The 53,628-nt window shown below is 67.3% G+C and carries 61 protein-coding genes, 1 tRNA gene and 1 pseudogene (1 of these 63 only partly in view); 18 read left to right on the top strand and 45 right to left on the bottom strand.

Annotated features, from left to right (window positions below; translation table 11 throughout):
- On the bottom strand, positions 1–290 hold the 5' portion of the coding sequence (locus C5F44_RS13410; RefSeq protein WP_107674047.1) for a hypothetical protein. It extends 67 nt beyond the left edge of the window; 290 of the gene's 357 nt are visible here — the first part of the coding sequence; it begins with the start codon at positions 288–290; the stop codon falls past the left edge of the window.
- 14 nt (positions 291–304) lie between these two features.
- The gene (gene hemF, locus C5F44_RS13405) at positions 305–1,168 is read right to left on the bottom strand and encodes an oxygen-dependent coproporphyrinogen oxidase (protein WP_107674046.1); all 864 of its coding nucleotides are present in this window, start codon (positions 1,166–1,168) and stop codon (positions 305–307) included.
- Between the two features lie 136 nt (positions 1,169–1,304).
- Between hemF and C5F44_RS13400 the strand changes: the two genes are divergently transcribed.
- On the top strand, positions 1,305–1,706 hold the full coding sequence (locus C5F44_RS13400; RefSeq protein WP_107674045.1) for a hypothetical protein: 402 nt from the start codon (positions 1,305–1,307) through the stop codon (positions 1,704–1,706).
- Between the two features lie 3 nt (positions 1,707–1,709).
- Here the strand turns inward: C5F44_RS13400 and C5F44_RS13395 are convergent, their stop codons facing one another.
- Genes C5F44_RS13395 through clpS form a run of 3 tightly spaced genes read right to left on the bottom strand, consistent with a single transcriptional unit; the run spans position 1,710 to position 3,900 of the window.
- Entirely contained in the window at positions 1,710–2,537 is an 828-nt protein-coding gene (locus C5F44_RS13395) for an SDR family NAD(P)-dependent oxidoreductase (RefSeq protein WP_107674044.1), read from the bottom strand.
- Between the two features lie 16 nt (positions 2,538–2,553).
- Positions 2,554–3,540: a class I SAM-dependent methyltransferase gene (locus tag C5F44_RS13390; protein ID WP_107674043.1), complete on the bottom strand. Its 987-nt coding sequence runs from the start codon at positions 3,538–3,540 to the stop codon at positions 2,554–2,556.
- A gap of 18 nt (positions 3,541–3,558) precedes the next feature.
- Positions 3,559–3,900, bottom strand: coding sequence for an ATP-dependent Clp protease adapter ClpS (gene clpS / locus C5F44_RS13385; protein ID WP_107674042.1), 342 nt, complete (start codon positions 3,898–3,900; stop codon positions 3,559–3,561).
- A 137-nt stretch (positions 3,901–4,037) separates the two neighbouring features.
- Here clpS and C5F44_RS13380 point away from each other — a divergent pair, with 137 nt between their 5' ends.
- Positions 4,038–4,733, top strand: a complete 696-nt coding sequence (locus C5F44_RS13380) for an HAD family hydrolase (RefSeq protein ID WP_107674041.1) — start codon at positions 4,038–4,040, stop codon at positions 4,731–4,733.
- A gap of 8 nt (positions 4,734–4,741) precedes the next feature.
- On the opposite strand, the gene C5F44_RS13375 is transcribed toward C5F44_RS13380, so the two are convergent.
- From C5F44_RS13375 to C5F44_RS13355, 5 genes are all read right to left on the bottom strand, one after another.
- Positions 4,742–5,776, bottom strand: coding sequence for a GGDEF domain-containing protein (locus C5F44_RS13375; RefSeq protein ID WP_146161950.1), 1,035 nt, complete (start codon positions 5,774–5,776; stop codon positions 4,742–4,744).
- Positions 5,769–6,365, bottom strand: coding sequence for a heme NO-binding domain-containing protein (locus tag C5F44_RS13370; protein WP_107674039.1), 597 nt, complete (start codon positions 6,363–6,365; stop codon positions 5,769–5,771). Before C5F44_RS13370 ends, C5F44_RS13375 begins: the two co-directional genes overlap by 8 nt.
- An 82-nt stretch (positions 6,366–6,447) precedes the next feature.
- Positions 6,448–8,004 (bottom strand): trimethylamine methyltransferase family protein, encoded by a 1,557-nt coding sequence (locus C5F44_RS13365; protein ID WP_107674038.1) that lies wholly within the window; start codon positions 8,002–8,004, stop codon positions 6,448–6,450.
- Between the two features lie 109 nt (positions 8,005–8,113).
- A complete protein-coding gene (locus C5F44_RS13360; RefSeq protein ID WP_107674097.1) occupies positions 8,114–8,806 on the bottom strand; it encodes an HAD family hydrolase in 693 nt (230 codons plus the stop codon).
- A gap of 65 nt (positions 8,807–8,871) precedes the next feature.
- Positions 8,872–9,150 (bottom strand): DUF3572 family protein, encoded by a 279-nt coding sequence (locus tag C5F44_RS13355; RefSeq protein WP_107674037.1) that lies wholly within the window; start codon positions 9,148–9,150, stop codon positions 8,872–8,874.
- A gap of 162 nt (positions 9,151–9,312) precedes the next feature.
- On the opposite strand from C5F44_RS13355, the gene C5F44_RS13350 reads away from it, so the two are divergent.
- Positions 9,313–10,722, top strand: a complete 1,410-nt coding sequence (locus C5F44_RS13350) for a diguanylate cyclase (RefSeq protein ID WP_107674036.1) — start codon at positions 9,313–9,315, stop codon at positions 10,720–10,722.
- 6 nt (positions 10,723–10,728) lie between these two features.
- On the opposite strand, the gene C5F44_RS13345 is transcribed toward C5F44_RS13350, so the two are convergent.
- From C5F44_RS13345 to C5F44_RS13330, 4 genes are read right to left on the bottom strand one after another with little or no spacing between them, the layout of a single operon-like run.
- Positions 10,729–11,340 (bottom strand): periplasmic heavy metal sensor, encoded by a 612-nt coding sequence (locus C5F44_RS13345; RefSeq protein ID WP_107674035.1) that lies wholly within the window; start codon positions 11,338–11,340, stop codon positions 10,729–10,731.
- A gap of 3 nt (positions 11,341–11,343) precedes the next feature.
- Positions 11,344–11,706 (bottom strand): dihydroorotate dehydrogenase, encoded by a 363-nt coding sequence (locus tag C5F44_RS13340; RefSeq protein WP_107674034.1) that lies wholly within the window; start codon positions 11,704–11,706, stop codon positions 11,344–11,346.
- A gap of 3 nt (positions 11,707–11,709) precedes the next feature.
- The gene (locus tag C5F44_RS13335) at positions 11,710–12,306 is read right to left on the bottom strand and encodes an RNA polymerase sigma factor (protein ID WP_412917551.1); all 597 of its coding nucleotides are present in this window, start codon (positions 12,304–12,306) and stop codon (positions 11,710–11,712) included.
- Positions 12,307–12,357: 51 nt separating this feature from the next.
- Entirely contained in the window at positions 12,358–12,921 is a 564-nt protein-coding gene (locus C5F44_RS13330; protein ID WP_181318267.1) for an EF-hand domain-containing protein, read from the bottom strand.
- A 200-nt stretch (positions 12,922–13,121) separates the two neighbouring features.
- Here C5F44_RS13330 and C5F44_RS13325 point away from each other — a divergent pair, with 200 nt between their 5' ends.
- Positions 13,122–13,544: a DUF983 domain-containing protein gene (locus C5F44_RS13325; RefSeq protein ID WP_107674031.1), complete on the top strand. Its 423-nt coding sequence runs from the start codon at positions 13,122–13,124 to the stop codon at positions 13,542–13,544.
- Positions 13,534–14,127 (top strand): NUDIX hydrolase, encoded by a 594-nt coding sequence (locus tag C5F44_RS13320; protein ID WP_107674030.1) that lies wholly within the window; start codon positions 13,534–13,536, stop codon positions 14,125–14,127. The genes C5F44_RS13325 and C5F44_RS13320 overlap by 11 nt, the downstream gene beginning before the upstream one ends.
- Positions 14,128–14,196: 69 nt before the next feature.
- On the opposite strand, the gene C5F44_RS13315 is transcribed toward C5F44_RS13320, so the two are convergent.
- The 4 genes from C5F44_RS13315 to C5F44_RS13300 form a co-directional block, all read right to left on the bottom strand.
- Complete coding sequence (locus C5F44_RS13315; RefSeq protein WP_107674029.1) at positions 14,197–15,330, bottom strand: fatty acid desaturase; 1,134 nt, start codon at positions 15,328–15,330, stop codon at positions 14,197–14,199.
- 200 nt (positions 15,331–15,530) lie between these two features.
- Complete coding sequence (locus C5F44_RS13310; RefSeq protein WP_235822631.1) at positions 15,531–16,013, bottom strand: lipocalin/fatty acid-binding family protein; 483 nt, start codon at positions 16,011–16,013, stop codon at positions 15,531–15,533.
- A 5-nt stretch (positions 16,014–16,018) separates the two neighbouring features.
- Positions 16,019–16,618, bottom strand: a complete 600-nt coding sequence (locus C5F44_RS13305) for a hypothetical protein (RefSeq protein WP_181318272.1) — start codon at positions 16,616–16,618, stop codon at positions 16,019–16,021.
- Positions 16,619–16,697: 79 nt separating this feature from the next.
- Positions 16,698–17,738 carry an aldo/keto reductase gene (locus C5F44_RS13300; protein ID WP_107674027.1) on the bottom strand — a complete coding sequence of 347 codons (1,041 nt, stop codon included), beginning with the start codon at positions 17,736–17,738 and terminating at the stop codon, positions 16,698–16,700.
- A gap of 191 nt (positions 17,739–17,929) precedes the next feature.
- On the opposite strand from C5F44_RS13300, the gene metG reads away from it, so the two are divergent.
- The 3 genes from metG (at position 17,930) to C5F44_RS18020 (ending at position 20,755) form a co-directional block, all read left to right on the top strand.
- The gene (gene metG, locus C5F44_RS13295; protein ID WP_107674026.1) at positions 17,930–19,648 is read left to right on the top strand and encodes a methionine--tRNA ligase; all 1,719 of its coding nucleotides are present in this window, start codon (positions 17,930–17,932) and stop codon (positions 19,646–19,648) included.
- A 213-nt stretch (positions 19,649–19,861) separates the two neighbouring features.
- Positions 19,862–20,284, top strand: coding sequence for a hypothetical protein (locus tag C5F44_RS13290; protein WP_107674025.1), 423 nt, complete (start codon positions 19,862–19,864; stop codon positions 20,282–20,284).
- A 312-nt stretch (positions 20,285–20,596) separates the two neighbouring features.
- Complete coding sequence (locus tag C5F44_RS18020) at positions 20,597–20,755, top strand: hypothetical protein (RefSeq protein ID WP_181318266.1); 159 nt, start codon at positions 20,597–20,599, stop codon at positions 20,753–20,755.
- Positions 20,756–20,946: 191 nt separating this feature from the next.
- Here the strand turns inward: C5F44_RS18020 and C5F44_RS13285 are convergent, their stop codons facing one another.
- A complete protein-coding gene (locus C5F44_RS13285) occupies positions 20,947–21,486 on the bottom strand; it encodes a GNAT family N-acetyltransferase (protein ID WP_107674024.1) in 540 nt (179 codons plus the stop codon).
- Positions 21,487–21,570: 84 nt separating this feature from the next.
- Between C5F44_RS13285 and C5F44_RS18340 the strand changes: the two are divergent.
- Positions 21,571–21,774 (top strand): annotated as a pseudogene (locus C5F44_RS18340) (LysR family transcriptional regulator); the annotation flags it as partial.
- 88 nt (positions 21,775–21,862) lie between these two features.
- Here the strand turns inward: C5F44_RS18340 and C5F44_RS13280 are convergent.
- The 9 genes from C5F44_RS13280 to C5F44_RS13240 all read right to left on the bottom strand — a co-directional run bounded on the left by C5F44_RS13280 (position 21,863) and on the right by C5F44_RS13240 (position 27,581).
- Positions 21,863–22,999, bottom strand: coding sequence for a Hint domain-containing protein (locus C5F44_RS13280; protein WP_107674023.1), 1,137 nt, complete (start codon positions 22,997–22,999; stop codon positions 21,863–21,865).
- A 266-nt stretch (positions 23,000–23,265) separates the two neighbouring features.
- Positions 23,266–23,341: transfer RNA gene (locus C5F44_RS13275), tRNA-Phe, on the bottom strand.
- Between the two features lie 59 nt (positions 23,342–23,400).
- Positions 23,401–23,574: a DNA gyrase inhibitor YacG gene (locus tag C5F44_RS13270; RefSeq protein WP_107674022.1), complete on the bottom strand. Its 174-nt coding sequence runs from the start codon at positions 23,572–23,574 to the stop codon at positions 23,401–23,403.
- A complete protein-coding gene (locus tag C5F44_RS13265) occupies positions 23,571–24,608 on the bottom strand; it encodes a ribonuclease E/G (protein ID WP_107674021.1) in 1,038 nt (345 codons plus the stop codon). The genes C5F44_RS13270 and C5F44_RS13265 overlap by 4 nt, the downstream gene beginning before the upstream one ends.
- Positions 24,605–25,180: a Maf family protein gene (locus tag C5F44_RS13260; RefSeq protein WP_107674020.1), complete on the bottom strand. Its 576-nt coding sequence runs from the start codon at positions 25,178–25,180 to the stop codon at positions 24,605–24,607. The genes C5F44_RS13265 and C5F44_RS13260 overlap by 4 nt, the downstream gene beginning before the upstream one ends.
- Positions 25,181–25,185: 5 nt before the next feature.
- A complete protein-coding gene (gene infA, locus C5F44_RS13255; protein WP_045389309.1) occupies positions 25,186–25,404 on the bottom strand; it encodes a translation initiation factor IF-1 in 219 nt (72 codons plus the stop codon).
- A 240-nt stretch (positions 25,405–25,644) separates the two neighbouring features.
- The gene (locus C5F44_RS13250; RefSeq protein WP_107674019.1) at positions 25,645–26,238 is read right to left on the bottom strand and encodes a GNAT family N-acetyltransferase; all 594 of its coding nucleotides are present in this window, start codon (positions 26,236–26,238) and stop codon (positions 25,645–25,647) included.
- Complete coding sequence (locus C5F44_RS13245; protein WP_107674018.1) at positions 26,235–26,645, bottom strand: ketosteroid isomerase-related protein; 411 nt, start codon at positions 26,643–26,645, stop codon at positions 26,235–26,237. The genes C5F44_RS13250 and C5F44_RS13245 overlap by 4 nt, the downstream gene beginning before the upstream one ends.
- A 96-nt stretch (positions 26,646–26,741) precedes the next feature.
- The gene (locus C5F44_RS13240; protein ID WP_107674017.1) at positions 26,742–27,581 is read right to left on the bottom strand and encodes an SDR family oxidoreductase; all 840 of its coding nucleotides are present in this window, start codon (positions 27,579–27,581) and stop codon (positions 26,742–26,744) included.
- Between the two features lie 98 nt (positions 27,582–27,679).
- Here C5F44_RS13240 and C5F44_RS13235 point away from each other — a divergent pair, with 98 nt between their 5' ends.
- Positions 27,680–28,063: a winged helix-turn-helix transcriptional regulator gene (locus C5F44_RS13235; RefSeq protein ID WP_107674016.1), complete on the top strand. Its 384-nt coding sequence runs from the start codon at positions 27,680–27,682 to the stop codon at positions 28,061–28,063.
- A gap of 130 nt (positions 28,064–28,193) precedes the next feature.
- Here the strand turns inward: C5F44_RS13235 and C5F44_RS13230 are convergent, their stop codons facing one another.
- From C5F44_RS13230 to hisD, 3 genes are all read right to left on the bottom strand, one after another.
- Positions 28,194–28,601, bottom strand: a complete 408-nt coding sequence (locus C5F44_RS13230; protein WP_107674095.1) for an arsenate-mycothiol transferase ArsC — start codon at positions 28,599–28,601, stop codon at positions 28,194–28,196.
- 65 nt (positions 28,602–28,666) lie between these two features.
- Positions 28,667–29,146, bottom strand: a complete 480-nt coding sequence (locus C5F44_RS13225; protein WP_107674015.1) for a UPF0262 family protein — start codon at positions 29,144–29,146, stop codon at positions 28,667–28,669.
- A gap of 82 nt (positions 29,147–29,228) precedes the next feature.
- Positions 29,229–30,530 carry a histidinol dehydrogenase gene (gene hisD, locus C5F44_RS13220; RefSeq protein WP_107674014.1) on the bottom strand — a complete coding sequence of 434 codons (1,302 nt, stop codon included), beginning with the start codon at positions 30,528–30,530 and terminating at the stop codon, positions 29,229–29,231.
- Positions 30,531–30,659: 129 nt separating this feature from the next.
- Between hisD and C5F44_RS13215 the strand changes: the two genes are divergently transcribed.
- Together C5F44_RS13215 and C5F44_RS13210 are read left to right on the top strand one after the other, a co-directional pair.
- Positions 30,660–31,241, top strand: coding sequence for a nitroreductase family protein (locus C5F44_RS13215; RefSeq protein WP_107674013.1), 582 nt, complete (start codon positions 30,660–30,662; stop codon positions 31,239–31,241).
- Positions 31,241–31,936 carry an EI24 domain-containing protein gene (locus C5F44_RS13210; protein WP_107674094.1) on the top strand — a complete coding sequence of 232 codons (696 nt, stop codon included), beginning with the start codon at positions 31,241–31,243 and terminating at the stop codon, positions 31,934–31,936. The genes C5F44_RS13215 and C5F44_RS13210 overlap by 1 nt, the downstream gene beginning before the upstream one ends.
- Here C5F44_RS13210 and C5F44_RS13205 read toward each other — a convergent pair.
- Together C5F44_RS13205 and mce are read right to left on the bottom strand one after the other, a co-directional pair.
- Entirely contained in the window at positions 31,930–32,184 is a 255-nt protein-coding gene (locus tag C5F44_RS13205) for a DUF1467 family protein (protein ID WP_107674012.1), read from the bottom strand. The two genes, C5F44_RS13210 and C5F44_RS13205, sit on opposite strands and share 7 nt — an antisense overlap.
- Entirely contained in the window at positions 32,181–32,585 is a 405-nt protein-coding gene (mce, locus tag C5F44_RS13200) for a methylmalonyl-CoA epimerase (RefSeq protein WP_107674011.1), read from the bottom strand. Before mce ends, C5F44_RS13205 begins: the two co-directional genes overlap by 4 nt.
- Before the next feature lie 196 nt (positions 32,586–32,781).
- On the opposite strand from mce, the gene C5F44_RS13195 reads away from it, so the two are divergent.
- Positions 32,782–33,498, top strand: coding sequence for a response regulator (locus C5F44_RS13195; RefSeq protein WP_107674010.1), 717 nt, complete (start codon positions 32,782–32,784; stop codon positions 33,496–33,498).
- Between the two features lie 18 nt (positions 33,499–33,516).
- Here C5F44_RS13195 and C5F44_RS13190 read toward each other — a convergent pair whose 3' ends face one another.
- The 5 genes from C5F44_RS13190 to C5F44_RS13170 form a co-directional block, all read right to left on the bottom strand.
- Positions 33,517–34,236: a GNAT family N-acetyltransferase gene (locus C5F44_RS13190; protein ID WP_107674009.1), complete on the bottom strand. Its 720-nt coding sequence runs from the start codon at positions 34,234–34,236 to the stop codon at positions 33,517–33,519.
- 79 nt (positions 34,237–34,315) lie between these two features.
- Entirely contained in the window at positions 34,316–34,822 is a 507-nt protein-coding gene (locus C5F44_RS13185) for a DUF1993 family protein (RefSeq protein WP_107674008.1), read from the bottom strand.
- Positions 34,823–34,842: 20 nt separating this feature from the next.
- Positions 34,843–36,780, bottom strand: coding sequence for an aspartate--tRNA ligase (aspS, locus tag C5F44_RS13180; protein ID WP_107674007.1), 1,938 nt, complete (start codon positions 36,778–36,780; stop codon positions 34,843–34,845).
- A 181-nt stretch (positions 36,781–36,961) separates the two neighbouring features.
- Positions 36,962–37,570, bottom strand: a complete 609-nt coding sequence (locus C5F44_RS13175; protein WP_412917548.1) for an aminotransferase class IV — start codon at positions 37,568–37,570, stop codon at positions 36,962–36,964.
- Positions 37,528–38,667 (bottom strand): aminodeoxychorismate synthase component I, encoded by a 1,140-nt coding sequence (locus tag C5F44_RS13170; protein ID WP_107674093.1) that lies wholly within the window; start codon positions 38,665–38,667, stop codon positions 37,528–37,530. The genes C5F44_RS13175 and C5F44_RS13170 overlap by 43 nt, the downstream gene beginning before the upstream one ends.
- 218 nt (positions 38,668–38,885) lie before the next feature.
- Between C5F44_RS13170 and carB the strand changes: the two genes are divergently transcribed.
- Complete coding sequence (gene carB / locus C5F44_RS13165; protein WP_107674005.1) at positions 38,886–42,215, top strand: carbamoyl-phosphate synthase large subunit; 3,330 nt, start codon at positions 38,886–38,888, stop codon at positions 42,213–42,215.
- Between the two features lie 5 nt (positions 42,216–42,220).
- On the opposite strand, the gene dgt is transcribed toward carB, so the two are convergent.
- Together dgt and C5F44_RS13155 are read right to left on the bottom strand one after the other, a co-directional pair.
- Positions 42,221–43,597 (bottom strand): dGTP triphosphohydrolase, encoded by a 1,377-nt coding sequence (gene dgt, locus C5F44_RS13160; RefSeq protein WP_328588504.1) that lies wholly within the window; start codon positions 43,595–43,597, stop codon positions 42,221–42,223.
- Between the two features lie 284 nt (positions 43,598–43,881).
- Positions 43,882–44,367 carry a BrnA antitoxin family protein gene (locus C5F44_RS13155; RefSeq protein ID WP_181318265.1) on the bottom strand — a complete coding sequence of 162 codons (486 nt, stop codon included), beginning with the start codon at positions 44,365–44,367 and terminating at the stop codon, positions 43,882–43,884.
- A 288-nt stretch (positions 44,368–44,655) separates the two neighbouring features.
- On the opposite strand from C5F44_RS13155, the gene C5F44_RS13150 reads away from it, so the two are divergent.
- Positions 44,656–45,960 (top strand): DEAD/DEAH box helicase, encoded by a 1,305-nt coding sequence (locus C5F44_RS13150; RefSeq protein ID WP_107674002.1) that lies wholly within the window; start codon positions 44,656–44,658, stop codon positions 45,958–45,960.
- Here C5F44_RS13150 and C5F44_RS13145 read toward each other — a convergent pair.
- On the bottom strand, positions 45,935–46,387 hold the full coding sequence (locus tag C5F44_RS13145; RefSeq protein ID WP_107674001.1) for a hypothetical protein: 453 nt from the start codon (positions 46,385–46,387) through the stop codon (positions 45,935–45,937). The two genes, C5F44_RS13150 and C5F44_RS13145, sit on opposite strands and share 26 nt — an antisense overlap.
- 153 nt (positions 46,388–46,540) lie before the next feature.
- On the opposite strand from C5F44_RS13145, the gene C5F44_RS13140 reads away from it, so the two are divergent.
- Positions 46,541–47,119, top strand: a complete 579-nt coding sequence (locus C5F44_RS13140) for a thymidine kinase (RefSeq protein ID WP_107674000.1) — start codon at positions 46,541–46,543, stop codon at positions 47,117–47,119.
- A gap of 51 nt (positions 47,120–47,170) precedes the next feature.
- On the opposite strand, the gene C5F44_RS13135 is transcribed toward C5F44_RS13140, so the two are convergent.
- The gene (locus C5F44_RS13135; RefSeq protein ID WP_107673999.1) at positions 47,171–48,094 is read right to left on the bottom strand and encodes a DMT family transporter; all 924 of its coding nucleotides are present in this window, start codon (positions 48,092–48,094) and stop codon (positions 47,171–47,173) included.
- Between the two features lie 90 nt (positions 48,095–48,184).
- Between C5F44_RS13135 and C5F44_RS13130 the strand changes: the two genes are divergently transcribed.
- Complete coding sequence (locus tag C5F44_RS13130) at positions 48,185–49,804, top strand: AMP-binding protein (RefSeq protein ID WP_107674092.1); 1,620 nt, start codon at positions 48,185–48,187, stop codon at positions 49,802–49,804.
- 63 nt (positions 49,805–49,867) lie between these two features.
- Entirely contained in the window at positions 49,868–50,890 is a 1,023-nt protein-coding gene (locus C5F44_RS13125; RefSeq protein ID WP_107673998.1) for a hypothetical protein, read from the top strand.
- Between the two features lie 4 nt (positions 50,891–50,894).
- Here C5F44_RS13125 and C5F44_RS13120 read toward each other — a convergent pair whose 3' ends face one another.
- From C5F44_RS13120 to C5F44_RS13110, 3 genes are all read right to left on the bottom strand, one after another.
- Positions 50,895–51,920 (bottom strand): SPOR domain-containing protein, encoded by a 1,026-nt coding sequence (locus tag C5F44_RS13120; RefSeq protein WP_146161949.1) that lies wholly within the window; start codon positions 51,918–51,920, stop codon positions 50,895–50,897.
- 73 nt (positions 51,921–51,993) lie between these two features.
- Positions 51,994–52,626 (bottom strand): uracil phosphoribosyltransferase, encoded by a 633-nt coding sequence (gene upp / locus C5F44_RS13115; RefSeq protein ID WP_107673996.1) that lies wholly within the window; start codon positions 52,624–52,626, stop codon positions 51,994–51,996.
- Between the two features lie 3 nt (positions 52,627–52,629).
- Entirely contained in the window at positions 52,630–53,622 is a 993-nt protein-coding gene (locus C5F44_RS13110; RefSeq protein ID WP_107674091.1) for an adenosine deaminase, read from the bottom strand.
- Between the last annotated feature and the right edge of the window lie 6 nt (positions 53,623–53,628).

The following is a 53,628-nucleotide window of genomic DNA, read 5'->3' as shown; positions in this document are numbered from 1 at the left end:
CAGTCGGGGCCGATCCGCACCGCGATTTGCCCGGCATAGCCCAGCGCCGGCACGCAGGCCTTGCGGATGGTCAGCCGCAGGCCCTGCGGCCCCGCCTCGATCCGCTCCACCGCGTCTTCGGCGCCGAAATCCTCATCCGTCACTTCCATCCAGACCGGGCCACCGGCCAGCGGCTGACGGAACAGCAGATAGGGCTCGTCGTCATCCTCGCCCTCGGCAAAGCCGATGAACAGCAGCCCCTCGTCTTCCACAACCGAGGCATAGGCGGCGCGGATGGTGATATCGGCCATGTCGGGCCCTCCGGTTACGGCCATTTCGCCACCGGCGGCAGGCTCATCAGCACGGCACTTGCATCATGGCCGGTTTCCAGCCCGAACTTGGTGCCACGGTCATAGACAAGGTTGTATTCGGCATAAAGCCCGCGATGCACAAGCTGCGCCTCGCGGTCGGAGTCTGACCAGACCGTGCCCAGCCGCCGCTCGGTCACCGGCAGGAAGGCGGGCAGGAAGGCGCTGCCGACAGCCTGGGTAAAGGCGAAATCCGCCTCCCAGTCGCCGGTGTTCAGATCGTCATAGAAGATGCCGCCCACGCCGCGCGCCCGGCCCCGGTGCGGCACGAAGAAGTATTCATCGGCCCAGGCCTTGAACCGGCTGTAGTAGTCGGGGGAATGGGCGTCGCAGGCCGCCTGCAACTGCGCGTGGAAATGCGCCGTATCCTCGGGGTATTCCAGACAGGGGTTCAGGTCGGCCCCGCCGCCGAACCACCAGGCGCCCGGCGTCCAGAACATCCGCGTGTTCATATGCACCGCCGGGGTGTGCGGGTTCACCATATGCGCCACCAGCGAAATGCCGCTGGCCCAGAAGCGCGGATCGTCGGCCATGCCCGGCACGCCGCGCGCCGCCATCGCCTTCTGCGCCCGCTCGCCCAGCGTGCCATGCACGGCAGACCAGTTCACGCCCACCTTCTCAAACACCCGCCCCCCGCGCATGACCGACATGATGCCACCGCCACCATCGGCGCGGCTGGTCGGCGTCACCTCGAACCGGCCGGGGGCGCCGGGGCCATCGAAGCGGGTTTCCAGATCCTCGAAGGCGGCGGTGATGCGGTCGCGCAGGCTGCGGAACCAGGCCGACGCGCGGTCCTTGCGGTCTGTGAAATCCTCGGTCATCGGCGCTCCCCTCCTGCGTGCGCCCCTGCCTAGCAAACCGGGCAGCCGCTTCCAACCAGTTTGGCATATCGCGAGCAGAGGTTTAGTCTCGGCCCAGACCCGGACACGTCCCGAGTCGCATCAACCCGAGTGCGCCATGAAACGTCTTGCCCTTCCCCTGCTGGCCCTTCTGGCCGCCTGCGGCACCCCGCAGGAACAATGTATCAATCGTGTGACCCGTGACCTGCGCACCGTCGACAGGCTGATTGCCCAATCCGAAGGCAACCTGAAGCGCGGCTATGCGATCGAGGAATACACGGTCCGCTACCCGACCTTCCGGCCCTGCCTGCGGCCCGGCCGCCCCACGGCCGAAAACCCGTCGCCCGCGCCGGTCACCGGCACCTGCCGCGACTGGGATGTCGAAACCCACACCCGGCCCAAGGCGATTGACCTTGCGAACGAGGCGCGGCTGCTGGAACAGCTCAAGGCCAAGCGCAAGCAACTGATGCGCGCGGCCGAACCCGGCATCGCGCAATGCCGCGCGGTCTATCCCGAGTAACGCTCAGAAGACGGGTGCGGCGACCACATCCAGCAGGCCGCGCCCGCCATCCACCGGGATCACCTGCCCGGTGACAAATGACGACGCATCGGATGCCAGATATTGCACCGTCTCCGCCAGCTCGTCCGGCCCGGCGATCCGGCCCAGCGGGGTGCCGGCGGTGATGCGGCCGCGCAGTTCCGGTTCTTCCTTCAGCACGGCCTGCAGGCTGGCGCTCATCATGCTGCCGAAGGACACCGCGTTGACGCGAATCCCCTGCGGCGCCAGCACCACGGCCATGGTGCGCGTCATCTGTTCAATGGCGGCGGCGGCCATGGAATAGGCCAGCAGCCGCGGCTGCACCCGGCTGGACGCAATCGACGACAGGTTGATGATCGACCCGATGACCGCGCCCCGCTCGGTGCCGCCGCCGGCGGTGCCGTTGCGCTCGGCGGTCTGGATCATGCGCTTGGCCGTCATCTGCGTCATGCGCAGCGCGGTCATCACATTCTGCTGCCACATCGCCTCGACCCCGTCTTCCTCGGGGTTCATCGCATCGGCCCGCAGCGCGCGGCGGCTGGCGTTGACCAGAATGTCCACCTTGTCAAAGGCTTCATGCGTAGCCGACAGCAGGTTGACGATGGTCAGCTTCTGCGTCAGGTCGCCCGCGAACATCCGCACCGTCCCCTCGGCGCGGGCCTCGTCGCCCACCTCGGCCTCCAGTCGCGCCTCGTCGATATCGGCGAACATCACATTGGCGCCCTTGTCCACCAGATGCCGGGCGATGGCCAGACCAAGGCCATTGGCGGCCCCGGTCACGATGGCAGTCTTGCCAGAGACGGAAAAGCTCATGGAAACCTCGGGGTTGTCAGCGCGTCGCGCGGCGGGGTTTCGCCGCACGGATCAGGCGGAAGGCGGCATCGCCGCCAATGTCCTCAACCGTCAGGAAGTGCTCTGTCAGCGCGGCATCATAGGGCAGATGCCGGTTTGCAACCAGCCAGAGCACGCCATCGGGCGCCAGCATCCGCCGGGCCGCGGCGATGAAGGCCGCGCCAAGGCCGGGATCGGCGGCGCGGGTGGTGTGGAACGGCGGGTTCATCACCACCGTCTCGACCAGCGACGCAGGCCGGAACCCGGTGGCATCGGCCCAGTGGAACTGCGCGCGGGGATCGGTGATGTTGTCGCGCGCACAGGCCAGCGCATCCGCCTCGGCCTCGACCAGATCCAGCCGCTTCACGCACTCGCGCGCCAGAACGGCGGCGGACAGATAGCCCCAACCCGCCCCCAGATCCACCACCTTGGGCCCCAGCTTCGCCGGCAGCGCCGCCGCCAGCAGGGCCGAACCGCGATCGGCCCCGTCGGCGGAAAACACGCCGGGCCGGGTGACGAAGCCCCCCTCCACCGGACGCGGCCGCGCGGCCCAATCCTCAAGCCCCGGGCCGGCGGGAAACACCGCCAGCTTGCCATGCGCCTTGGACAGCGTTTCACCCAGCGCAACCCGGGCGCGCAGATCCTTCAGCGTCGGGTCGATGCCATCGGTCTTCTGCCCGTCCACCACCACCGGGCCGCCGGGCACCACCGCGGCCGCCGCCTCGGCCAGCAGGGCGCGGGCATGGTCGCGCGCACGCGGCAGGCAGACCAGCGCCGCCGCATAGGGCGGCGCGGGGTCCACCGCATAGCCGGCGGCGCGGAAGGCATCATGATCGGGGCGAAAGCCCGTCAGCACCACCACCCGCTCGCGCGGCAGCGCCGACAGGTCGTCGCCCGCCTGCGGACGATAGACCGCGATCCGCCCCTCGGGCGGCAGAACAAGGGCGCCTTCGGCCAGCGCCATTTCAAGCCGGGAAGATTGCATGGGCAGGCGCGCGGCGCCCTATTCCTTTTCCATGGTGCATTGCAGCGGGTGCTGGTGACGGCGTGAAAAGTCCATCACCTGCGCCACCTTGGTTTCCGCCACTTCAAAGCTGAACACCCCCACCACGGCCAGCCCCTTCTTGTGAACGGCCAGCATGATGTCGAACGCCTGCGCGTGGCTCATGCCGAAAAACCGCTCCAGCACATGAACCACGAATTCCATCGGCGTGTAATCGTCGTTCAGGATCAGCACCTTGTACATCGGCGGGCGCTGGGTCCGCGTCTTGGGCTTGGTCAGGATCGACGTGTCATCGCGCGGTCCATCCGTCTTGTCGGACAGGGTCAGGGGGCGATGCGACACGGGGGGCTGCTCCGATTTTCAGGATTCGGCAGGGTGGGTGATGACGGAAATATAACCGATTTTGCCGCAACGAAAAGGGGGGCGGCATTGCGCGCCTCGCCGCGGCGTTGCAAAACCCGCCGGCAAGGGGGGCGCAGATGATCACCACCATCGGATTCGATGCCGACGACACGCTTTGGCAGAACGAGGCCTACTTCCGCCTGACGCAGGATCGCTTCGCCGACCTGCTGGCCCCCTATGCCGCGCCCGACCATCTGCATGACCGGCTGCTGGCCGCCGAACGGCGCAACATCGGCGCCTATGGCTTCGGGGTTAAGGGTTTCACCCTGTCGATGATCGAAACCGCCATCGAGGTGACCGAAGGCCGCGTGCCCGCCAGCGTGATCTCGGAACTGCTGGGCACCGGGCGGGCCATGCTGGACCATCCCGTCGAACTGCTGCCGGGCGCGGGGGAAACCGTGGCCGCGCTGGCCGGCGATTTCCGCATCCTCTTGATCACCAAGGGCGATCTGCTGCATCAGGAACGCAAGCTGGCGCAATCGGGCTTGGGCGACCTGTTCGATGCGGTCGAAATCGTGTCGGACAAGACGCCCGACATCTATGCCCGGATCTTTGCCCGTCACGGCACCGGCGCCGGTCAGGCGCTGATGGTGGGCAATTCGTTGAAATCCGATGTGCTGCCGCCCCTCGCCGCCGGGGCCTACGGGGTTTATGTGCCCCATGGCCTGACCTGGGCGCTTGAGGCCGCGGAAGAGCCGGTCGGTAACCCGCGCTATGCCCGGCTGGACAGCCTGACCGGCCTGCCCGCCCATCTGCGGGCGCTGGCCGGCTGACGCGGCGGTCAGGGCACCACCTCCGCCTGCCGCCCGGGCCGCGCCTGCCCCTGCTGCACCTGGCTGCGCCCCGCCTTCTTGGCCGCATAAAGCGCGGCATCCGACGCCTTCAGCACCGTCGCCGGGTCGGACCCCGCCCCTTCGGGAACCACCACATAGCCGATGCTGCCCGCAATCCTGCAGCTTTCATCCTGAACGGCGATCGGCCGGCGCAGCTCCTCGATGATGCGGGTGGCGATGCGGGCCACCCGCAGCTCGTCCACCAGACCGGGCAGGATCAGCACGAATTCATCGCCCCCCACCCGCGCCAGCGAATCCATCGACCGGCATTGCCGACGCAGGATGCCGGCCACCACGCCCAGCACATGGTCGCCCGCGGCATGGCCCAGCCGGTCATTCACCTGCTTGAAATAGTCCAGGTCCAGATGCAGCAGCGCAAAGCCGATGCCTTCGCGGCACAGCCGCGCCAGCAGGCTGTCGCTGGCCCGGCGGTTGCGAAGCCCGGTCAGCGGGTCGGTCAGCGCCTCTTCCTCGGCCTGCAACCGCGCGCCGTCCAGCCGCCCGCTCAGCCCGCGCATTTCCGCCAGCACGGCGGCATTGGCTTCGGCCAGATACAGCACCTCCATCGTCATGTCGGTGGGGGCGAAATCGGCCTCGCTCAGTTGCAGCAGCCCCACCGCACGCGGGCAGTCGATGCCGAAGGACAGATCGACCAGATAGCCGCCGCCAGCCCCCCCAAGCGGCACCGCCAACCCGCGCAGCCGCAAGGCCGGGGCCGTGCCGCGCGGCAGAAGGTTCAGCTTGTGGCCCACCCGCGCGGCAAATCCCGCCATGTCGACAATCCGCGCCGGGGCGCGCATCTCGAACAGCGTCAGGATCGACCGGCCCACCAGCCTTTGCCCGGCGAACAGCCGCTGCAGCGTCGGCCCGGCCGCCCGCACCCGCCCCTGCGCGGAAATCACCACATGCAGCGGCATCAGCCGGTTCAGCGCGGCCTGCGGCAGACAGATCCCTTCGCGCCGCGTCCCCGCGCCCTCAGCCATGCGCCGCATCCCTGGGGGCCAGCCGGAAACTGCGGCCGGCGGCGAATTCGGGTTCATGCAGCCGGATCGACAGCGCCACCCCCGGATCGGGCAGCGGTTCGGGTTCGATCACCACCAGCGCCCCGTAATCATCGGCCATGGCCCGCAGGATGCCGGTCAGCACATGGCCCAGCGCCGGCAGCGCCAGCGGGCAGGACAGCACATATTGGCTGGGCCCCGTCTCCTCCAGCATCACCGGCGGCAGCGCCGCCTCGGGCAGGGCCAGCCGGGCGCGGTCGGGCAGTTCTTCCAGTGACAGCAGGAAATCCCCATAGGTCGCGCCGCCAAAGCGCAACAGCCGCCGCGGCGCGGGATAGGCCGGATTGGTGACGATATGGGTTCCCAGATCCTCCAGCACGGTCTCGACCGGCCGCTCCAGAATCTCGGCCGCGGTGGCCAGCACCCGGTCGAACAGGGGCCGGTCATAGGGCAGCAGCGGTTCGAACCCTTCGCCCATGAAGCCGACCTGCGTCAGCACCTGCCCCCAGGGCCGTGGCCCGAAGGTGGTGCAGACATAGCTTTGAAAGGCGCGCAACAGCAGTCCGAACATCCCGCAGCCCAAGCTGATTCCCCGGCCAAGGCTAGGGGGCGGCGGTTAACAATGCGGTAAGACGGGGCGGCAAGGCGGGCCGTCAGAAGTCGGTCGGCGCGCCGCCTTCCTGCTTGCGGCGGGCCACGAAGCGGGTCAGCTCCTCGCGCGCCACATCGTCCATCGCCGGCGCCTCGAACTCGGCCAGGATCTGCTTGTAGATCCGGTGCGCCCGCTCGACCGTCCAGACCGACCCGTCGGCCTGCCAGGCCTCATAATTCCGCCAGTCCGAAACGAAGGGCGCATAGAAGGCGGTCTGATACCTGTCCTGCGTGTGCTGGACGCCGAAGTAATGCCCGTTCGGCCCCACGTCGCGGATGGCATCGAAGGCCAGGTCGTCGTCGGTGCTGGCGAAGGTGGCCTCTTCGAAGTACCGCTGGATCATCTGCAGCACTTCGCAGTCCATGATGAACTTCTCGGGGCTGGCGATCAGCCCGCCCTCCAGCCAGCCCGCCGCGTGATAGACCATGTTGGTCCGGCTTTGCACCGCCGACCACAGGCTGTTCGAGGTTTCCCACATCGCCTGCCCGTCCGGCACATTGGCGGCGCAAACGCCGCTGGCGCGCATCGGCAGCCCGTAGAAGCGCACCAACTGCCCCGTCATCTGGGTGGCACGCATGTATTCCGGCGTGCCAAAGGCCGGCGCACCCGACTTCATGTCCACATTGCTGGTGAAGGTGCCGATCGCCACCGGGCAGCCCGGCGCGATGTATTGCAGCAGGACAATCGCCGCCAGCGCCTCGGCAATCGACAGCGCCACCGCGCCCGCCATGGTGACCGGCGCCATCGCGCCCGCCAGCGTGAAGGGCGTCACCACCACCGGCTGGCCGCGCTTGGCCAGCCGCATCGCCCCGTCCAGCATCGGGAAATCATGCTTCAGCGGGCTGACCGAGTTGATGTTGGTATACATCCGCGGCCGCGCGTCGAATTCGGAATGGGACAGACCGCCCGCGATGCGGACCATCTCCATCACATCTTCCACCCGCTCGGCCCCCAGCGAATAGGCGTGAACCACCTTGTCGGTCAGCGTCAGCTTTTCATGCAGGCAGTCCAGGTGGCGAACGCTGGCGTGAATGTCCACCGGCTCGACCGGATAGCCGCCGGCCACATGGATGCAGTTGAAATACTGCGTCAGCTTCATGAATTCCTTGAACGTCTCGAAATCGCCCGACCGCTTGCCGCGCTCCATGTCCCAGGCGTTCGGCGGGGACGAGACGTTGACGAAGACCATGTGCTTGCCGCCCATGATGATCTCATGGTCCGGGTTGCGCGGGGTGATGGTAAAGGTCTCGGGCGCGCGGCCGACCATTTCCATCACGAAATCCTCGTCCATGCGGACATTGGTTCCGTTGACGATGCAGCCGGCCTTTTTCAGATGCGCCACCGCATCGGGGTTCAGGAACTCGATCCCGATCTCGGACAGGATGCGCATCGCCGCCTTGTGAACCCGCTGCACGCCTTCGGCATCCAGCGGCTCGGTCGGGCGGTCGGGGTTCAGCGGAATCCGCCAGGGCATCTGCTCGATGGCCGCCGATCCGGCGCGTGCCTTCATGCCGGCACGGCCTCCGGCGCGGCGCTTGCGGCCCTGGTCATCGGTCATGGATCGTCCCCCTGGAAATCGTCTTCCCCAGAAGATGACCCCAGCGCCCGCCGCCGTCGCGTTTTTGGCGACGCAAATATGTCGCTTTCAGCGCATGACCCTGCCAAACTCAGCCGGAAATGCCGTCCAGCAGCGCCGGAATGGCCCCGATGTTGGGCAAGACCGCCTCGGCCATGGGGGCCAGATCGCCGGCGGTGGCAATGCCGGTCAGCACCGCCAGCGTCCGCATTCCCGCCGCACGGCCCGCCTCAAGGTCATGCAGGCTGTCGCCCACCATGAACACCCGGGCCGGGTCCAGCCCCTGCGAGGCGGCAAAGGCCTGGCACATGCCGGGGCCGGGTTTCGGCCCATAGCCGGAATCGTAACCGGCGATGAAATCCAGCAACCCGGTCAATCCATGCGCCTCAAGATGCGCCCGCGCCGGGGCTTCGCTGTCATTGGTGGCGATACCCAGCCGCAGGCCGCGCGCCCGCAGCGCGGTGAACAGCGGCACCAGCGGCACGGCCTCCGACATGGTCACGCCGGCGGCGGCTTCGTCGATGGTGGCGCGCAGGCTGGTCAGGTCGTGGTCCGGCAGATGCGGCAGCAGCGCCGCCGCAATATCGGCGGCCGTCGCCGCAATCACCACGCTGTCGGGGCGAAAGCTGCGCTCGGCCGGCAGATAGCCGATGGCCTCGGCCATTGCGGCATGATGCGCCCTGTCCCGTGCAAGACCGGCCAGAAAGTCCTCGGCCCAGCGCCCCCAACTGATGCGGAAATCGAACAGCGTGCCATCCTTGTCGAAGACGATCCCGTCAATCATGCCGTCCGCAGCCTCCCCGTTCCGGTCAGTGTCGCAGTGTTGCGTGTCGGCGCGGTGAAAGGCAATCACGTCCAGTGCGGAATCTCGCCCCCCGACAGCGCCCCCCGCGCCCGCAGCACGGTTTCGGGCGCCACACCGGCCGCCGCGGCAAAGCCCAGCACGCGCTCGTCCTCGGCCAGCACGAAATCCAGCACCGAGGCCAGCAGGTCAGGATCGCCCGCCCGTGCCCGCACCTCGTCCAGACTGGTGCCAGCGGCGGCCAGGAACTCGGCAAAGGCGTCCTCCTGCGCGGCCAGATGGGCCAGCGCCTGCAAGGCAAGGGTCTGCGCGGTGTCAGGGTTCATGGCAAAGTTATCCCCAGAAATTAAGTCTGTCTTCACAATCCCCTCGCGAAGTCGTGCGCCCTCCGGCGGCGCATCCCGACACTTTGAAAGGATTTGTTAACCTTCTCGGTAACACATTGCTCACCATCAAGCGGTGAATGCCAGATTGGGCTGAGAGAAACCATGCACGGGCGAATCCTCATCGTGGATGATACGGCGACAAACCGCATCGTCTACAAGGTCAAGCTCAGCGACGCGTTCTACGAACCGTTGCTGGCCGCCGACGGTGCCACCGGGCTGCGCCTTGCCCAGGACGCCGCGCCCGATCTTGTGCTGCTGGACCTGTCGCTGCGCGATCTGCCGGGGCCCGAGGTGCTGCGCCGGCTGAAGGCCAACCCGCTGACCCGCGCGATCCCCGTCATCGCGCTGTCGGCCAGCCCCGGCGCCGCCGACCGCGGCCTTGCCCTGGCCGCCGGCGCCGATGACGTGATGAGCCGCCCCTTGAACGATGCCGCGCTTCTGGCCCGGATGCGCAACCTGCTGCGCCTGCGCGAAGAGGCGCGCTTCGTCACCCGCGCCTGGGGGCATGAAGCGCCCTCGATCCTGGGCATGGCCGAAGGTGCCGCCCCGTTTGACCCCGCCCCGTTCACGCCCGCCGGCACCGTGGCCCTTGTCACCAGCCGGGTCGAACTGGCGCTGGCCTGGAAACACCAGTTGCGCCGCCAGATGCGCGACGGGCTGGTGGTGATGTCGCGCGAACAGGCACTGGCCCTGCCGCCCGCCCGCGATTCCACCATCCCCGATGTCTTTGTGGTCGAGGCCGATCTCGACGCCCCCGGCGGCGGCCTGCGGCTGATGTCGGAACTGGGCAGCCACGCCGGCACCCGCCACAGCGCCACCTGCATCATCACCCCCGGCGAAGATGACGAAACCACCGTCATGGCCTTCGACATGGGCGCCGATGACGTGCTGTCCGCCCGCCTGTGCGACCATGAGCTTGCCCCCCGCCTGCGCACGCTGATCGCCCGCAAGCGGCAGGCCGACCGCATCCGCGCCACGGTGGAAGACGGGCTGCGCCTGTCGATCATCGACCCGCTGACCGGCATCTACAACCGCCGCTACGCCCTGCCCCGGCTGGCCGGCATCGCCGCGCAGGCCGCCTCGGAAGGCTCTGATTTCGCGGTCATGGTGGTGGATCTCGACCGCTTCAAATCGGTGAATGACCGCTTCGGTCATGCCGCCGGCGATGCCGTCCTTGTCGAAGTGGCCCGCCGCCTGTCCGAAAACCTGCGCCTCAGCGACATGCTGGCCCGCATCGGCGGCGAGGAATTTCTGGTCGCCCTGCCGCAAACCACCCTGCCCGAGGCCGAGCGCGTCGCCGAACGCCTGCGTCAGATGGTGTGCGAGGCGCCGGTCACGCTGCCCTCGGGCGACGGGCTGCATGTCACCGTCTCGATCGGCGTGGCCCTGGGCGCCCGGCGGTCCGAACAGACCGAAGATGTCTCGACCCTGGTCGACCGGGCCGATCAGGCGCTGCTGTCGTCGAAATCCGCCGGCCGCAATGTGGTGACCTTCAGCCGCAACGCGGCCTGACGGCGCTCAGTTGCCCGTGTTGTCGGGCGCGGGCGCCGGGGGTTCGGCCTTGCGCTCCTTGTCCCTGGCCTTCTCCTTGCCGGGCTTGTCCTTGCCCTTGTCGCTGTCTCGATCCTGCCGCGACGCGCGTTTCAGCGCCTTTTCCAGCCGGTCGGCAAATTCGGCCCGCGCTTCGGGCGACATCGCCTTCAGATGGCCGGCAATCACCTCGCGCCCCTTGGCCAGCATTTCGGCATTGCGGTTCGCGATGGTGGCCAGCGCGCTGTCCAGCGCCGCCGGGTCCAGCACCGGCGCCCGCAGCACCGTGACCAGTGCTGTGAAATCGGCCTGCATTTCCGCCCGCCCCCGCACCAGCTCCGGTGCGCTGCGCAGGAATTCAGCCCGCAGCGCCTTGCGGTCCTGATGGCTCAGCGCCTCGCCCAGCGGGCCGAAGCCCAGATCGCGGTCGCGGCGTTGCGGTGGCCCGCCGTCGCGCAGGAAGGCCCCGGCGGCCAGGCCCGCCACCGCAAGGTTCAGCGCCAGCGAAACGCCCAGCAGCAGCTTGACCCAACCCGCCGTGCGGACGGGCGCAGGCGCAGGCGGCGGCGTTTCGGCTGGCGGGGCAACGGGTTCGGTCATGGATCAACCCTCGGTCATGAAGATGTCGGCGGCGGGAACCAGTTCGATGCCCGAAGCCGTGGAAAGATAGTCATCGGTCAGCCAGGTCAGGGCCGAGGGGTTGTTGTAGCCCACCGCCAGCCCGATCATCGCCGCGCAGCCAAGGCCCGCCACCAGCCCTGCCCCGCCAAAGCTGGCGGACAGTGCAGCCCAAAGGCCAGGTCGCCGCTGCGGCGCGGCTTGCGGGGCCACAGGCACGGCCGCAGCCATGCGCGGCTGTTCTGCCAGCGCATCGGCCAGCACCCGCGACAGGAAATCGTCAGACGGGGTCAGGGCCGGCGTCGTCCGGGCCTCGGCCAGGAGACGGTCAAGATCACGATCGTTCATCGTTCAGTCTCCTTCATATCCCAGCGCCTCGCGCTGGCCGGCAAGGGCCTGCGCCAACGCGCGTTTTCCCCGGGCGACAAGGCTTTCAACCGCCTCGACTCCCACCCCCAGCACCGCGCCGATCTCGGGGTTGGACAACCCTTCCAGATGGCGCAGCACCACCGCTTCGCGCTGCCGGTCGGGCAAGGCCGCCAGCGCCCGCGCCAATGCCCCCTGCCGGTCGGCCTCGATCATCTGCGCCACGGCGCCGGGCGCGTCGTCGGCCACCTCGGGCGCATCGTCCAGCGCGCCCTGCCGGTGGCGGCTGCGCGCCCGCAGCCGGTCGGTCGCCAGGTTCGACACCACCCGGTAAAGCCAGGTCGAGACCTTGGCCTCGCCCGCGCGCCAGCCGGGGGCGGCCCGCCACAGGCGCAGCAGCGCCTCTTGCGTCACATCCTCGGCCTCGGCCCGGTCGCCGCCCAGCAGCCGGGCCGCAAAGCCCAGCACACGGGGCGCCAGCCGCAGCGTCAGGGTCCGCGCCGCCACAGGGTCGCCGGCGGCATAAAGCGCCAGCAGCGCCTCGTCCGTCATCGTCGTCTCTGCGGGAATGTCGCGGGCCATGCTCATGCCGGGGTCTTAGCGCAGGCCGGGGGGCCTGCGCAAAGGTTGCGCTCAGTTCCAGCCCCAGCCCCAGACATCCTCGCCATGGCCGCCATGGCCCTTGCCGCCCTTCTTGCCCTTGTGGCCCTTCTTGTCGTCCAGCCATTTCATGGCGTCGGCCAGTTCTTCCTTGGTCACCGACCCGTCATTGTCGGCATCGGCCAGATCGAACACCCGGCCATCCATCCGGCTCGCCGGCAGCTCGGCGGGCGACAGCTTGCCGTCCTTGTCGGCATCCAGCTTGCCAACCATCCGCTCGGCGCCCTTCATCATGCGCGCCTCGATTTCCTTCAGCCGCATGGCCACCAGTTCTTCCTTGCTCAGGAAGCCGTCCTTGTCGGCATCGGCCTCGGCAAAGCGGGCCGCGCGCCAGGCGTCGATCTCGGCCTGGGTCACCTTGCCGTCCTTGTCGGTGTCCATCGCATCGAAATTCTCGAACATGACCGGCGCCTTCGCGTCGGGGGCCGCCGCGGGCTTGGCGTCCGGCGCGGGGGTTTCCTGGGCGGCGGCGGTCATGGCCAGCAGCGCCGTGGTGGCCAGGGCAAGGGTCAGGGTGCGGGTGATCATCGTGGTCATCCTTCGTTTCATGGGCAGGCACAGCAGGCGGCTGCGTCCCTTCATGACCAACAAACGCTTGCCAAAGCGGATTCCGTCGCAGAAACCTGCGTCATGCCGCCACAGCGTCACAACGCGCCCTGTGCGCGCATTTGCCCCGTATCTATTCTGCATCCAACGGTATACCGTCCTGCAGTGCCCTTTCCCTTGCGGAGCAGACCATGCTCAACATTGCCCAACTGAACGAAACGCGCGCGGCCGCCACGCTTGAAGACGGGGAACGTCCGCTCTGGCCCGCGATGCAGCGGGGCTGGCGCTGCCGCTGCCCGAACTGCGGTGCAGGCCCCATGATGAACGGCTATCTCAAGGTGCGCGACACCTGCGCCGTCTGCGGCGAAGACCTGCACCACCAGCGCGCGGATGATGGCCCGGCCTATCTGACGATCCTGATCGTCGGCCATCTGATGGCCCCGCTGATGCTGTTCGTCTTCACCCGCTACCGGCCCGATCCGCTGATTTCGGCCACCGTTTTCTCCATCGGCTGCGTGGCGCTGTCGCTGTTCCTGCTGCCGCGCATCAAGGGCGCGATGGTGGGGCTGCAATGGGCCAAGCGGATGCACGGATTCGGCCAGAATGACGGCTGAGGCGATTCGCCCCGCCGCCACCGTGATCCTGACGCGCCCCACGGCCACCGGCCCGCAGGTGCTGATGGGCCAGCGGGGCGCCGGGGCCGCCTTCATGCCGTCGAAATACGTCTTCCCCGGCGGCGCGGTCGATTCCGGCGATGGCTGGACCGGCCCGCTGCCGCTGGCCGCCGCCTGCGCGGCACGGCTTGCCAGCGCCCCGGTGCCCGCCCCGGCGCTGGTCGGGGCCGCCTGCCGCGAACTGGCCGAGGAAACCGGCCTGACCTTCCGCCCCGGCGCCGCCGCCCTGCGCTTCGTGTTCCGCGCGATCACGCCCCCCGGCCGCAGCCGCCGCTTCGACGCCTGCTTCTTCCTGGCCGATGCCGCCGGGCTGGCCGGCGACCCGGACGATTTCTCTGCCGCCTCGGATGAGCTGTCGCATCTGCACTGGATCGGGCTGGCCGAAGCGCGGTCGCTTGACCTGCCCTTCATCACCGAAGTCGTGCTGGCCGAGGTGACGAACCTGATGAACGGCGGCGATCAGCCCGGCGTGCCGTTCTTCGACAATTCCGGCACCATCCCCACCTTCCGCCGCCTGATCTGACCGCCGGAAACGACAGCACCCGCCCTTCTGCGGGGCGGGTGCCGGATCGTTCGCGCGGGGGGCCGGGCCTCAGCTCGGGCTCTTGCGCCCCTTGCGGCCCTTGGCGGGAGGCTCTGCCTCTTCCAGCGCCTCGACCACCACCGCATCCAGAACCTCGCCCTCCAGCACCACAGCCTCGGGCGCATCTGCCTTCGGCGTGGCTTCTGCGGCAATGTCTGCAACGGGGGCCGCCGCTTCCGGCGCAGCCGGGCCAACCGACACCACCACGGTTTCCTCGGGCAGGTCATCCGGCTCGGCGCCCGACTTGTTCACCGGCCAGACCGGATGCGGCACCGGATCCTTGGCCTTGAGGAAGTATTTCGAGAACACCTCGGAATAGCTCTTGAACACATAGCCGTCGTTGCGGCGCTGGTAATGCTCGCGCTTGGCGGCATACATCTCGGGCAGCTTGTACCACGGCACATTGGGGTGCATGTGGTGAACAACGTGATAGTTGTTGTTCAGGAACAGATAGGCCAGCGGCCCCTTGTCCTCGATCACAACAGTCCGGGCGCGGAACTTCTCATGCGCGCGGTGTTCCAGATAGGTGCGGATCTTCAAGAGCGACGCCCCCAGATAGGCCGACAGCACCCAGGCCCAGACCGGCATCGAGCCGACACCCAGAATCCACCACAGCGCCAGCATCACGCCAATGCCGTGCAGCGCCCAGGACAGCGCGATCCGTTCATTCCCCGCCTTGATCTGCGCGATGTCGCCGCGAATGAACGACACCAGCCCGATCGCCGGCCCCACCAGCATCCGCCCCGCCAGCGTGTTGTTGAACCGCAGAAGCGCCTGATAGCGCGGGGTCAGCTTGTTCCACACCTCGGGGTCAAGGAAGTTCGACTCCGGGTCGTCATAGGGGTCGGTCAGCGCCGGGTCGTAATGGTGCTGAAGATGCGTGTCCCGGAACCGCAGGTAGGGGTAGAACAACCCGATGGCCGGGAACACCAGCAGATGGTTCAGCGTGGCGTTCTTCGTCGGGTGGCCGTGCAGCGCCTCATGCTGAAGCGAGGAATGCTGCGCGATGGCCACCGCGGCCAGCAACAGCCCCAAAGGCGGCAGGGCTGCCCACAGAACCGATGTCGCAAGGCCCCAGGCCACATAGGTGCCCGCCAGCAGCAGCAGGGTCGGCCATTCGACCTCAACAGTTTCGTTGCGCATTTCGTGACGCCTCCGTGTCCGTCTCGCGTTTCGCGACAACACCTCTTACGCGCATCACCGCCCCGAAAGATATGCTTCCAGAACCGCGAACTTGTCGGTTTCAGGACAACACAAGCCGATCCCGTTCCACAAGCACGAGATGGCCCCGAATCCCCGGCTGCGACCTTGTGAAGCAAGCCCGGCCCGCGGCGGGACCGGCGTCAGAACGGCCGCAGCCCGGCCTTGGCATAGCCGTTGAATTCGAAGATCTCGGCGGCGGCGGTCAGCCGGTCGGGCGGAATGGCGCCCCGGTCCAGCACGAAGCCGAAGCTGCCGTCGGGCGTGGCCACCGCCAGCGTGCGATAGCCGCTGTCGACCCAGATCACCCACCAGTCGGCCATGCCCGGCACCGCCAGCCGCCCCGGCCCCGCCTGTCCCAGCGGCCCGCTGGCGCGCACCTCGCGCCCGTTCAGGCACAGCCGGGCAGAAATCTGCAACCCGCCCGCGCCACGGGTGATCTCGGCCCCGCCGGGGGCGCAGCCGGGCCGGTCGCCCGCCGCATAGGCCGCCACCTGCCGCCAGCTTCCCTCGATCCGGGCCGGCACGAAGGCCGCTGCCGACCAGATCCCGGCCGAGGCCGGACGAAACGCCGTCCCGCGCTGCGGCGCCGAAGAAACGCAGGCGGCCAGCGCCAGCACCGTCACCAGGGTCAATCGAGACAGAGCGTCATCCTCCGGCCAGAGTCATCCAGAATGTCATTGCAGCCGAACAGCGGCTGGAACGGCGCGCAGGTGCCCGACCGGGCCAGGCAATCGCCCTTGCATTGCGTGCCCGAAGTGCAGGACTTAGCCCCTTCGCCGGTATAGGTCACGCAGGCGCGCACATTCCCGGCGCCGGCCTTGGCCCAGATCCCCTTCTTCTTTTCGCAGGCAATCTGCGCAGCGGTCTTTTCCGCCTCGGGCACCACCGGGGCCGCTTCGGGCGCAGGCGGTGCTGCCTCCGCCGGCTTGGCGGTGTCCGCAGGGGCCGGCGCGGGGGCGGCAGGCGGGCTTGCAGGCGCCGCCGCCGGTTTCGCTGCCGCAGGCGGGGCCGCCGGCACCGGGGCCACCGCCCCTGCCGCAGCCGCAGCAGCGGGCGCAGCGGCGGGCGCGTCCAGCGCCGAAACCTCGATTTCCCCGCCGGTCACCGGGTTCGCGGCGACCGCGGGTTCGGGGGTTGCCCGCTTGCCTGACCCCAGCCAGGGCACGCAGGCCCCCAGCATCAGCGCCAGCAGCAAGGCAAGGGCTGCCTTGGGAAAACGTCCTGTCATCGGCTTCCTGCCGTTCCTGCTCTTTTTCCCAGATGTGCCCCGAAAGCGGCCCGCGCCGCAAGCGCCTTGGTAGGGCGCCTCAGTAGGGCCGCGGGTTTTCGCGATGCGCCGCCGCGATCTCGGCCAGCACCTCGGGCGACAGCACCAGCCCCGCCGCGCCGATGTTGGTTTCAAGCTGCCCCAGCGTCGTGGCCCCGATGATCGGGATGGTGGTAAAGGGCCGCGACCGGCAGAAGGCAATCGCCATCTGGCAAGGGTCCAGCCCGTGCCGCGCCGCAATCCCCAGATAGGCCGCCACCGCCGGGAAGACCCGCGGCGTGATCCGCCCGCTCAGATCGGGGTTCAGCGCCCGCCGCGTGCCCTCGGGCGTCACGTCGCCGGCGTATTTCCCGCTCAGCAAGCCCGTCGCCAGCGGCGAAAAGGCCAGCAGCGGCATGTCCTCGATCAGGCTCAGCTCGGCCCAGTCGGTATCGAACTGCCGGCACAGCAGGCTGTATTCGTTCTGCACGCTGACCATGCGCGGCAGGCCCAGCGTCTCGGCCAGATGCAGCCAGCGCGCCGCGCCCCAGACGCTTTCGTTCGACAGGCCGATGGCCCGGATCTTGCCCTCGGCCACCAAGGTCTGCGCCGTGGTCAGCACGTCTACCATCTGCGCCGTCTCGGCCGCACGGTCCACGCCCTGCGGGGCGTAATTCCACGCCTGGCGGAAGTGATAGCTGCCCCGGTTCGGCCAGTGCAGTTGGTAAAGGTCAACGTAATCCGTCTTCAGCCGCGTCAGCGACCCTTCCAGCGCGCGGCGCAGGCTGCGCCCGGTGATCGGCTCGCCCGGCCGCACCACCTGCCCCTTGCCGGTGACCTTGGTCGCGATCACCAGCCGCGACCGGCCGCCCCGCGCGGCCAGCCAGGTGCCGATGATCTCTTCGGTGCGGCCCACCGTCTCGGCCCGGACCGGGTTCACCGGATACATCTCGGCGGTGTCCCAGAAGGTCACCCCCCGCTCCAGCGCCAGATCGGCCTGGGCATGGCCCTCGGCCTCGGTGTTCTGGCTGCCCCAGGTCATGGTGCCCAGGCACAGCTCCGAAACGGTCAGGCCCGACTGGCCCAGCGGAATCATCTTCATCGCGCACTCCCTTTCCCGCAAGGCTAGTGCCCAAAGCGGCGCTGTCCATCCGCCGCCGTCAACGGGCCCCGGATTGTGCGGTAAACTTGCCGGGAAATGCCCGTCGCGGGGGCACCCGCCCTGCCCTGCCTCTGGCCCTTGGCCTGCGCGCGCGCTAAACAACCCGGCATCCGCGACACAAGGCACCCCAGATGGCACGCATCCTCATCACCTCCGCCATCCCCTATATCAACGGGATCAAGCACCTCGGCAATCTTGTCGGCAGTCAGTTGCCCGCCGACCTGTTCGCCCGCTACATGCGTGGCCGCGGCCATGAGGTGATGTTCCTCTGCGCCACCGACGAACACGGCACCCCCGCCGAACTGGCCGCCGCCAAGGCCGGCAAGCCGGTGCAGGAATACTGCGCCGAGATGCACAAGGTTCAGGCCGATCTGGCCCGCGGCTTCCGCCTGTCGTTCGATCATTTCGGCCGCTCGTCCAGCCAGCGCAACCACCGGCTGACCCAGCATTTCGCAGGCCGGCTGGCCGACAACGGTCATATTGCCGAAGTCAGCGAAAAGCAGGTCTTCTCCATCGACGACAACCGCTTCCTGCCGGACCGCTACATCACCGGCACCTGCCCGAACTGCGGCTATGAGGCGGCGCGCGGCGACCAGTGCGAAAACTGCACCAAGCAGCTTGACCCGACCGACCTGATCAACCCGCGCTCCTCGATTTCCGGCAGCACCAACCTTGAGGTGCGCGAGACCAAGCACCTGTATCTCAAGCAGCGCGCGCTGAAAGACAAGCTGGAAGCCTGGATCGACTCGAAGACCGACTGGCCGGTCCTGACCACCTCGATCGCCAAGAAATGGCTGAACGATGGCGACGGCCTGCAAGACCGCGGCATCACCCGCGACCTGCACTGGGGCATCCCGGTGCGCCGGGGTGACCAGCCCTGGCCCGGCATGGAGGGCAAGGTGTTCTACGTCTGGTTCGATGCCCCCATCGAATACATCGCCTGCACCGCCGAATGGGCCGATGCCAACGGCAGGCACGATGCCGATTGGGAACGCTGGTGGCGCACCGACAAGGGCGCGGCGGACGTGACCTATTATCAGTTCATGGGCAAGGACAACGTGCCCTTCCACACCCTGTCCTTCCCGGCCACCATCCTTGGCTCGGAAGAGCCGTGGAAGATGGTCGATTACCTGAAATCCTTCAACTACCTGAACTATGACGGCGGCCAGTTCTCCACCAGCCAGGGCCGCGGCGTGTTCATGGATCAGGCGCTGTCGATCCTGCCCGCCGATTACTGGCGCTGGTGGCTGCTGAGCCACGCCCCCGAATCCAGCGACAGTGAATTCACCTGGGAAAACTTCCAGGCCAGCGTGAACAAGGATCTGGCCGATGTGCTGGGCAATTTCGTCAGCCGCGTCACCAAGTTCGCCCAAAGCAAGTTTGGCGATACCGTGCCCGCAGGCGGCGACTATGGCCCGCAGGAACATGCGCTGATCGCCGATCTGGGCGCCCGCATCCGCGACTATGAAGCCTGCATGAACGCGATCGAGGTCCGCAAGGCCGCCGCCGAGCTGCGGGCGATCTGGGTCGCAGGCAACGAATACCTGCAATCCGCCGCCCCCTGGACCGCCGTCAAGACCGACCCCGACCGCGCCCAGGCCATCATCCGGCTGGCGCTGAACCTGATCCGCGTCTACGCGATCCTGTCGCGCCCCTTCATCCCCGATGCGGCCGAAACGATGATGCAGGCCATGGGCAGTTCTGACTGGACCTGGCCCGATGACCTGCCCGCTGCCATGCGGAGCCTGACCCCCGGCCAGCCGTTCAGCGTGCCGGAAAACCTGTTCCGCAAGATCACCGACGACGAACGCGCCGACTGGCAGACCCGCTTTTCGGGCGTGCGCAGCTAAGGGCCGCCGCCTGCCAGTGAAAATGCAAAGGGGAAACGCACCGCGTTTCCCCTTTGTCCTTCCGGCATGGGGAAAACCTGACCCCGGAATTGATGACAATCAAATTCATTTGCCGGAATCCGCCAAGTCAGGCAGATTTTTCCGGCACCCAACCCTTGGCAGTTTCCGCCAATCCACCACGGGTTCCTGCAGAGTTATCTTAGGGAGAATGACATGAAGCGTTTTCTGACTGCCCTTACCCTGTCGGCCGCCGTTCTGGCCTCGCCCGTGCTGGCACAAGAGGCCGCCAAGCCCGCTGCGAACCCCGCCGCCCAGGCCGAAGCGCAATCCACGCTGCAAACCGCCAATGCGATGATCAACTACGGCCGGTCCAAGAAGGACGCGCTGGCCATGATCGCCGGCGTGCAGATGATGGTGGCCGTGGCCCAGGGCACCACCATCGAAGCCGGCGGCCAGCCGATGGATCTTGGCAAGGTGCTGGACGAGGCCGTCGCCCTGGCCGGCGATGATCAGCTTGTCATCGCCAAGGCCGAATCCCTTCGGGATGAGGCCGAAACCAAGACCCGTGGCGCCTGCTACTGGGAATACTGGTGCGATTGGTATGGCTACTGCGAATACTGGTACGTCTGCTACTGATCCGGCCTTGTCCGGCTGATCTTCGGGGGGCTGGGCCGTCACATCGGCCCGGCCCCTTCGCTTTGCGGCGGCACCGCCCGCCGCCGCGCGCCCTGCGTCACGGGAATCACGCAAAAGGCGAATCTGCGAAAAACGTCCCTTCGCGGCCGCAGAAACGCCGGATCGTAGGGCAGAATCCCGCCGACAGCGGCAGGGTATCGGAACAGTTTTCCGCCCAGCCCGCAAAAGTCAGGAGGTTCTCGCCCCGATCCGGTGCTATTCTCCCTGCATCGGCCCACTCACCCGAAGCGCTGCCCCAAGGGAGAAACCGACATGACCGACACTCTCACGCACAAACCTGCGTCCACCCGTGGCACCGGCCTTGCCCTTGTCCTGTTCCTGATCGTCTACGCCGCCACCATGGCCCTTCTTCTGGCCCCGCGCGGCGCGTTTGTGACAAGCCCGGCCAACGTCGCCGCCAGCCGGGACTGATCCCGCACGCTTCACCCCGACCGGGCCCTTCCCTCACCCGGTCGGGTGATGACCCAATTCCCCCGCTGGCCGCCTTGTCCGATGCTTGGAGCAGTCGGGAATACATTGCCGGCAACACCAACACCGTCTCTTTCGAGAAGTGGATCGGGGCGGAACGTGTCTACGAATGATCCGGCCCGGGCCGGGGGCGGTCATCTGGCCGCCCATTCGCGGCGCAGAATGGCATATTGCATTGTGTTTTCGTAAATCGGGTTGCCCGCCGCGTCATTGCGGAAGGTGATGTATTCGACGAACGTCCCCTCCTGCCGCATCCCCAGCCTTTCGCACAGGCGCCGCGAACGGGTGTTGTGATCCTCGACATAGGCATAAAGACGCCGTGCGCCGGCAAGGCCGAAAAGCTGGTCGAACAGCGCCCGCGCCGCTTCGAAGGCATAGCCCCGGCCCGCAAAGGCCGGGTTGAAGTTCCAGCCAACCGAAACGGTGTCCAGCTCCTCCGCCTCGCGATGCGCGAAAAGATCGCCGACAAGCTGATCCGTGCCCTTCAGCGCGACAGCAATCTGCTGGTCGTCGCCGCTGCGCGCCCGCGCATCCGTACGGGCCGCCGCCAGATCCGCAAGTTTCAGATCCAGAAAGCAGCCGGAAACCGGCGCGCGCAGATAGGCGAACAGCCCCTCGGCATCGTCTTCGCGAAAATTCCGCAGGATCAGGCGTTCGGTCTCGATCGGCTGCATGAAAATGTCTCCTCTGGCGCGCCTGCCGTTCCATGCCCCACGCACGCGCACCACAATTCTGCGCGGCATCGCACACGCGCTGCGGTGTCCGGCGCCGCAGCTTGTGTTCTGAAACCGCGCTATAGACCTGAAAATCCTGATATTACATGGCGAACAGCAAACCGCGTCCTAGAAACCCGCCGCTTCACCAGGGCCGCGGACACCTTGCAGATGCCGCGCGCCAGCGTTTCCACCGCCATGGCCAAACGTGAACCCCGCAGGCGCGCGCGGCTTCTGAACCGCAGCACGCGGACCATCGCCCCCGCCTGCTGCGCAGACGGAATGGATACGCCGCACCGTCCGCCCCTGATCCCCCGGGGGAAACCCCGGCCCGCCGTCAGCCGCCGACGTGCTCTGCCGCCCGGGCCGCCGCCACGACACCGGCCGCCATCACCACCGGCTTCCGGTTCAGCAGATGCCGATGTGCCAGACTGCGGCCCTGCCGGCCGGTCAGCAGCCGGCGTGCCCCGTCAGGGGCCTCATCCATGTGGCGATGGCGCAGTTGCGGAAAGATCGCGAAGATTTCTTCCAGCGCCACCGCACCAACCGACCGCAGCGCCTCGCGCCCGGTGTACAGGCTCTCGGCCTCGGTGCCATTGGCGATCACCACCTGATGCGCATCGAACAGCATGTGGACATAGGTCACCTCGGCCATATCCTCGGCCATCTCGATGCCGTCCAGCGCCAGCAGTTGCTTGGCCGCGACCAGCACCTCCTGCACACCGAACATGCGCTGCGCGATCTTCGACCGCACCAGCACGCGATGCTGCGGGGAAACCACCAAATCCGTCGTCGGGATACCCGCCCCCAGCGCCCCGGCCCGGATACGGACAGGCCGCAACTGCGGATGCCTGGCCAGCGTCGCGGCATCCAGATGCCGCCGCCCGATCCAGCGCACCGGCTGCAGCCCCGCGTCGCAGGTGGTCACCAGATCGCCCACCTTCAGATGGTCGATCATCACCTCGCCCTGCCCGGTCATGATCCGGGTGCCCGCCGTGAAGCACAGCGTCAGCACATCCTCGTTCTGGTCGATGTCGCTGTAGGGAATGCTGGTGATCGGCGTCAGCGCCTGAATGTTCAGATCCCGCACCACACCTTGCGTCAGCAGTTGCGGAATACCGATGTCGACATTCAGCAGCAGCGTATTGTCGACCGGCAGCCACAGCCACATGGTATTGGCCGGGTCAGTCGGATCGGTCAGCCCGACAACATAGCTTTGCAGGTTCGAGATGGTGACCCCGCCGTTCGCCTGTGTCACCGTCACCGTGGCAGATTGCAGCGATGTGACATCATAGGTCACGCCGCCCCAGGTCACGGTATCGCCGGCCTGCATCTGCGTCGGGTCCTGCAGATTGGCCGAGATGCCGTCCTGCATGTAGCCAAAGGACGCGCTCCCCCCCGACCCTGCCGGGGTATAGGTCGTTCCCACGGCTGGCGGCTCGAAAAGCCGTGTAACATCGAACAGATCGGCCATCTTGTCACCTCCTGGTACATGTACAGACTGCAATCACGCATATCTCATTATGGTATACGCGATTCCCTCTCAAGCTGCACGCAAAATACAACTTCTGATTGTTTTTTGTCGCCACCGCCCCGGAACGCGGCAGCGGCCCGCAGCGAAGACCACAGGCTGAGCAGAATGAAAACACCCCGCGCCCCGCGCCCGGCGGCCCCAAACCGGCAACGCATCGCCCGACGCGCGGCGTTCAGCAAGGTCATCGACAATGTCAGGGATTCAAGTGGTGCCCAGAGCCGGAATCGAACCAGCGACACGCGGATTTTCAATCCGCTGCTCTACCAACTGAGCTATCTGGGCACCGTTTGGTGGGCGGGTGATACTCAAGCTGCGGGGGGCTGTCCAGAGGGAAAACGCCCTTATTGACGGGTCGGCGGAACCGGGTCTTCCGGCGGCTCGTCCTCGCCCGCCGCCGCATCGGGGATGCGGTAGCTTTCGTTCAGCCAGCGCGCCAGATCCACATCGGCGCAGCGGCGCGAACAGAACGGGCGATAATGCGCATCGGCGGGCTTGCCGCAGGTGGGGCAGGTCATGCCAGCAGCCCCCGCAGGGCCAGTCGGTCGCGGCGGCGTGTCATCTCATACAGGCCAAGGCTGGTCCAGCCGGCCAGATTGGCCTCGCCCTCGGCCTTGAAGGCGGCCTTGATCACCTGGTCCAGAATCGTGCGGTCACGCTTGGGCACCGGGGCGAAGTCGATCACCACCTGCCCGCCCAGGCCGCGCAGGCGCAACTGGCGCGGCAGGTCGCGCGCCGCCGCCACATTGGCCTTCAGCGCCGCCGCGGGCGAGGTGTCGGGGCCGGTGTTCACATCCACCGCCACCAGCGCGCGCGTCGGCTCGATCACCATATGCCCGCCGCCCGGCAGCGCCACTTCAGCGGCCAGCAGCGCGTCGATCGCCTCATGCACCCCATGGTCGGCAAAGCAGCCGTCTTCGCTCACCACCTCGTCGGGGGCCGGGTCCAGCCAGTCGCGCCAGGCCAGGTCATGCGCGCCGGGCGCATCCAGCAAAAGCTCCGGCCCGCCGTCCAGATCGGCCAGCATCGCCTCGGCCAGACCGCGCATCGCGGCAATGTCCTCGGCCACCGTCTCGGGCTCGGCTTCCGCGCAGGCCGACCGCAGGATCAGCCCCAGCCGCGGGTCGGCGCCCGCCATGCCCTCGGTCGCCAGCGCCGCCAGATCGGCGCGCGCCTCCTCATCCCGGATGCGGCGGCTGATGTTCAGCCCCGGCGCCTCGGGCGTGATGATGGCGAAGCGCGACTTGAACAGCAGCCGCGCGGTCACCGGCGTAGCCTTGCCTTCCTCGGTCGGGCCGGTGACCTGCACCAGCAGCCGCTGGCCGGGCGCAATGCCGCTGACCTGCCGCAGAAAGCCGCTGCCGCCGGGCAGCTTGACGAAGATGCCGCCCTGCCCCTTCATCGGCCGGTCCGCCACCGCGCGATAGATCGCGCCGGGCAGCGGGGCATCGGTGTCGGGGTCGATCACAAGCTCTTCCAGCACGCCGTCCACCATCATCGCCGCCGCCGCGCGGTCGCCGATGCGGTCCAGCAGAACCACACGTCCCTTCATGCCTGCCTCCAGACCGGCCAGCCCGCCGCCGTCAGCAGCGCCGCCGTTTCGGCCACGGGCAGGCCCATGATGCCGGTGAAACTGCCGGAAATCCACGGGATGAAGGCCCCCGCCAGCCCCTGGATGCCATAGCCCCCGGCCTTGCCCTGCCATTCGCCGCTGGCCAGATAGCCGTTCAGCTCCGCATCCGACAGCCGCTTCACCTTGACGGCGGACACGCTTTCGCGCGCCCAGATCCGGTCGCCCCGGCGCACGGCCACGGCGGTGATCACCTCATGCCGGCGCCCGGCCAGCAGCGTCAGGAAGGCCGCCGCCTCGCCCGCATCGGCCGGCTTGCCCAGGATGCGCCGCCCCAGCGCCACGGTGGTATCGGCGCACAGCACCACATCCTCGGGTCCCGCGGGCACCGCCAGCGCCTTTTCCCGCGCCAGCCGCGCCGCATAGGGATGCGGCAGCTCGCCCTTGCGGGGATCTTCGTCGATGTCGGGGGGAAGGATCAGGTCGGGCACAAGCCCCATCTGCGCCAGAATTTCCTTCCGGCGCGGCGATGCGGACCCCAGGATCAGCCGCAAGGCGCTTACTTGAAGCGATAGTTGATGCGGCCTTTCGACAGGTCGTAGGGGGTCATTTCCACCTGCACCTTGTCGCCCGCCAGAACGCGGATGCGGTTCTTGCGCATCTTGCCTGCCATCGTCGCGATCAGTTCATGGCCATTGTCGAGTTCGACCTTGAACGTCGCGTTGGGCAGGAGTTCCTTAACGACGCCGGGGAATTCGAGAATGTCTTCCTTGGCCATGGTCACTCCAAAAGGGTGTTCGCCCGCGGAAACCGCAGGCCTTCGTGGCGCGGCATATGCGCCTGAAAATCCCGGCGTTCAAGCGGATTCTGCGATGTCGGGCGGCGCAGGGGGCGCTGCCCCCTCGGCCTGCGGCCTCACCCCCGGGATATTTCCATTCTGAAAGAGGGGCAGATCGCTTCTTTCAGAAGACAAATATCCCCGCCGGAGGCTCCGGCCGCAGCCAGGGGCGCAAGCGCCTCAGATCGCGCGGATCCAGAACTGAAGCGGTTTCTTCGTTTCCGCCGCGTCGCCCACATCCTTCCAGCCGAATTCGGCCATCACGCCCGGCAGGGGCCGGTAGCCGCGCCCGGTCCAGAAGGCATCGTTGGTGCGGTATTGCGCCGGGCGCATCGGGTGATCGTCGGGCCGCAGCACCGAACAGAAGGCCACATGGCGACGGCCCAGCGCACGGGCGTGATCTTCGCGCAGGTCCAGGAAGCGGTGCCCCAGCCCCTGCCCGCGATAGGCCGGCAGCAGCACCGATTCCGCGCCGTAAAGGATGCTCTCGACCGGCAGGCCGATCTGCCGCAGCGGTTCGGCAAAGGCCTCGGCATGGTCCTCCATCGGCGTCGAGGTCGAGGCGCCGACCAGCCGCCCCCCGGCGAAGGCCGCCACCAGCAGCGCGCCGGGGCTGTCGCGGTAGGTCTGCAGATACTGCCGCTCATACTCAAGCGAGCCGTCGTAGAGATAGGGCCAGTCGCGGAAGACGGTGATCCGCAGCCGCGCCACATCGTCCAGCGCGGCCTCCAGTTCGGGCCCGGTCAGGGCGCGGACGGTGACGGGTTCGCTCACCGGGAAACCTGCGCGATCCAGTCGTTCAGGTTGTAGAAGGTGGTGACGCGGGCAATCTTGCCGTTCTTCACCTCGAAGAACCCGCCGGCGGGCAGCACATAGCGCTGGCCCTTTGCTTCGGGCAGGCCCGGATCGGTCTTCAGATATTCGCCATGCACCACGAATTCCGCCGCCGCGCGGTCGCCGGTGTCATTGGCGAAGATCACCATGTCCTTCAGCGTCTCGCGATAGCTGACGCCCATATGCCCGCAGAATTCGGCGAACTTCGCCCGGCCGATGCGATGCGCGCCTTCGTTCACCCGATGCTCCACATCCTCGGCCACGCAGTCCAGCATCCCGGCGGCATCGCCGGCGTTGAAGGCGGCGTAGTAGCGGGCGATCAGGGCGAGGGTTGCGTCGCGGCTCATCGGGGCTCTCCTTCGGTTGTTCCCCCTGCATAGCGCGCGGCCCTGCCCCCCGCCAAGCCGACGGGGGACAGGTTGCAGCCCGAAAGCGACGCAAGGTCAGCCCAGCGCGGCCTTCACCGTTTCGGTCACCGGCGTGGTCGGGCGGCCGATCAGCCGGCTCAGGGTGCGGCTGTCGTCATAAAGCGCGCCCTTGGCGGCCTGCGCATCGCTGTCGGCCAGAACGGCGGCAAAGCCCGCCGGCAGGCCGAACCCTTCCAGCGCCTTGGCATAGTCGGCCTGCGGCATCGAGACATAGGCCACCGGCTTGCCCGCCGCCGCCGACACCACGGCCGCCAGATCGGCGCCGCTGTGGGCGGTGTCGCCCGCCAGTTCATAGGTCTTGCCCGCATGGGACGCATCCAGCGCCACCACGGCAATCGCCTCGGCATAATCCTTGCGTGCCGCCGAGGACACCTTGCCCTCGCCCGCCGCGCCGATGATGGCGCCATGCGCAACCGCGGCGCCCAGCGCGCCGGTGAAGTTCTCGGTGTACCAGCCGTTGCGCAGAATCGTTGCCGGAACGCCCGCCGCGCGCAGTTCGATCTCGGTCGCGATATGGTCCTGCGCCAGGATCATCGGCGACTGCGCGCCCTTCAGCAGCGAGGTATAGACGATGCGCCCCACGCCCGCCGCCCTGGCCGCCGCGATCACCGCCTTGTGCTGGCCGGCGCGGTCGTCAAAGTCGTTGGACGAGATCAGCACCAGCACGTCAACGCCCTGCAGCGCCAGCGGGTTGACCTTGGTGTAATCGAAGGCGCGGGCGGGCACGCCCAGATCGGCGGCCTTCTTCGGGTCGCGCGCCAGCGCGATCACATCGGTGGCGCCGCGCGCCTTCAGCGCGGCAATGGCAAGGCGGCCCAGTTGGCCGGTGGCTCCGGTCACGGCGATGGTGGTCATGGTGGTCTCCTGTGGTTCAATCTTGACGCCCCACAGATACCCGAATACTTACGAAAAGGAAGTACGCACATTTTCGTTAGTATACCGCAGGCCCGCACATGACCCCCGATCCCCTTGCACAGTCGCTTCACACCCGCTGGCAGCGCGGCAATGTCCTGGCCGCCGACTGCCCGTCGCGGCCGGTGCTGCAACACCTGACCAGCCGCTGGGGCGTGCTGGCCATGGTCGCGCTGGCCACCCGCCCGCACCGCTTTGCCGAACTGCGCCGCGCCGTGGGCGGGGTCAGCGACCGCATGCTCAGCCAGACGCTGAAGGATCTGGAATCCGATGGCTTCGTCCGGCGCACCGCGCAGGACGTGGTGCCGCCGCATGTCGATTACGCGCTCACGCCGCTGGGCCACGAAGCCGCCGCCCGGCTGATTCCGCTGGTCGCCTGGATCGAGGACAACATCGGCGCCATCCTGGCGCCGCAGGCCGCCTGACCGCGCGCGGCGCAAGGGGGCGCTGCCCCCGCCTTCGCTGACGCGAAGCCTCCCCCGGGGTATTTTGTCCAAGTGGAACCGCACAGGCTTCCTCTTGGCCCAAATACCCCCGCCGGAGGCAGATCCGCGGTCAGCCCTCGGAAGGTGCGGGGTCGGGCGGGCCGAACCGGGCCACCATCCGCGCCCGGATCTGTTCGCGCGCCTGGCGATAGGCCGCCAGCTTCGCCTCGCGCGTTTCGCCAAGGCCGGTCGGGTCCAGGATCGGCCAGTATTCCACATCCAGATGGTGGAACCGCGTCAGCTCCAGCGCCATCCGCTGGCTGGCCGGCGACAGCGCGACGATCAGGTCGAACTGGCCCAGATCATCGCCCCATTCCTGCATTTCCTCGAAGCTGCGGCTGCGGTGGCGTTCGATCTCCAGCCCCACCTCGCGGCAGACGGCCACCGAAAAGCCGTCCACCTCCATGTCGTTCTTCACCCCGGCCGATTGCACATAGGCGCGGCGGCCGTAGAACTGTTTCATCATCGCCTCGGCCATGGGCGAGCGAACGGCATTGTGGTCGCAACAGAACAGCACCGACTGCGGAAGCGGACCCAAGCCGGTTACCCCCAGTGCAACACGCAGATCAGCGTGAACAGCCGGCGGGCCGTGTCGGTATCGACCTCGGCCTTGCCCTCCAGCCGTTCCTGCAACACCCGCGCGCCTTCGTTGTGGATGCCGCGCCGCGCCATGTCGATCGCCTCGATCTGGCTGGGCGGCAGGCGTTTCACCGCCTCGAAATAGCTTTCGCAGATCTGGAAGTAATCTTTCACCACCTGCCGGAACGGGCCAAGGCTCAGGTGGAACTCTCCCACCTTGTCGCCGGCTTCCTGCGCGATGTCGAAGACCAGCCGCCCCTCGCGGATCGCCAGATGCAGCCGGTAGGGGCCTTCGGGCACCGCCCGATCCTCGCGCGCCGGCAGGCCAAAGCGGTTGTCCTCCAGCAGATCGAAGATGGCGACCTTGCGCTCCTGCTCGATCTCGGGCGTGGGTCGCGCCAGCCCCTTTTCATCAATCTCGATATGGCACAGGCGATTGGTCATCGGACACTTTCCAGAACTCGTTACGCGATCTATCCCGACGCCTGCCCGCCCAGCAAGACCGAAGCGCGGGCGGGGCCGGCGGTCAGCCGTTCAGCCGGTCCAGCCGGGCGCGCACGCTCAGCCCGTGCGCCTGCAGGCTTTCGCTGATGGCCAGCCGTTCGGCGGCCGGGCCAATGGCGCGCAGCGCCTCGGGCGTCATCCGCGCCAGCGTGGTTTTCTTCATGAAGTCCAGCACGTTCAGCCCGCTGGAAAACCGCGCCGACCGCGCCGTCGGCAGCACATGGTTCGGCCCGCCGACATAATCGCCAATCGCCTCGGGCGTCCATGCGCCCAGGAAGATGGCCCCGGCATGGCGGCATTTCGCGGCCAGCGCCTCGGGGTCGTCCACGCACAGCTCCAGGTGTTCCGGCGCGATGCGGTTCGACAGCGCCGCCGCCTCGTCCAGATCGCGGGTCACGATCACCGCGCCATTGTCCCGCCAGCTTGCGCCCGCGATGGCCGCCCGCTCCAGCCCCGGAAGCCGCGCCTCCAGCGCCGCCTGCACGCGCCGCGCCAGCCCGGCATCCGGCGTGATCAGGATCGCCTGGGCGCTGGCGTCGTGTTCGGCCTGGCTCAGCATGTCCAGCGCAATCCAGTCAGGGTTGGCCGCGCCTTCCGCGATGACCAGAATTTCCGACGGCCCCGCGATCATGTCGATGCCCACCCGCCCGAACACCCGCCGCTTGGCCGCCGCCACATAGGCGTTGCCCGGCCCGGTGATCTTGTCCACCGCCGCGATCGTTGCCGTGCCATAGGCCAGCGCCGCCACCGCCTGCGCGCCGCCCACCCGGTAAACCGTATCCACCCCGGCGATCTGCGCCGCCAGCAGCACCAGCGGGTTCACCACGCCGCCCGGCGTCGGGCAGGCCACGACCAGCCGCTCAACCCCGGCCACCTTGGCCGGAATGGCATTCATCAGCACCGAGGACGGATAGGAGGCCAGCCCCCCCGGCACATACAGCCCCGCCGCCGAAACCGCCGTCCAGCGCCAGCCCAGCCAGGCGCCGGCGGCATCGGTCCAGCCGGCATCCTCGGGCTTCTGCCGTTCGTGATAGGCGCGGATGCGCTCTGCCGCCAGTTCCAGCGCGGCGCGGTCCTCGGGCGAAACCCTGGCGATTTCCGCCGCGATCTCGGCCTTGCTGAAGGCCAGCGTTTCGGGCGTCAGCGCCAGCCGGTCAAAGCGCCCGGTCAGTTCGATCAGCGCCGCATCGCCGCGCGCCCGCACATCGGCGATGATCGCCGCCACCGCGGCATCCACATCTTCGGCCTCTTCCCGCTTCTGGCCCAGCATCGCGGCAAAGGCCGCCTCGAACCCGGCATCGGTGGTGGACAACAGCATCGGCATGATCGGGCCTCCGGCGGCATGACGCGGCCTTCCGATAGCGCGCAGTCCCGGCAGGGGCAAGCTGCGATGGCCGCTGGAAAGCCGCGTCACAGGTGCTTAGGTTCACGGGGAACCGAAGGAGACGCCCGCATGACCCGCCCGAACCCCGCCGTCCTTGACCATCTGGCCGCCCGGCGGTCCTATCCGGCCAAGCTGTTCACCGGCGGCACGCCCGACCGCGCCACGGTCGAACGGATCGTGACGCTGGCCCTGCGGGTGCCCGATCACGGCAAGCTGGAACCCTGGCGGCTGGTGGTGCTGACCAAGGCCGACATGGCCCGGCTGGCCGATCTGGCCGAAGCGCGGGCGTGCGACCTGGGGGGCGACGCCGAAAAGATCGCCAAGGGGCGCGGCCAGTATGATGCGGGCCACCTGGCCGTTGCGGTGATCTCCTCGCCGAAACCCGCCGAAAAGGTGCCCGCGGTCGAGCAGCTTCTGTCCGCCGGAGCGCTGTGCATGAACCTGCTGCACGCCGCCACCGCCGCCGGCTGGGATGCCTGCTGGCTGTCGGGCTGGCCCGCGCATGACCCGGTGTTCGCCGCCCGCGCCTTTGGCTGTGCCCCCGGTGAAACCGTGGCCGGCATCGTCCATATCGGCACCGCGCCCGCGACCGAGATGCCCGACCGCCCCCGCCCCGACCTGACCCGCGTCCTGCACTGGGGGCTGGAGTGATCTTCTCATCCTTCCTTGCCGCGCTGGGCCAGTTGGGCGACCGCCGCTTCCGCCGGGTGGTGCTGGTCGGCATCGCGCTGGCCTTCGCGCTGCTGGTCGCGGTCTATGCGGTGTTCCTGCTGGGCATCGCCTGGCTGACACCGGAATCCATCACCCTGCCGGTGATCGGCACGGTGGAAGGGCTGCACAGCCTGCTGGGCTGGGCCTCGCTGGCCTTCATGCTGGTGCTGTCGATCTTTCTGATGATCCCGGCGGCGGCGGCCTTTGCCGGGCTCTTCCTGGAAGACGTGGTCGATGCGGTCGAAGACCGGCATTACCCCCACCTGCCCCCGGCACAGCCGCTGTCCTTGGCCGAATCGATCAAGGCCTCGGCCAACCTGATCGGGCTGATCCTGGCGGTGAACGTCGTCGCCCTGTTCCTTTATCCGGTGGCCGGCCCCTTCTCGCCGCTGGTGTTCTGGGGGGTGAACGGGCTCCTGCTGGGCAGGGAATATTTCATGATGGTCGCCCTGCGCCGCCTGCCGCCCGACGCCGCCCGCAGCCTGCGCCGCGCCAACGGCCCGCGCATCTGGATCGCCGGCACGCTGATGGCGATTCCGCTGTCGGTGCCGCTGCTGAACCTGATCGTGCCCGTGCTGGGCACCGCCACCTTCACGCACCTCTTCCACCGCATCGCGGCGCGGGCGCCTCAGTAAGGCGCGATGTCGCGCAGCGAGATCCAGCCCGACAGGATGATCCCGGCCAGCACCGCCCAGATCGCCGTCGCCCAAAGCGTGGCGATCTTCGCGCTGCGCCCCACATCCTCGCGCGCGGGGGCGCCCGCCGGCGTGCCCGGCACGATCGACCCTTCATCGTCCTGCGTGCGCGTGCGCAGTTGCAGCACGATGTAGAAGGTCAGGAACCAGATGACCGCGTAAAGGACAATGCCGCCGGTAAGGTTCATACCTGTTCAAGCTCCACCAGACAGCCGTTGAAATCCTTGGGATGCAGGAACAGCACCGGCTTGCCATGCGCCCCGATCTTCGGCTCACCCGATCCCAGCACCCGCGCGCCCGCCGCCTTCAGCCGGTCGCGCGCGGCCAGGATGTCGTCCACCTCATAGCAGATGTGGTGGATGCCACCCGCCGGATTCTTTTCCAGAAACCCCGCGATGGGGGAATTCTCGCCCAGCGGATACAGCAGTTCGATCTTGGTGTTCGGCAGTTCGATGAAGACCACCGTCACGCCATGATCCGGCTCGTCCTGCGGCGGGTTCACCTTGGCGCCCAGCGTGTCGCGGTATTGCGCGGCGGCGGCGGTCAGGTCGGGAACGGCAATGGCGACATGGTTCAGACGGCCGATCATCGGGCACTCCTTGCGCGGGGTCTTTGCGGTCGGGTTATGCGGCGCGCGCGCGGCTGCGGCAAGAGGCTTGCGGCAAGGGGGTTGCGCCTGCCCCCCGCGCCCCGACGCCCCCTACCCCGCCTTTGCGTTAACCCCCTGTTCACCCTGCCGGCCCTAGGCTGCCCCATCCCCGCCCCGCAAGCAGAGGAGCACGGCCATGCCCCACCCCACCCCGCCCTCCGACGCCTCCGGTTTCGCCCTTGCCGCGCCGCGCCCCCTGTTGCCCCTGCAAGGGCTGACGGTGCTGGCCGTCGAAGACAGCCGCTATGCCTGCGATGCCCTGCGCCTGATGTGCCAGCGCCTTGGCGCCCGCCTGCGCCGGGCCGACAGTCTTGCCCGGGCCGGGGCGCATCTGCGCTGCTACCGGCCCGATGTGGTGATCGTCGATCTCGGCCTGCCCGATGGCCGGGGCGAAGGGCTGATCCAGCGGCTGGCCCAGACGCGCGGCATGGTGGTGCTGGGCACCAGCGGCGATCCCGCCGGTCGCGCGGCGGCGCTGTCCGCAGGGGCGGCGGGGTTTCTGGAAAAACCCGTCGCCTCGCTGGCACTGTTTCAGGAAACCCTGCTGGCCCATCTGCCCCGGTCGCAGCCCCGCGCCACGGCCCCGCAGGACGGCGTCACCGCCGATCCGCTGGCGCTGACCGATGATCTGATCCAGGCCGCCTCCGCGCTGGATGCCGGCCCCGGCCCGGATGACCGCGCCTATCTGGCGGGGTTCCTGTCCGGTCTTGCCCGCCAGTCGCAGGATGCGGGCCTTGCCGCCGTTTCCGCCGCGCTGCGCGATCCGGGGGCAGACCTGCCGCGCCTGACCGGCGCCCTGCGCGCCCGCATCGCCCGCCGCCCCGCCTTCGATTCGCTCCGCGCCCGGCTCTGAACCGGACCGCCCGGGCGCCTATTCCGCCAGCGCCGGGTCGCTGCCCGGGCGCACCAGCCGCGTCAGGTCATACAGCCGTTCGATCTGCCGTCCGCCTGCATCGAAATTCGCCGGCGCCAGCCAGGCGCGGTAAGCCTCGGCCAGCGCCGGCCATTCGCTGTCGATGATGGAAAACCACGCCGTATCCCGGTTGCGGCCCTTGATCACCGCATGGTGCCGGAACACGCCTTCGAAGCTGAAGCCCAGCCGCTGCGCCGCCCGGCGCGACCCCATGTTCAGCGCGTTGCACTTCCATTCATAGCGGCGATAGCCGGCGCGAAACGCCCAGTCCATCATCAGCCACATCGCCTCGGTCGCAGCCGCGCCGCGCTGCATCTCGGGGGCAATGCAGATATGCCCCACCTCGATCGACCCGGCCTCGGGCGTGATCCGCAGAAAGCTGGCAATCCCGCCGCAATGCCCCGTCGCCCGGCTGCGCAGCACGAAAAACCGCGGATCGGCCAGCGATTCCTGTTCCTTGGCCCAGCGGTGATAGGCGGCGGCCGAATGGAACGGCCCGTAGGGCATGTAATCCCACAGCGCATCATGGCCCGAATAGGCGCGGAACAGGTCGGCCGCATGGGCATCGGCCTCCAGCGGCTCAAGCCGGACATGGGCGCCCTGCATCGCCTCGGTCGGCGGGCGCGGCGGCGGGGTCCAGCCCGGAACAGGGGCGCCGTATTTCTGATCGTCGGTCATGGCACACTCGCAGTTTTGCAAGTTATGGCGGGCCGCCGACGCACACGCAACGGGGCACACAACGGGGCAAGCGGGCCGCTCAGAACCGGAAGCCCTGCGGATAATCGTGCTGGCCGTCGAAATCGGCCTTGCCGATGGGCAGGCCCTGCTGGCGCAGCACGGCAAAGGCCATGGTGGTGTGGAACAGGAAATTCGGCATCCCGAACAGATGCAGGAAATCGGCGCCCGACTGGTCAAGCTCGGCAAAACCCGCCCGATGCCGGATCACCCGCCCCTCGGCCCCGGCGAAATCAGCGGCGGGCAGCGCCACCAGTTCCTGCCGCGCCGCCACCACAAGGCGGCCCAGGCCGATACGGTCCATCCCCTGATCGGCCAGCGTCGGCACCGCGCGCCCGGCCAGCGGAAAGGCCACCCGCAGCGAAAAGCCTGCGGCCGTGGCCACCTGCTGCGCCGCGCTCAGCATGTCGGGCACCAGCCGCGCCTGCAACACCTGCTCGCGCCCGGCGGTCTGGCGCACCAGCCCTTCCAGCCGGTCAAGGTAATGCAGGAACACCGGAACCGAAGCGTCGTACAGCGGCGGGGTCATGGTGGTCCTGCCTCCGGCCCTCAGGCCTCCTTGGGAATGACGCGCAGCCGCAGGTCGCGCAACTGCTCGTTCGTCGGCTCGCTCGGGGCGTTCATCAGCAGGTCTTCGGCCCGCTGGTTCATCGGGAACATGATGACCTCGCGGATGTTGGTCGTATCCGCCAGCAGCATCACCAGCCGGTCGATGCCCGCCGCACAGCCGCCGTGGGGCGGGGCGCCGTATTTGAACGCCTTGACCATGCCGCCGAAGCGCTTGTCCACCTCGCTGTTCGGATAGCCCGCCAGCTCGAACGCCTTGTACATGATTTCCGGCTTGTGGTTGCGGATACCGCCCGAAATCACCTCATAGCCGTTGCAGGCCAGGTCATACTGATAGGCGTAAACGCCCAGCGGATCGCCCGACAGCGCCTCAAGCCCGCCCTGCGGCATCGAGAACGGGTTGTGGCTGAAGTCGATCTTCCCGTCGTCCGTCTTCTCGTACATCGGGAAATCAACGATCCAGGCAAAGCGGAAGCTGTCCGTCTCGGTCAGCCCCAGCTCGCGGCCAATCTCGTTGCGCGCCCGGCCCGCCACCGCCTCGAACACCTCGGGCTTGCCGCCCAGGAAGAACACGGCATCGCCTTCGCCCAGGCCCAGCTCTATCCGAAGCGCCTCAGTGCGCTCCGGTCCAATTGCCTTCGCGATGGGGCCTGCGGCTTCGTGTTCTCCGAAATAAGCATTGAACAAGAACTTGGCCCGGGCATGGTCGTTTTGCGAATGGGCACGCTTAAGCTCTTCAAGCGCTTCCGCCTCACGCTTGCTGCCATCATCAGGGTTCTCAATCTCTCCGATAGGGGTATTGAGCATGTCCTCAAATGAGCGGTAGGCAGAACCTTTTTTGCGCCAGAAGATATAGCCCATCCCCGGCAGGCCCTCTTTCTGGGCAAAGGCGTTCATCCGGTCGGCGAACTTGCGGCTGCCGCCGGTGGGCGCGGGAATGGCCCGCACCTCGGTGCCCTCGTTCTGCAACAGGTTGGCGAAGATCGCGAAGCCCGAGCCGCGGAAATGCTCGCTCACGTCCTGCATCCTGATCGGGTTGCGCAGGTCGGGCTTGTCGCTGCCATACCATTTCAGCGCGTCGCGATAGGCGATGCGCGGCCAGTCGGCATACACCTTGCGGCCCTTGCCGAATTCCTCGAACAGCCCCTGCAACACCGGCTGCACCGCGGCGAACACGTCATCCTGGGTGACAAAGCTCATCTCGATGTCAAGCTGGTAGAAATCGGTCGGGCTGCGGTCGGCCCGCGGGTCTTCGTCGCGGAAGCAGGGCGCGATCTGGAAATAGCGGTCAAACCCCGCCACCTGGATCAACTGCTTGAACTGCTGCGGCGCCTGCGGCAGGGCATAGAACTTGCCGGGGTGCAGGCGGCTGGGCACCAGGAAGTCGCGCGCGCCTTCGGGGCTGGAGGCGGTGATGATCGGCGTCTGGAATTCGGTGAAACCCTGGTCCCACATCTTCATCCGCAGCCAGCGCACCACGTTCGACCGCAGCATCATGTTCTGGTGCATCGTGTCGCGGCGCAGGTCGAGGAAGCGATAGGTCAGCCGGGTTTCTTCCGGATAGTCGGCCTCGCCGAACACCGGCAGCGGCAGGTCTTCCGCCGGCCCCAGCACCTCGACCTCGGTCACATAGACCTCGATCTCGCCGGTCGGAATCTTCGGGTTCACCAGCGCCGCATCGCGCGCCTTCACCCGGCCGTCGATGCGGATCACCCATTCCGACCGCACCTTCTCCAGCGCGGCAAAGGCCGGGCTGTCGCTGTCGGCCAGCACCTGCGTGATGCCGTAATGGTCGCGCAGGTCGATGAACAGCACGCCCCCGTGGTCGCGCACCCGATGCACCCAGCCCGACAGACGCACCGTCTGGCCGACATCGGCCTTGTTCAGGCCGGCACAGGTATGGCTGCGATAGGCGTGCATGATCGTTCCCCTTCCAGAGGCAGAAATTCCATCGCGCCGATACACAGCGCCCGCCCGGATTAGTCAACCCCGCGCCGAACGCAGACCGCGCGGGGTATTTGAACCAAGGTGAAGCCGCAGGGCTTTCATCTTGGTCCAAATACCCTCTGGGGGTCCGGGGGGCGAAGCGCCCCCGGCGCCCTCACCCCGCCCAGACGGCGGGGATCAGCCCCCGCAGCGCATTGCCCACCCACAGCCGCACGCGGGGCAGGTCGTCGGCCCGCAACACCTCTTCCGGGCAGGCCAGTTCGGCCCGCAGCACCCCCGGCAGCAGCCCGCAGGACAGGGGCGGCGTCCGCATCCCCTGCCCCCGGTCGAAGAAGACCGTGGTGATGCTGCCATCGCAGACCTCGTCGCGTTCGTTCAGGAACAGCACCTCGTCCAGCCCCGGCGCCAGCCCGGCCCGCGCCCGGTCATAGGCATCGCGCCGGGTGGATTTCACCCGCAGCCAGGGATCGGCGGACCGCAGCCGTTCGGCCGCCAGCCCCAGCCGCCATTCGGGTTTGGCCGGCGGCAGCGCCGTCGCCTCCCAGACCACCTCGCCCCCCGCGCCCAGCGTCAGCCGCAGCCGCGCCGGATGGTCGGGCCCGGCCGGCGCCACCTCGGGGCAGGCCCAGCCCAGCGCCGCCGCCCCGGCCCGCAGCCGCGCCAGATGCAGCGGCCAGCGCGGCGCGGCGCGGCCCTCCCACAGCACCGTCTCGATCAGCCTCAGTCCCGGTTCACGGCCGCCTTCACGAAGCGCGCTTTCCACAGCGCCTCCTCCCATTCGCCCTGCGCGGTTGATCCATGCACCACGCCGCCGCCCACATTCATCACGATCTCGTCGCCGCTGAGCGACAGCGTGCGGATCGCCACGCTGAAATCCGCCGTCCCGTCGGGGGCCATCCAGCCCACCGCGCCGCAATAGGCGCCGCGCGCGAAGGGTTCCACCTCGCGGATGATCTGCATCGCGCGGATCTTCGGCGCGCCGGTGACGCTGCCGCAGGGAAACAGCGCCGCCATCAGCGCGGGCAGCTCCGGCGCCGTCTCCAGCACGCCCTCCACGGTCGATGTCATCTGATGCACCGTCGCATAGGTTTCCACCGCGAACAGCGCCGGCACCCGGACACTGCCCACCCGCGACAGCCGCGAAATGTCGTTGCGCAGCAGGTCCACGATCATCAGGTTCTCGGCCCGGTCCTTCTCGGCGCCCTGCAATTCGGCGATGATCGCCGCATCCTCGGCCGCATCGGCGCCGCGCGGCCGGGTGCCCTTCATCGGCCGGGTCACGATCCGGCCCCCGGCCCCGATGCGGAAGAACAGCTCGGGGCTGCGCGACACCAGCACCGGCCCCACCCCCAGATCGACAAAGGCGCCGTGTCCCACCGCCCCCGTCCGCCGCAAGGCGCCATACAGCCCTTCCGCGCTGCCCGCCGTCAGCCGCGCCCGCAGCGGAAAGGTCAGGTTCACCTGATAGCAGTCGCCCGCCGCGATATAGTCCAGCACCTTGGCCGCCGCATGGCCATAAGCCCGCCGCCCCACCACGGGTTCGGGCGCGGTCATCGCGGTGCCCTGCCCGGCCTTGGCCATGCGCGCCAGCACGGGGGCGGCGTCCTGCGGCCCGTCGAACAGGCCCAGCGCCAGCAGCGGCCCGGGCCGCCGGCGCGGCATCAGGCGGCGCAGCTTCGGCTCCAGCGCATAGCCCGCCTCATAGGCGACATAGCCCGCGATCCAGGCCCCCGCCCTGCGCGCCGCCTCGGCCGCGCGCAGCGCCGGCAACACCTCGGCCCCGCGCCGGGCGACGATCACCCCACGCGGCCGGTCAAACACCGCCGGCGCCCCTTCGGGCCCATGTTCGACAAGGATCACCATGCGCCCCCGTTCCCCTGTTGCCAGTTAGGACGAACGCCGCCGCAGGACCAGCGGATTTCCGACACCGCATCCCGGGCCGGCGACAGCCGCGCCGCGCCCGGCGGATTTCTTCCCCGGAACCTGCCGGAAAATGGCCGCCCTTTGCCCCTTGCGCCCAAGCCCCGCCGGACTATAACCCCGCCAGTTTGCGCGCCGCCTGCCCGATGGAGAGCCCCATGCCGAAGAGAACCGACATCAAGTCGATCATGATCATCGGAGCGGGGCCCATCGTCATCGGCCAGGCCTGCGAGTTCGATTATTCCGGCGCCCAGGCCTGCAAGGCCCTGCGCGAGGAAGGGTACCGGGTGATCCTGGTCAACTCGAACCCCGCCACGATCATGACCGATCCGGGTCTGGCCGACGCCACCTATATCGAACCGATCACCCCCGAAGTGGTGGCCAAGATCATCGAGAAGGAACGCCCCGACGCGCTGCTGCCCACCATGGGCGGCCAGACCGGGCTGAACACGGCCCTGGCGCTGGCTGACCTTGGCGTGTTGGATAAGTTCAAGGTTGAGCTGATCGGAGCCAAGCGTCCGGCCATTGAAATGGCAGAAGATCGCAAGTTGTTCCGCGAGGCGATGGACCGGATCGGGCTGGAAAACCCCAAGGCCACCATCATTGCCGCGCCGAAACTGCCCTCGGGCAAGTATGACATCGCCGCCGGCGTGCGCGAGGCGGTCGAGGCGCTGGAATATGTCGGCCTGCCCGCCATCATCCGCCCCGCCTTCACGCTGGGCGGCACCGGCGGCGGCGTCGCATATAACCGCGACGATTACGAAGCCATCGTCCGCTCGGGTCTGGAAGCCAGCCCGATGGCGCAGGTTCTGGTCGATGAATCCCTGCTCGGCTGGAAGGAATATGAAATGGAGGTTGTCCGCGACAAGGCCGACAACGCCATCATCGTCTGCTCCATCGAGAACGTCGATCCGATGGGCGTGCATACCGGCGATTCCATCACCGTCGCGCCGGCCCTGACGCTGACCGACAAGGAATACCAGATCATGCGCAACGGCAGCATCGCCGTGCTGCGCGAGATCGGTGTCGAAACCGGCGGGTCCAACGTGCAATGGGCGATCAACCCGAAAGACGGCCGCATGGTCGTGATCGAGATGAACCCCCGCGTGTCGCGCTCCTCGGCGCTGGCGTCCAAGGCGACCGGCTTCCCGATTGCCAAGATCGCCGCGAAGCTGGCCGTCGGCTACACGCTGGACGAATTGGACAACGACATCACAAAAGTGACACCCGCCAGCTTTGAACCCACTATCGATTATGTGGTGACAAAGATCCCGAGGTTCGCTTTTGAAAAGTTCCCCGGCTCGGAACCCAACCTGACCACCGCCATGAAATCGGTGGGCGAGGCCATGGCCATCGGCCGCACCATCCATGAATCGCTGCAAAAGGCGCTGGCCAGCCTGGAAACCGGCCTGACCGGCTTTGACGAGATCGCCATCCCCGGCGCCCCCGACCGGGCGGCGGTGTCGAAGAAGCTGGCCGAGGTCACGCCCGACCGGCTGCGCGTCATCGCCCAGGCCATGCGCCACGGCTTCTCGGATGACGAGATCCAGGCGATCACCGCCTTCGACCCGTGGTTCCTGGCCCGCATCCGCGAAATCATCGACACCGAGGCGCAGATCCGCAAATCCGGCCTGCCCACCAATGCCGAGGCGCTGCGCAAGCTCAAGATGATGGGCTTCACCGATGCCCGCCTGGCCAAGCTGACCGGCCGCGACGAAGGCCAGGTCCGCCGCGCCCGCCGCAACCTGGGCGTCCGCGCCGTGTTCAAGCGCATCGACACCTGCGCGGCCGAGTTCGAGGCCCAGACCCCCTACATGTATTCCACCTACGAATCCCCCGCGATGGGCGATGTGGAGTGTGAATCCCGGCCCAGCGCCGCGAAAAAGGTGGTCATCCTGGGCGGCGGCCCCAACCGCATCGGGCAGGGGATCGAGTTCGACTATTGCTGCTGCCATGCCTGCTTCGCGCTGACCGCGGCGGGCTATGAGACCATCATGGTCAACTGCAACCCGGAAACCGTCTCGACCGATTATGACACCTCGGACCGGCTCTATTTCGAGCCGCTGACCCTTGAGCATGTCCTTGAAATCCTGCGTGTCGAGCAGGAAAACGGCACACTGCATGGGGTGATCGTGCAGTTCGGCGGCCAGACGCCGCTGAAACTGGCCAATGCCCTGCATGAAGAGGGCATCCCGATCCTTGGCACCACGCCCGATGCCATCGACCTGGCCGAAGACCGCGAACGCTTCCAGCGCCTGTTGCAGGATCTGGGCCTGAAACAGCCGCACAACGGCACCGCCCGCTCCCGCGACGAAGCCTTCGCCGTGGCCCGCAACGTGGGCTATCCGCTGGTGATCCGCCCCTCCTTCGTGCTGGGCGGCCGCGCGATGGAAATCGTGCGGTCCGACGAACAGCTTGAACGCTACATCACCACCGCCGTGCAGGTGTCGGGCGACAGCCCGGTCCTGCTGGACAGTTACCTGTCCGGCGCGGTCGAGGTGGACGTGGATGCCCTGTCAGACGGCACCAACGTCCATGTCGCCGGCATCATGGAACATATCGAGGAAGCCGGCGTCCATTCCGGCGATTCGGCCTGCTGCCTGCCGCCGCACCAGCTTTCGCCCGAAACCGTGGCCGAGCTGAAGCGCCAGACCGTCGTCATGGCCCGCGCGCTGAACGTGGTTGGCCTGATGAACGTGCAATTCGCCATCAAGGACGGCACGATCTACGTTCTGGAAGTGAACCCGCGCGCCAGCCGCACCGTGCCCTTCGTCGCCAAGGCGACCGACAGCGCCATCGCCTCCATCGCCGCCCGGCTGATGGCTGGGGAACCGCTGTCGAACTTCCCGATGCGCGCGCCCTACCCCGCCGGCGTCGGCCCCGATACCGCGCTGCCGCTGGCCGATCCGCTGACGCTGGCCGATCCGCAAACCCCGTGGTTCAGCGTGAAAGAGGCCGTCCTGCCCTTCGCGCGCTTCCCCGGCGTTGACCCGGTGCTTGGCCCGGAAATGCGGTCAACGGGCGAGGTGATGGGCTGGGACCGCACCTTCGAGCTGGCCTTCCTCAAGGCCCAGATGGGCGCCGGCACCATCCTGCCCGACGCGGGCCGCGTCTTCCTGTCGGTCAAGGACATGGACAAGACCGCCGCCCTGGCCGCCGCCGCCCGCGACCTGATCGCGCTGGGCTTCCAGATCGTCGCCACCCGCGGCACCGCCGCCTGGCTGGCCACGCAGGGCATCGCCGCCGAAAGCGTGGCCAAGGTCTATGAAGGCCGCCCGAACATCGTGGACCGGCTGAAGAACGGCGACATCGCGCTGGTGATGAACACCACCGAAGGCACCCAGGCCGTCAGCGACAGCCGCGACATCCGCCGCGTCGCCCTGATGGACAAGATCCCCTACTTCACCACCGCCGCCGCCAGCATCGCCGCCGTCGGCGCGATGAAGGCCCGGGGCGAGGGCTATGGGGTGAGGACACTTCAGGGGTGATGTGATTAATTTCCAGAAATCATACGTGCCACTTTCAAGGTATAACGATCAGTCATCCCGGACACAAAATCACACAATACGTGCAAAGCATGGTAGCTGTCTTTTGCATCTCGAAAATCGAGATTTATAGCGCGTGACAATTTCCCATTATAATCAGACAGCTTTGATTCGTCCCAGTTTTTCGTCTTCAGCTCGTCCAATACAGGCAAAACTCCATCCAAGACCTGCCTAATTGTATTTCTTCCAGAAACTTCCAACTCTGTTTTTCTGCGAGCTGTGAATATTCTCTCGCGAGAGACCTTCTTTATGCCATAAAATTCTTTATTTTTCGAACAAGTATCTATTAGAGAGTTGCTAAATGTTCCATCCATTATTGAATCATAGTTCTCAATAAACGCCTCAACACACGAATGAATCGAAGCCCCAATGCTGCGGGCTCTTAGATAGGAAATCCACTCTATCTCCGTCTTATCTTCTCGTTGATGATTTGGGACACCACTGACTGGCTCTAAATGGCTGCGAACGGCTTCAAATGAAAGATCTCCAGCCGTAAACCCATCCTCCAAATCAAGTATGCTGTAGCAAATATCGTCGGCGGCCTCGACCAAGAAAACAAGGGGATGGCGTCGCCACCAACTTACACCAACTGGGCTGCTCTCAGCCCGCAATCCGGTTGCCAAGGCAACTTCCTCAAAAATTTCTCGCTCCGCTTCGAAGACGCCAAACTTCTTTAGACCGCAATACGACTCGCGAACAGAACTCTTTACGTATGCAGTGACCGGATATTTCGCGAAGGTCGCCAACACCCCATTCGACAAGCGCATGCCGCCTTGATTTCGATACATTTCAAGTCGCGTGAGTATTCTAAAGCCTTGCGCATTGCCTTCGAACTGCTCGAATTCAGCTCGATGAGATGCCTCAACCGCACCAAATATTCCCTTTGCGCCGTCAAGTCTCTCCTCAAACCATTCGCCCATGGCTGCTTCCCCTGAGTGACCAAAGGGGGGATTACCTATGTCGTGCGCCAGGCACGCCGCATAAACCAATCCAGAGATAGCGTGCTTTTGCCCAGCCTCAATGTGTTTTTGCGTTTCAAGCCAATGCCCAACTGACATCCCCAAAGACCGCCCAACACTTGCGGTTTCAATGCTATGTATAAGTCTATGATGAAGGTGGTCATTCTCATAAAGGGGGTGGACTTGAGTTTTATTCGCTAATCGCCGAAATGGTTGCGAAAATACAATTCTATCTGAATCTTGTACGTATATGGGGCGATGTGGTTCTTCAGCATAGGAAGGATCCCCAAGCCGCCCCAGATTAAGCAATGATGCCCAGTCCATTTTGCAACTCCCGATTGCTTCGATCAGATGATACTCACCCAAGTAAGCTGTCAATCCAGTAGATGAAGGATAATGGGGTGTTCGGCCCGCCCGATTTGTCCCGCGACAAATCGGGCCGCGCCTGCCTGCCCCCGGCAGGCGCGAGTCCGCGCCCGCCCAGGCAGGCGCGTCCCGATTTCCACCCTGCAAGACCCAGACGCACCCCCCTTGCCCTCCGGCCTTTGCGGCCTGCGGGCAATCGGGCCGGGCGACCGTCCACTGGACGGTCGCTTTCCGGCCCTCTCGCTCCGGCCCCACCCGCAGCGCCAACATGGGGCCGGCCCCCCTCACCTCCGCCGCCGCCGCTCCATCTCCGCCACCAGCCGCTCCAGCCGCGCCGCCTCCTCGTCGTCGTCCATGACCGTCGGCGCGGGGCGGGTCCGGTCCAGCCGCGCCATCAGGGCCCGCGCCTGCGCCTCGCGCGCGGCGGCCGCCGCCTCGGCCTCGGGTGACAGCAGCGGGCGGTCATAGGCCACGTCCTCGGGGCCCTTGACCACGCCCGCCAGCCGGGCGTGGCGAAAGGTGGCCAGCACCTCGGCCATGCGGGCGGTGTGGCCCGCGCCCATGGCGCGAAAGAACTCCAGCACCTCGACCTCAACCCACAGCGTCACCCGCGTCTTGCGGCCAGGGCCGGCGCTCTGGGCAATGCCGTGCCAGGCCTCGGGCACCGCGCCGGTGCCGCGGGCCGGGCCGTGCAGCGCCATTTCCAGCCGGCGCAGGCCCTCGGCCATGCGGTGATAATGGGCGCGCGCCCGGTCCTCTGCCTTGGTCATGGGTCCACCTCCGGGCAGGCAGTCTGCGCGCGGGGCGGCTGAAAATCGGTGAACCGGGCGTGCGCCGCCCGTCATACGCCGCGCATACGCAACGCATACCTGACGCAGACGCTTGACATACCGCGCCGCAAGCCCCATGTCCGCCCTGTCCGAAAGCCCGTGCCGCGTGAGCATTGATCCGGCCCGGACGACAGGTTCCCACCATCACGCAGGGGCGCCGACGGCGCGCACGGTCAACGGGGTTCCCCGCGGACGAGGGCCGCCCGTCCCTTGACGTATGGAACGACCATGACCACTTTCGAAGCCCTGGGCCTTTCGCCCAAACTCCTGAAAGCGCTGGAAAAAACCGCGCTGCAAACGCCGACGCCGATTCAGGCGCAGGCCATTCCCGCCATCATGCAGGGCAAGGATCTGATGGGTCTGGCCCAGACCGGCACCGGCAAGACGGCGGCCTTCGGCCTGCCGCTGCTGCACCGGCTGCTGGACATCGGCCACCCCCCCGGCCCCCGCAACGTGCGCGCGCTGATCTTGGTGCCCACCCGCGAACTGGCCACGCAAATCCGTGAAAACTTTGAAGTTTTCACCAAAGGCACCGCCATCAAGATCGTCATGGTGGTCGGCGGCGCCTCGCTGAACAAGCAGTCGCAGGCGCTGGTGCGCGGCACCGATGTTCTGGTCGCCACCCCCGGCCGCCTGATCGACCTGCTGGAACGCGGCGATGTCAGCCTGGAGAAATGCGGCTATCTGGTTCTGGATGAAGCCGACCACATGCTCGACATGGGTTTCATCCACGCCCTGCGCCGCATCGCCAAGCATATTCCGCTGCGTCGTCAGACGCTTATGTTCTCGGCCACCATGCCCAAGGACATTGACGAAATCGCTGCCACCTATCTGCGCGACCCGGTCAAGGTGCAGGTGGCCCCCCCCGGCAAGCCGGCGGAAAAGGTCACGCAGGGCGTCCATTACATCCCCAACGGCGACAAGGCCCGCCTGCTGGAGACCTATCTGAAGACGCATGAAGGCGAGCAGGCGCTGGTGTTCTGCCGCACCAAGCACGGTTCAGACAAACTTAACAAATTGCTGGCAAGCTGGGGCTTCCGCGTCGGCACCGTTCACGGCAACCGCAGCCAGAACCAGCGCGACCGGACGCTGTCGGAATTCAAGGCGGGTGAGCTGGACGTTCTGGTCGCCACCGATGTCGCCGCACGCGGGATCGACATTCCCACCGTCCGGCACGTCTACAACTATGACATGCCGAATGTGCCGGAAAACTATGTCCACCGCATCGGCCGCACCGCCCGCGCCGGGGCCGAAGGGGCCAGCATCAGCTTCTGCGCACCCGCTGAGATGGGCGAGCTGCAAGCCATTGAGAAAATTCTGAAAAAGCCGCTTCCGGTGATTGGCGGTGCGCCGTGGTCTGCCGAAGTGGTGGCCGCGAACCCGCGCCCGCAGCAGCGTCAGGGCCGCCCCGGCCCCCGCCCGGCCGCGAAGGCCGGCGCCAAGCCGCAGGCCAAACCCCGGCCCATGGGCGGCGGCCAGGCCCCCAAGCGCAGCGGGGCCAAGCGTCCTAGCCGGCCTCTTCCTCGAGGTTGAGCTTCATCTGAAGCAGCACCTGCTGCAGGGCCAGCGTCTCGCGCAGCATCCGCTTGGATTCATTGACGGTAATCTTGCCGTCACTGATGGCCTGATTGTATTCGCTCATCAGCATGGCAAAGCGCTGCGCCAGGGCCACCACGTCCTGGTTCACGCCCTTTGACGCGCCATCGTGCTTGTCGCTGTCATAACTCAGCGTGATGCCGCGCAGATCGGCCAGCGCCGAGGTGACATGCGGAAAGCGCGACGCGGCTTCCAGCGCAGCCACCACGTCGATGGGCATGAACCTGTCGTCGTGCTCGTCATTTTCCGAATAATACCGGCCCAGCGTCGCCTTCGATTTGCCGGTGATGGCGCAGGCAGCCTCGACCCCCACGTCCTTGACCAGCGCCTCGGTGTGCTTCTTCAGGTAGCTTGCCGTCGACATTTTTCATTCTCCGGGCCGCAGAAGCTGCGGGGAAATCGTGATCATTTATCCCCCTTACTCATGCAAAAGCCATTTGTCATGGCCAAAACCGCCGCTGCCGGGGCACGCAGGGTCGGGCTTGCGCCTCCCCCCTTCGGGACGTTAGGGCAAGGCATGGCGAAGCTGCATTTTCACTATTCGACGATGAACGCCGGCAAGTCGACGCTCTTGCTGCAGGCGGCCTACAACTACCACGAAGGCGGCATGGCCACCTTTCTGTTGACCGCCCGGCTGGACGATCGCGCCGGAACGGGGCGGATCGGCAGCCGGATCGGCATCGGTGCCGAGGCCGAGACCTTCGGACCAGAGGATGACATGTTCGCCCGCATCGCGGCGCGGCTGGCCTCTGGCCCCTGCGCCTGTGTCTTCATCGACGAGGCACAGTTCTTGTCCAAAGATCAGGTCTGGCAACTGGCCCGGGCGGTGGATGACCTGAAGGTTCCGGTCATGGCCTACGGGCTGCGGGTGGATTTCCAGGGCAACCTCTTCCCCGGATCGGCCGCCCTGCTGGCCTGGGCGGATGAGATGCGCGAAGTTCGCACCATGTGCCATTGTGGCCGCAAGGCAACGATGGTGGTGCGCAAGGGGCCGGACGGGCAGGCGCTGCGGGACGGCGATCAGGTGGTGATCGGCGGCAACGAAACCTATCAGAGCCTGTGCCGCAAACATTGGCGCGCGGCGGTGGGGGACTAGCGCCCCCAAGGGGCGCGGCGCCAATCCGTTGAAAAGGCGCCTCTTTGGCGATCAGACCGCCACCGCCTGCGCCCTTGCGCGCAAGGCGATCAGCGCCCCGGCAGCCACGATCAGCCCCATTCCGGCCCAGGCCTGCACCGACAGGGTTTCCCCCCAGATCATCCAGGACCAGAAGGCCGAAGCCGGCAGGATGACATATTCCAGCACGCTGACCCGGCCGGCATCGGCAATCTGGTAGGCGCGGATCATCAGCCCCACCCCCAGAAGCGACCCCGCCGCCTGCACGAAGACCCAGAACAGGAAGCCGGCCGAAGGCCAGACCGGCCCGCGCAGCAGGAACCCGTCGGCACCGGCGGGCACCGCCACCGGCCACAGCGCCAGCGCCGCCATGCCGATCAGGCCGAACACCCCAAGGGCCGCGAAAAAGCCGGCCAGCAAGGTTTCGGCGCTTTCCTGCGGGCACCATTCGCGTGTCGCGATATTGCCCAAGGCATACATCGCCCCCGCCGCCACCGGCAGCACCGCCGCCAGCGACGCCCCCGACAGCGCTTGCGGCCCAAGGACAAGGATCACCCCAAGGAAGCCAAGGCCGACCGCAAGGATGCGAACCGGGCCAATGGCGTGCCCATAGGCAAAGCGCGAGATCAGCAGCACGAAGATCGGCGCCGTGAACAGGCCCGCCGCGACAATGGCCACCGGCAGAAAGGCCAGCGCGCCGAAATAGATCACCATCGCCGTGCCATGGATCGCCGACCGCGCCAGCACCGCGCGCCCGTTCACCGGCCGCAAGCGCAACCCAAGGAACGGCACCGCCAGCCCCAACAGCGCCAGCGCCATGGCCGTCCGGGTGGCATGGAACTGCCACAGCCCCGCTTCGACCGCGATCAGCCGGACATAATTGTCGGTAAAGCCGATGATCGTGGCATAGATCAGGATGCACCCCGCAGCGGCCAGGGTCTTGTCAGGGGCTTGCATTTTCGGGGCATTCCTCCTCTTTCACCCGCAGTCAAGCCTGCTAACCTAGGGTCTGCGCGCTTGAAAGCGACATGAGGGAGGATGACGACGATGGGCTGGCTGGCCGATGAATCTGGCTTGGAAAAATGTGCCGCGAACCATGTGGCGCTGACGCCCCTGTCGCATCTGAAGCGCGCGGCCGATGTCTTTGCCGACCGCACGGCGCTGGTCTGGAAGACCACGCGCCTGACCTATGCCGAATATGCCCATCGGGTGACATTGCTGGCCAGCGCCCTGGCGCGGCGCGGCATCCACCCGGGCGATGTGGTGGCCACGCTGCTGCCGAACATTCCCGCCCAGGCCGAGGCGCATTTCGGCGTGCCGGCCTGCGGGGCGGTGCTGAACACCATCAACACCCGGCTGGATGCCGATACGGTGGCCTATATCTTCGGCCATGCCGGGGCGAAGATCGTGCTCTGTGACAGCGCCTATATCGCACTGGCGGAACAGGCGATCCGCAAGATGGACGGGGCCGCGCCGCAGATCATCGAGGTGGTGGATCATGGCCAGACCGCCTCGGGCCATTACCTGACCTATGAGGAACTGCTGGAAAAGGGCGATCCCGGCTTCGCCTGGCTGATGCCGCAGGACGAATGGGAATCGCTGGCGATCAACTACACCAGCGGCACCACGGGCCGGCCCAAGGGCGTGGTGTATCACCACCGGGGCGCCTATCTGGCAACGATGGCCAATGCCGTGGCCTGGCGGATGACCCTGTTCCCCGCCTATCTGACCATCGTGCCGCTGTTCCACTGCAACGGCTGGTGCCACACCTGGATGGTGCCGATGCTGGGCGGCACCGTGGTCTGCTGCCGCGACATCACCGCGAAGGCGATCTATGACGCGATTGCCGACGAAGGCGTCACCCATTTCGGCGGCGCGCCCATCGTTCTGAACACCATCGTCAATGCCAGGCCCGAGGACCGGCGCGAGTTTTCCCATGTGGTCGAGGTGTTTACCGCCGGCGCCCCGCCGCCCGCCGCCACGCTGGCCGCGTTTGAACCGCTGGGCTTCAACGTGACGCAGGTTTACGGCCTGACCGAAACCTATGGCCCGTCCACCGAATGTCTGTGGATGCCGGACTGGGACGGCACCGAAGGCGCCGCGCGGGCCGAGCTGAAATCGCGCCAGGGCGTACGGATGGCCATGCTGGAAGGCGCCGAGGCGCATGACACCCACGGCCAGCCGGTTCCGCGCGACGCCCATCACCTGGGCGAGATCGCGATGCGCGGCAATCTGGTGATGAAAGGCTATTACAAGAACCCCGAAGCCACCGCCGAGGCGTTCAAGGATGGCTGGTTCCGCAGCGGCGACATCGCCTTGCAGCACCCGGACGGATATTTGCAGATCACCGACCGGGCGAAAGACATCATCATCTCGGGCGGCGAAAACGTGTCTTCTGTCGAGGTCGAGGGGGCGCTGATGAAGCACCCTGCGGTGAATCTCTGCGCCGTGGTGGCCAAGCCCGATGACAAATGGGGCGAGGTGCCTTGCGCCTTTGTCGAGCTGAAGCCGGGCCAGAAGGTGACCGAAGCCGAGCTGATCGCGCATTGCCGCGCGCATCTGGCCGGGTTCAAGACGCCCAAGCATGTGATCTTCCACGATTTGCCCAAGACCAGCACCGGCAAGATCCAGAAGTTTGAGCTGCGCGCCGTGGCCAAGCTGATCTGATTGTGCCCCGCCCCCGGCCCGGCTAAGGTTGTGCCGGGGCAGCAGACGGACAAGCAGAGGCCGATGACGGCACTGAAAAAGTATCAGCGGCTTGAAAGCACCGGGCTGTGGCGCGCCGGCCCCGGCGGGCAGCGCCAGGAGGTGATCGTCCGGCTGGGCGAAGCCACGCTGATGCTGACCGACCCGCGGTCCGAACAGGTGCTGAGCCACTGGTCGCTGCCGGCAGTGACACGGCAGAACCCCGGGGTGCGGCCCGCGCTGTTCGTTCCCGGCGAAGATGCCGACGAGACGCTGGAAATCGACGACGACGACATGATCGCCGCGCTGAAAACGGTGCAGGCGGCGGTGCGGCAGGCCACGCCGCGCCCGGGCCGGCTGCGCGCGGCGCTGATCGGTGGCACCACACTCGCCATCGTGCTGATCGTGACACTGGTCCTGCCGGGGGTGCTGAAGCGGCACACAGCCTCGGCGCTGCCCGCGGCGAAACGGGCCGAAATCGGCCAGCTTGCGCTGGATGATGTGATCCGGCTGACCGGCAAGCCCTGCGACGGATCGCTGGGCCTGCCCGCACTGGCTCGCCTGTCCGAGCGGGTCTTCGGCCCCGAGGATACGCCGATCCTCTACATCCTGCCCGAAGGGCTGCGGCATCCGGCGCACCTGCCGGGCGGGGTGATCCTGCTGCCGCGCGACCTGATCGACCAGGACACGCCCGAGGCGCTGGCCGGAGCCGCATTGGCCGAAGGGGTGGCGTCAAGGGCCACCGATCCGCTGGCCCCGATCCTTGATCATGTCGGGCTGAAGGCCACCTTCGGGCTGCTGACCTCGGGCCAGTTGCCCGACGATGCGCTGCAAGGCTATGGCGAGGATGTGCTGCGCGACAACGCCAGCGCCGCCGTGCCGGATGCGGTGCTGATCGAGGCGGCGAAAACCGCGCAGGTGCCGCTTTCGGCCTATGCCCGCTGGCGTGATCCCTCGGGCACAGCGACCGCCGGACTTCTGGAAGGCGATCCCTACCGCGGCCTGATGCCGACGCCGATCCTGCCCGATGACGACTGGATCGCGCTGCAATCGGTGTGCAGCGACTGAACCGTCAGTTCGTCACCACCAAGGCATCGGCAAAACCAGCCTGCCGGGCGATGTTCAGCGCGGCCTGCGCCTCGGCCGCGCTGGCAAAGGGGCCGGCATAGACCACCCGCAACGCGCCATTGCCGAAGGTTCCCTGCGCCACCGGGAACCCCAGATCGCGCAGCCGTCCCACCACGCCTTCCGCATTTGACGGCACCGCATAGGTGCCCACCTGCACGAACAGCCGCCCCGTGCCGCCCGCCACCGTCTGCGCCTTTTCCGCCGCCGCCGGATCGACATAGCCGATAGCGCGGCCGTCCGGCGTGACGGTCACCAGGATCGGATAGGTCGCGCCCTCCAGCGTGCCGTCCCCACGGGTGCATAGAATCTGGCTGCCGCCGCCCGGCAGCGCATGGCGTTCGGCCACCGGCGTCGCCGCCGCGCAGGCCAGACGATACTCCGGCCCCTCCGGCGCGGGCCCGGTCAAGACCTTGACCGAAGCCGCCTCGCCCTTGGGCAGCGCCTCCACCTTGGCGGAGGGCTTGGCCCTGGATTTGGCCTTGGCCTTCGGCTTTGCCTTTGGCGTCACCGCAGGCTTTTCGGCAGCCACCACCTCTGCCGGCTTGGCCTCCGGTGCCGCGGCGGGCGGGGCGGGCGTCGGCTCAACGACCGGGGTCGGGGTGTCAGGGATCGCAGGCTCGGGGGCCGGTTCCGCGACCGCCGGCTTGGGCGCCGTTTCGCTGGCGTCCGGGCTGGCCCCCATATCGGGCGCCGTGGGCTTGACCTCGGGCGGGGTTTTTTCCGCAAGGACCGGGCTTCCGCCCGACGGCGCATAGCCGCAAAGTTGCTTGCGGTCGCGCGTCACCCGCGGCACCCAGACCACCTGCCCGCCATAGGCCGCCCGCAGAAAGACGCAGCCCTTGCTGTCAACATATTGCTGCCCGGCGAAGCCCTCTGGCGGAAGCTCGGCCGGCTGGTTCAGATCGGCCAGCGCAGGCCCGGCCGCGATGACGGCGGCCAGGCAGGCCGCCGGCAGAAGTCTGGCCAACATGATCGATTCCCAGGACATCGGCTGAACTGTGAAGCAGGCTCCGGGGTGAGTAAAGGCCCGCGCCCGCCCCGCCTTACTTGGTGCCGAACATGCGGTCGCCCGCATCGCCCAGACCCGGCACGATATAGCCGTGGTCATTCAGGTGGCTGTCCAGCGCCGCGGTGACAATCGGCACATCGGGATGCGCCTCCTTCATCCGGGCCACGCCCTCTGGCGCGGCCAGAAGGCACAGGAAGCGGATCTGCTTCGCCCCCGCCTCTTTCAGCAGCGACACGGCCGCAGCCGAGGAATTGCCGGTGGCCAGCATCGGATCGACGACAATGGCGATGCGGTCTTCCATCTGGTCGGGCAGCTTGCAGTAATACTGCACGGGTTGCAGGGTTTCCGGGTCGCGGTAAAGGCCCACGAACCCCACGCGCGCCGCCGGAATCAGCTCAAGGATGCCATCCAGCAACCCGTTGCCCGCGCGCAGGATCGACACCAGCGCCAGTTTCTTGCCGTCAATCGTGGGCGCGTCCATCGGGCAAAGCGGCGTTTCGATGGTCTTGGTCGTCATCGGCAGTTCGCGCGTCACCTCATAGGCCAGAAGCAGGCTGATCTCGCGCAGAAGTTTGCGGAACGAGGCGGTCGAGGTGTCCTTCTCGCGCATCAGCGTCAGCTTGTGCTGGACCAGCGGATGGGAAACGACGGTCAGATGGTCCAGCATGGGTCAACCCTCCAGCAGCTTTGCGATCCTTGCCTTCGTATCGGCGTCGCAGAAGGCGGCGTCAAGCGACTGGCGGGCGATGCGGCCAAACTGTCCCTCGTCCCAGTCGAAGGCGCGGTGCAGTTCCTGATATTCCCGCGCCATGGTGGTGTGAAAGAACGGCGGATCGTCGGTCGAGATGGTGACCTTGACGCCGCGCCGGTCCAGCTCGGCAATCGGATGGGCGCGGAAATCGCGGTACAGCCCCAGCGACACGTTCGATCCGGGGCAGACCTCCAGCACGGTGCCGCGTTCGGCCAGTTCGTCCACCAGCGCCAGATCCTCGATGGCGCGCACGCCATGACCAATGCGTTCGGGGTTCAGGTCCGTTAGCGCCGCGCGCACGCTTTCCGGCCCGCCCCATTCGCCGGCATGGGCGGTCAGGCGCAGCCCGGCTTCGCGCGCGCAGTCGAAGGACCAGGCGAAATCCTTGGGCGCGCCCACCGTTTCATCCCCGGCGATGCCGAAGCCGACCAGCCAGTCACCCGCCGTTTCCGCCGCGCAGATCGCGGTTTCCCGCGCCTTCTCGGGCCCGAAATGGCGAATGCAGGTGACGATGCCGCGCAGGGTAATGCCCATCTGCCGCTCGGCCTGATCAGCGGCCTCGCGGATGGCGTGAAGGTATTCGCGCCAGGCCCCCGGATCGCGGCCACCGCAGAAATCGGGCGACAGGAAGGTTTCACCATAAACCACGCCGCTGGCAGCGCTTTCCTCCAGCACCGCCAGCGTCAGGCGGTGGTAATCCTCGGGGCTGCGCAGGACCGAGGTCGCCGCCTCATAGACCTTGAGGAAATGCCAGAAATCGCGCCAGGCATAGCCGCCCTGTTCGTCGAAGATGCCGGAGATGTCCTCCTTCTTCTCGGCGGCCAGCCCGCGGATGAAGGCCGGCGGAGCGGCGCCTTCCAGATGCAGATGCAGTTCGACCTTGGGCAGTTCGCGCACGCCCTTCTCCTTCATCTCGGG

This window comes from Fuscovulum blasticum DSM 2131, from assembly GCF_003034965.1.
GTDB classification, from domain to species: domain Bacteria; phylum Pseudomonadota; class Alphaproteobacteria; order Rhodobacterales; family Rhodobacteraceae; genus Pseudogemmobacter; species Pseudogemmobacter blasticus.
Note: the sequence above shows the minus strand (reverse complement) of the source record. Positions and strands in the feature narration are given on the sequence as shown.

Bases quoted from the DNA above. Each gene is read 5' to 3' on its own strand.
- metG (WP_107674026.1), top strand. From the start codon at position 17,930: ATGGCACGCATCCTCATCACCTCCGCCATCCCCTATATCAACGGGATC.
- C5F44_RS13365 (WP_107674038.1), bottom strand. From the start codon at position 8,004: ATGACCGATGACCAGGGCCGCAAGCGCCGCGCCGGAGGCCGTGCCGGC.
- C5F44_RS13270 (WP_107674022.1), bottom strand. From the start codon at position 23,574: ATGACCTGCCCCACCTGCGGCAAGCCCGCCGATGCGCATTATCGCCCG.
- C5F44_RS13390 (WP_107674043.1), bottom strand. From the start codon at position 3,540: ATGCAATCTTCCCGGCTTGAAATGGCGCTGGCCGAAGGCGCCCTTGTT.
- C5F44_RS13290 (WP_107674025.1), top strand. From the start codon at position 19,862: ATGAAGCGTTTTCTGACTGCCCTTACCCTGTCGGCCGCCGTTCTGGCC.
- C5F44_RS13380 (WP_107674041.1), top strand. From the start codon at position 4,038: ATGATCACCACCATCGGATTCGATGCCGACGACACGCTTTGGCAGAAC.
- C5F44_RS13190 (WP_107674009.1), bottom strand. From the start codon at position 34,236: ATGACCGACGATCAGAAATACGGCGCCCCTGTTCCGGGCTGGACCCCG.
- C5F44_RS13320 (WP_107674030.1), top strand. From the start codon at position 13,534: ATGACGGCTGAGGCGATTCGCCCCGCCGCCACCGTGATCCTGACGCGC.
- C5F44_RS13315 (WP_107674029.1), bottom strand. From the start codon at position 15,330: ATGCGCAACGAAACTGTTGAGGTCGAATGGCCGACCCTGCTGCTGCTG.
- C5F44_RS13140 (WP_107674000.1), top strand. From the start codon at position 46,541: ATGGCGAAGCTGCATTTTCACTATTCGACGATGAACGCCGGCAAGTCG.
- C5F44_RS18020 (WP_181318266.1), top strand. From the start codon at position 20,597: ATGACCGACACTCTCACGCACAAACCTGCGTCCACCCGTGGCACCGGC.
- hisD (WP_107674014.1), bottom strand. From the start codon at position 30,530: ATGCCGATGCTGTTGTCCACCACCGATGCCGGGTTCGAGGCGGCCTTT.
- C5F44_RS13325 (WP_107674031.1), top strand. From the start codon at position 13,122: ATGCTCAACATTGCCCAACTGAACGAAACGCGCGCGGCCGCCACGCTT.
- C5F44_RS13145 (WP_107674001.1), bottom strand. From the start codon at position 46,387: ATGTCGACGGCAAGCTACCTGAAGAAGCACACCGAGGCGCTGGTCAAG.
- C5F44_RS13330 (WP_181318267.1), bottom strand. From the start codon at position 12,921: ATGACCACGATGATCACCCGCACCCTGACCCTTGCCCTGGCCACCACG.
- C5F44_RS13130 (WP_107674092.1), top strand. From the start codon at position 48,185: ATGGGCTGGCTGGCCGATGAATCTGGCTTGGAAAAATGTGCCGCGAAC.
- C5F44_RS13245 (WP_107674018.1), bottom strand. From the start codon at position 26,645: ATGAGCCGCGACGCAACCCTCGCCCTGATCGCCCGCTACTACGCCGCC.
- C5F44_RS13235 (WP_107674016.1), top strand. From the start codon at position 27,680: ATGACCCCCGATCCCCTTGCACAGTCGCTTCACACCCGCTGGCAGCGC.
- C5F44_RS13125 (WP_107673998.1), top strand. From the start codon at position 49,868: ATGACGGCACTGAAAAAGTATCAGCGGCTTGAAAGCACCGGGCTGTGG.
- C5F44_RS13400 (WP_107674045.1), top strand. From the start codon at position 1,305: ATGAAACGTCTTGCCCTTCCCCTGCTGGCCCTTCTGGCCGCCTGCGGC.
- C5F44_RS13110 (WP_107674091.1), bottom strand. From the start codon at position 53,622: ATGAAGGAGAAGGGCGTGCGCGAACTGCCCAAGGTCGAACTGCATCTG.
- C5F44_RS13185 (WP_107674008.1), bottom strand. From the start codon at position 34,822: ATGACCCCGCCGCTGTACGACGCTTCGGTTCCGGTGTTCCTGCATTAC.
- C5F44_RS13120 (WP_146161949.1), bottom strand. From the start codon at position 51,920: ATGTTGGCCAGACTTCTGCCGGCGGCCTGCCTGGCCGCCGTCATCGCG.
- aspS (WP_107674007.1), bottom strand. From the start codon at position 36,780: ATGCACGCCTATCGCAGCCATACCTGTGCCGGCCTGAACAAGGCCGAT.
- C5F44_RS13375 (WP_146161950.1), bottom strand. From the start codon at position 5,776: ATGGCTGAGGGCGCGGGGACGCGGCGCGAAGGGATCTGTCTGCCGCAG.
- C5F44_RS13285 (WP_107674024.1), bottom strand. From the start codon at position 21,486: ATGCAGCCGATCGAGACCGAACGCCTGATCCTGCGGAATTTTCGCGAA.
- carB (WP_107674005.1), top strand. From the start codon at position 38,886: ATGCCGAAGAGAACCGACATCAAGTCGATCATGATCATCGGAGCGGGG.
- C5F44_RS13135 (WP_107673999.1), bottom strand. From the start codon at position 48,094: ATGCAAGCCCCTGACAAGACCCTGGCCGCTGCGGGGTGCATCCTGATC.
- C5F44_RS13300 (WP_107674027.1), bottom strand. From the start codon at position 17,738: ATGAAGATGATTCCGCTGGGCCAGTCGGGCCTGACCGTTTCGGAGCTG.
- C5F44_RS13370 (WP_107674039.1), bottom strand. From the start codon at position 6,365: ATGTTCGGACTGCTGTTGCGCGCCTTTCAAAGCTATGTCTGCACCACC.
- C5F44_RS13335 (WP_412917551.1), bottom strand. From the start codon at position 12,306: ATGGCCCGCGACATTCCCGCAGAGACGACGATGACGGACGAGGCGCTG.
- mce (WP_107674011.1), bottom strand. From the start codon at position 32,585: ATGATCGGCCGTCTGAACCATGTCGCCATTGCCGTTCCCGACCTGACC.
- C5F44_RS13345 (WP_107674035.1), bottom strand. From the start codon at position 11,340: ATGACCGAACCCGTTGCCCCGCCAGCCGAAACGCCGCCGCCTGCGCCT.
- C5F44_RS13305 (WP_181318272.1), bottom strand. From the start codon at position 16,618: ATGACAGGACGTTTTCCCAAGGCAGCCCTTGCCTTGCTGCTGGCGCTG.
- C5F44_RS13280 (WP_107674023.1), bottom strand. From the start codon at position 22,999: ATGGCCGATCTGTTCGATGTTACACGGCTTTTCGAGCCGCCAGCCGTG.
- C5F44_RS13240 (WP_107674017.1), bottom strand. From the start codon at position 27,581: ATGACCACCATCGCCGTGACCGGAGCCACCGGCCAACTGGGCCGCCTT.
- C5F44_RS13360 (WP_107674097.1), bottom strand. From the start codon at position 8,806: ATGATTGACGGGATCGTCTTCGACAAGGATGGCACGCTGTTCGATTTC.
- upp (WP_107673996.1), bottom strand. From the start codon at position 52,626: ATGCTGGACCATCTGACCGTCGTTTCCCATCCGCTGGTCCAGCACAAG.
- infA (WP_045389309.1), bottom strand. From the start codon at position 25,404: ATGGCCAAGGAAGACATTCTCGAATTCCCCGGCGTCGTTAAGGAACTC.
- C5F44_RS13195 (WP_107674010.1), top strand. From the start codon at position 32,782: ATGCCCCACCCCACCCCGCCCTCCGACGCCTCCGGTTTCGCCCTTGCC.
- C5F44_RS13215 (WP_107674013.1), top strand. From the start codon at position 30,660: ATGACCCGCCCGAACCCCGCCGTCCTTGACCATCTGGCCGCCCGGCGG.
- C5F44_RS13225 (WP_107674015.1), bottom strand. From the start codon at position 29,146: ATGACCAATCGCCTGTGCCATATCGAGATTGATGAAAAGGGGCTGGCG.
- hemF (WP_107674046.1), bottom strand. From the start codon at position 1,168: ATGACCGAGGATTTCACAGACCGCAAGGACCGCGCGTCGGCCTGGTTC.
- C5F44_RS13150 (WP_107674002.1), top strand. From the start codon at position 44,656: ATGACCACTTTCGAAGCCCTGGGCCTTTCGCCCAAACTCCTGAAAGCG.
- C5F44_RS13230 (WP_107674095.1), bottom strand. From the start codon at position 28,601: ATGGCCGAGGCGATGATGAAACAGTTCTACGGCCGCCGCGCCTATGTG.
- C5F44_RS13265 (WP_107674021.1), bottom strand. From the start codon at position 24,608: ATGAAGGGACGTGTGGTTCTGCTGGACCGCATCGGCGACCGCGCGGCG.
- C5F44_RS13155 (WP_181318265.1), bottom strand. From the start codon at position 44,367: ATGACCAAGGCAGAGGACCGGGCGCGCGCCCATTATCACCGCATGGCC.
- C5F44_RS13340 (WP_107674034.1), bottom strand. From the start codon at position 11,706: ATGAACGATCGTGATCTTGACCGTCTCCTGGCCGAGGCCCGGACGACG.
- C5F44_RS13350 (WP_107674036.1), top strand. From the start codon at position 9,313: ATGCACGGGCGAATCCTCATCGTGGATGATACGGCGACAAACCGCATC.
- C5F44_RS13205 (WP_107674012.1), bottom strand. From the start codon at position 32,184: ATGAACCTTACCGGCGGCATTGTCCTTTACGCGGTCATCTGGTTCCTG.
- C5F44_RS13395 (WP_107674044.1), bottom strand. From the start codon at position 2,537: ATGAGCTTTTCCGTCTCTGGCAAGACTGCCATCGTGACCGGGGCCGCC.
- C5F44_RS13355 (WP_107674037.1), bottom strand. From the start codon at position 9,150: ATGAACCCTGACACCGCGCAGACCCTTGCCTTGCAGGCGCTGGCCCAT.